We start from the raw sequence: 47418 nt of genomic DNA on the forward strand, positions 1-47418 counted from the left end.
TCGTGGGCAATGCCCCCACCGGCTGGCTCATGCAGGGCCAGTGCGCCACCGTCTCCATCCAGGGCTCGGCCTGGCTGCCTCCCCCGGGCCTCCAGGGCGCCTACCACCTGGGCGCCGTGGTGGACCCGTCCAACAACCGCCAGGAGCTCATCGAGGACAACAACTCCTCCTCTGGCTACCGCATCGGCGTGGGCAGCGCTCCCGACTTCGTCATCACCTCCGTCACCGGGCCCACCAGCGTCCAGGACGGTCAGCCCCTCACCGCGCAGGTGGCGGTCTGCAACCACGGCACCCAGCCAGGTGACGCCTACGTGGAGCTCTACCTGTCCGCCGACACCATCATCCGGACCAACACCGGGCCGGGGCCGATGGAGGACTCCTTCGTGGGCGGCATCCCCTCGGGCACGCTCTTCCCCGGCCAGTGCACCACCGTCCCCATCCAGGGCTGGGCCTACACACCTCCCCCGAGCACCCAGGGTGCCTACCATCTGGGCGCCGTGGTGGACCCGTCCAACAACAACCAGGAACTCATCGAGGACAACAACTCCTCCTCCGGCTACCGCATCGGCGTCGGCAGCGCGCCCGACTTCGTCATCACCTCCGTCACCGGGCCCACCAGCGTCCAGGACGGTCAGCCTCTCACCGCGCAGGTGACGATCTGCAACCAGGGCACCAACTCCGGTGACTCGCAGGTGGAGCTCTACCTGTCCGCCGACGCCATCATCCGGACCAACACCGCGCCGGGACCGATGGAGGACTCCTTCGTGGGCAACGCCCCCACCGGCTGGCTCATGCAGGGCCAGTGCGCCACCGTCCCCATCCAGGGCTCGGCCTGGCTGCCTCCCCCGGGCCTCCAGGGCGCCTACCACCTGGGCGCCGTGGTGGACCCGTCCAACAACTTCCAGGAGCTCATCGAGGACAACAACTCCTCCTCCGGCTACCGCATCGGCGTGGGCAACCGGCCCGACTTCGTCGTCACCGACGTGAAGGGCCCCACCAGCGTCCAGGACGGTCAGCCCCTCACCGCGCAGGTGACGGTCTGCAACCAGGGCACCAACTCCGGTGACTCCCAGGTGGAGCTCTACCTGTCCGCCGACGCCACCATCCGGACCAACACCACGCCGGGGCCGATGGAGGACTCCTTCGTGGGCAACGCCCCCACCGGCTGGCTCATGCAGGGCCAGTGCGCCACCGTGCAGGTGACGGGCTCGGCCTGGCTGCCTCCCCCGGGCCTCCAGGGCGCCTACCACCTGGGCGCCGTCGTGGACCCGTCCAACAACCGCCAGGAGCTCATCGAGGACAACAACTCCTCCTCCGGCTACCGCATCGGCGTGGGCAACCGGCCGGACTTCGTCATCACCTCCGTCACCGGCCCCTACAGCGTCAAGCCCAACACCTCCTTCAGCGCGAGCGTCGTCTTCTGCAACCGTGGCCAGCAGAGCGGCACCGCGGACGTGGACCTGTACCTGTCCGCGGACAGCGTCATCCGGCCGCCACAGGCCCCGCTGCCGCCCGAGGACTTCTTCCTGGGCACGGTGCCGGGGGTGACGCTCAACGCCGGCCAGTGCGTCAGCAGGAGCGTGAGCGCCATGTCGCCCGGGGTGATGGACGGTGCGTACAACCTGGGGGCGGTGGTGGACCCCCGCAACAACTCCCTGGAGCTCATCGAGGACAACAACCTCCTCACGGGCAACCGCATTGGAGTGGGCAACCTGCCGGACTTCGTCGTCACGGCCGTCACCGGGCCGTACAGCGTCAGGCAGGGCAACACGTTCAGCACCAGCGTCACCGTGTGCAACCGGGGGCAGCAGAGCGGCACCGTGGACGTGGACCTGTACCTGTCCTCGGACAACACCCTCCGCCTGCCGGTGCCCCCCCTGCCGCCCGAGGACTCCTACCTGGGCACGGTGACGGGCATCTCGCTCAACGTGGGCCTGTGCGCGAGCAGGACGCTGACCGTGACGGCGCCGTCGGTTCCGGACGGAGCCTGGTTCCTGGGCGCGGTGGTGGACCCCACCGGCAGCCGCGCGGAGCTCATCGAGGACAACAACACCCTGGCGGTCAACCGCATCGGCGTGGGCAACAAGCCGGACCTGGTCATCACCTCGGTGACCTCGGCCTCCAGCGTGCGGCTGGGGGCGGCGTTCACCGTCAGCTTCACGGTGTGCAACCGGGGGCAGGCCGCGGCCGTCACGGACGTGGACCTCTTCTTCTCCTCGGACAACGTCATCCGCTCGCCGGTGGCGCCGCTGCCGCCTGAAGACGCCTACCTGGGCACGGTGACGGGGGTGTCGCTCAGCGCGGGCCAGTGCGTCACCCGCTCCCGCTCGGTGAACGCCAACGCGCCCACCACCGGCTCCTGGTACGTGGGCACCTCGGCGGACACGTACAGCGCCGTTCCGGAGCTCCTCGAGGACAACAACTCCCTGGCGGGCACGCTCGTCTCCGTCACGCCCTGACGGACAGTCAGCCCCGTCGGCCACGGCCCGGCCCGCGGCGTCCCTCACTCAGGGGCGCCGCGCGCGCCGGGCCGCGCTGTTTCCAGGGCCCTCGGCGAATCGTGCGCACCGGCCGCCCCCGTCCTCGACAGGGTTCCTACCCGGCGCATCCGCAATGGACCGGAGCGCTGACTCCGCGGTGCGTCGCCGGAAGAAGCGCCAGCGTCCATCGCGGACGCAAGGCGCCCTCCAAGGGCGCGTCTCCCTTAATGAGCGCCACAGGCGGGCCCGCCTTGCGGCGCTCCTGGCACACACGGTGCACCTGCGCCCCGGCGGCCACCCCTTCCCAGCAATGAGCCCATGGATTGCGAGTCCCTACCCCGGGCCCGCCTCCACTCCTCACGAGGCCCCGCCCTCATGAAAGGTGCTTGTCCATGAAACGCGTCTCTTATTTCGAGCTTCTCTCCAGGGCAGCGCCCGCTCAGTCGGCGTCGAGGGCCGCGGAGTCAAACCGGCTGTTCGCGGAGAGCCATCGCAAGCATCCCAAAGAGCTCGCGCCCTCCGTGCAGGCACTGGCCGAGTACGTGAGACGCCCGGAGAACGAGTTCCTCCGCATCTCCATCGGGAGCATGCTGGACGAGGCCAACCAGAAGAACGCGCTCAACATCAAGACGCCAGCGGACTTCTTCCAGCAGCTCGACAACGCGCTCAACAGCCTTCCGAAATACGACTCGAACTTCATGGCCGCGCTGCCGTTCTACACGGTCCTGCAGCCCTTCATGGAGAACAGCTACGGCTGGGCCTTCTTCACCAACGAGGCGGTCCGGCCCTATTTCGCAGACATCCTGAAGGCCTATCACGCCAACCTGGAGACGCCCGCCTCTCTTGCCTACCTGAACGACTCGTACGGGAACTGGCTCAGCGCGGAGGCCAGGCAGTACCTGAGCCTGGACGAGTACGTCTATTCCCCCTGCGAGCCGCACGGCGGCTTCAAGTCCTGGAACGAGTTCTTCATTCGCAAGTTCAAGGACTTCGACGCCAGCCGCCCCCTGGCGCCCGACCCCACCGGGAAGGTGGTGATCAGCCCCGTGGACGGGCAGGTCTGGAAGATCTCCAAGCAGGTGCAGCGCGAGGCCACGTTCGACATCAAGGGCGAGCAGTACTACCTCACGGACCTCCTCGCCGAGCCTGCCGACAGCCCCCTGCTGCGGCCCTTCGTCGACGGGCTGGCGGTGCAGATCGTCCTGATGCCTTTCAACTATCACCGGTGGCACTCGCCGGTGACGGGCAAGATCAAGAAGGTGCGGACAGTCCCAGGGTACTTCTTCGCGCAGCCGGCCCCGAACCAGGACTACGCGGCATCGTTCCCCTTCCTGAGCCACGTCAACACCCGGACGGTCGTCTTCATCGAGCCCTCGAATCCGGACATCGGCGAGGTCGCCGTCATCTTCGTGGGGTTGACGGAGGTGTCCTCGTGCACGGCGACAGTCAAGGAAGGCGACCCGGTGCAGCGAGGAGACGAGATCGGCCACTTCGCCTTCGGCGGGTCGACCTGCTGCATCCTGTTCGACCGGTCGAAGATTGCTTCTCTCTCCATCACAGACAATGCCACGCTGGGCGACGGCGCCAGCGGGTCTGGGGAGAAGCTGGATAACATCGTGATGGTGAGACAGAAAATCGCGAGCGCGCTGTAGCGGCGAGCCTCGCATCGGTAACCTTCACCCAGGACGAATCCCATGACCAGATTTGCTTTCCCTGCCATCGTCGGAACGATGGCCATCATTGGCGGGGCATGCCTCGCCACCTCGAACTCGGCGACGAGACCGGACGTGACTTCCAATACGGTGGCGGTCGCGGTTCCAGCGAGAGCCGGAGCGGTGACGGGGTCCAACCAGAACTCGGACGAATTCATCTGGCGCCTGCTCGCCCAGTTCGCGGCGCCGGTGCAGCCCACACAACCTTCGCCGGTGGTGTTCGAGACGTGGGCCTCCGACGCCGACGTCTTCTCATACACGCCTCACTGGCCTGGCCCGAACGAGCCGAAGAAGTTCCAGCGGAGCGTGCTCGAAAGGACGGCGGCCGGGTCGGCGTCGGGTCCCATCGACGTCACCTGCGCCACCCCCGGAAACGCCGCGGTCGGCGGGTTCCCGACCCACGGCACGCCAACGCCGTGCATCGCCGAGGAGGTGAAGCGGAACCGCCCGCAGTTCGACTACATCGTCAACAACAACCTCAATACCCAGGCGGGGCTGAGGGCCGCCTACGCGAAGAGCTTCCAGGTCGTGATGCCGACGGAGGCCATTTCCGTCAAGGGCGACTGGGTTCCCGTGCAGACGCTGCTGCAATGGCTCCCCTCACTCGGCAGCATCGCCAACATCCAGAAGCTGTACTACACGAATACCTCCGGCGGGGTTGAGTATGCCCTGGTCTCACTGCACGTGAGCAGCCGGCAGAACACGAACTGGGTCTGGGGAACCTTCGAGCATCAGATGAATCCCGGCCGCTGCGATGACCTTGGCTGCTACGACACCTTCGGTGCGACGAACCCGGCCGTCCCCCCGAATCGGACGGCGGTCAACACGCAGTACGGCGCCTGCGAAAAGACGCCCCAGCTCGCGGCCGTGATGGCCCAGGCGGGCCTGTCGGCGGTCTGGAACAACTACTGTCTGAAGTCGACGATGGTGGACTACACCGCCCCCGACGGCACGCCCTACGCGCTGGGCAATTCGGTCATCGAGCGAATCGTGGGGAACGGGACCGTGGCCGCCTCGTCCTGCATCGCCTGCCACGTCTACGCATCCTTCGGGTCTGCCGGCGCGACGCTCCCCGCGGCGCAGGCGATGCTCCCCTACAACCCGACCGGCAAGCCCATCCCCGCCGTGCTCGACGGTTCGCTGCAGTTCGACTTCATGTGGGGCGTCCTGCTGGCGCCTCCGCCGCCGAAGGCGAAATGACGTTCCCCTGAGAGGGCTCTCCTTCCCGAGCCCCGCCCCGGAGCTCAGCGCGTCAGGAGCGAGATGACCTCGCTTCTGTCGACGGGCGCGCGACGGCGCCTCAGCGACGACCTCCCCTCGCCCTCGCTCGCCTGGGCTTCGAGGACGAGGTCGAGCGCGGTCTTCCCGTCCTTGTCACGCGCGGTCTTGTCCGCCCCTGCCCCGAGCAGGAAGGCCACGACAGGCGCGTGGTTCTCATACGCCGCCCACATCAGTGGCGTCATCGCGGCGGCGTCGGGCGTGTCACGCCCGGCGCCCTCCTTCAGGAGCTGCTCGACGGCGTCCAGGCGCCCCAGCTCGGCGGCCACCGACAGCGCCGTCTGCCCTCTGTAGCCCTTCGCATCTCGCGCCCGGGTCGCCCGCGCGAGCGCGAGCACCACCGGGGTGGCGTTCGCGCCAAGCAGCGCACGGCTCCCCGCCGCGAGCGGCGTCGCCCCGTCATTGTCGACGACGTCCGCCGATGCCCCTGCGTCCAGCAGCCAGCCCACCACCTCCCCTCGCCCGTCGCTCGCGGCATGGTGCAACGCCGTCTTGCCCTCCGCGTCGCGCGCATCGAGCGAAGCGCCCCCGTCCACCAGCGCGCTGGCGACGGCCACGCTCTTCGCGGCGGAGAGCGGCAGCTTTCCCGAGCTCGTCGGCTGGTGCGGGTTCACCTTGCCGACGAGCAACGCCCTGACCACGTCCGCATGGGCTGTCGCCGCGAAGAGCGGCGTGACGCCCGCGCTATTGGCGAGCCCGGCGTCCGCGCCGCTCGCCAGGAGCTTCTCCACCACCGCGACGTGCCCGGCGTGCGATGCAGCCATGAGCGCCGTCGCGCCCCCGGAGTTCTTGTGGTTCACCCGCGCGCCGTGCGCGAGGAGCAGCGCCACGCACGCGAGGTGCCCTTGCGCCGCCGCCGCCGTCAGCGGACTTTCCCCACGGTCCCCGGGAGCTTCGACCTTTCCCCCCTGCGCGAGCGCGGCTTCCAGCTCGCCCGCAGCGCCTCGCTCCGCCAGGTCAAATACGTTCGGCTTCGTCATGCGAACAGCCTACAAGTCTCGACCAGCCCTGCCCACAACGCGCTCCTTCGAGGCGGATGGGTGCCCGGAGGGAGAGGCCTGCCACACCCGTCGGACGTGGCAGGAATCAGCCCGACCTACGAGCAGATGAAAGAGGTGTCCGTATAGTAGGGCGTCACCTGGCCCGACTGCGTGATGTACCCCGAGCAGTCGTAGTGCCAGGCTCCCGCCCAGACGGTCTTGGCCGCGTTGCTGTAATAGGTCCGGTGCTGGCCATACCGCGTCTCCCCACCGGGCTCCACTTGCCGCTGCTCCACCGTGCTCACCGCGGCCGCGGGTTCCCCTTCCTCTGACTCCTGGGTGGCCGGTCCACCGCAAGCGCTGACCAGCAGCGCGGACGTCGCAATGACCCAACGGGACAGCGTCATGGTGTGCTCCTTGCGCGGAGTAACGATGTTGCAGGTGCAATGATAACAAACCCTGACGTCTCGCGGCCACTGCCGCCCTACCACCCCGCCAGGCCGGGCCGGCTCGGGTAGGGGTAGCAGCAGGCCGGATAGGGGTTCTCGGACAACGCGGGAGCCCCTTGCGTGTACGCAAGGCTCACCGTCTCCCAGCTCCGGACGTCGCCATCGGTGGGCCCCGCCCCATCGTCGGCAAAGGGCAGGTGGATGAGCGCGCCCCCGGAGAGCGCGGGCTCGTGCTTCAACCCCAGGCCCACGCGCTGCTCGGCGAGCGCGCCCGGCGGGAGCTGGACGCGCACCTCCACATGCACGGTGCCCAGGTCGTCCGCGGGTTCGGACACACGTGCCTTCCAGCCCCACAGCTCGGGGCCGAGGGCCGCGTCGAAGGCGCCGTTACACGTCCCCTTGCCCTGGGCCTGCGGCGTCACCTTCGCCACCGTCTCCCCGGGGCCAATGGTGTAGCTGAAGCGGAGGCGCCGGTCCTCCGGCCCGGGCGATGCGGGGTTGGCCGGGCAACCCCGCCCCTGGAGCGTGGTGAGCCGCCCGTCGTCCAGCCACAGCGTCACCGTGCCGCCCTCCCCTCCCGCTGCCGCGCCATGGCCCGCGAGCTTCAGCGAGGCGTACAGCACGCCCGAGTCCTTCGAGTGAACCAGGGACACCTGCGCGGGCGCATGCGCCGGGTTGCCCCGGTCCACCACCAGGAAGCGCGTGGCGTTCTTCAGGTCCGTGCCCCGCACCACGCCATCCAGCACCGGCTCCGCGAAGACGGCCCAGTCAGGCGCCCACGACTGCCCCACCTCCTGCGACGGGACATAGGAGGTATTCGGCGTGGCGCGCACCACCGTCCAGCCTCCGTGAGTCCCACCCCCCGTCCACTCCACAGGGCCACTGCCCACGCGGATGGGCGACGTGTCCGGGGTGCGCCCGGAGAAGTCGTGCTCCTCCACCACGCGGCCCGAGCCCCCTCGCACCGTCACCCGGTCCACCCGGGCGGTGTCCAGGCCCTCGCTGCCGCTCCCGTTCTTCACGTACGCGAAGCGCACCTTCTTCGTGCCCTCGCCCACGTTCAGCCGGATGTGCGCGGCCTGGTTGCGCCCGGAGGCCGACCACACCGGCGCGCCCGGCTTCGCCATCACGTCGTAGACGTAGACGTTGAGCCGGTCTCCCGCCTCCGAGTCCACGAAGGCGTCGAACTCCAGCGCGCCCTTCCACGGAGGACAGCCGGGGGTGCAGGCCTGGGGGCTCCAGGTGAGGGTGCGCTCCATGTACGACACGCTGCCGTCCTGCCCCGCCTGCGCCACCGGCCTCGCGGCGCTCTGCTGGACACCCGGAGTGCCAGGCTGCCATCCGCCACCGAAGCCCGCCACGAGCCAGCCCACTGGGACTGTGTTCGTCAGCGAGTCGAAGCGGTGGATTTCGAAGCGTCCCTGTCCTCCCGAGGAGAACGCCGCCACGTCGTCCACCCAGGCGGTGTCCGTCCCCTCGGTGCCGGCCGCGTCCTTCTGGTAGGCGAAGCGCACCTTCACGTTGCCACTGGCGGCCACGGCGAGCCGCTGGCGTCCCCGGCGGTTCAGCCCGGACATGGACCACACCGGGTTGACGAGGTCATTCAGATACACCCGCAGGAAGTCCCTCCCCTCCTCCGAGTCCACGAAGTAGTCGAACTCGATGGCGTTGGTCCCCGCGGGAAACGCGATGGTGCGCTCCAGGACGGACAGCGTCCCATGCTGGTCCACCATGGCGGCCGGGCGCTCCATGCGGCGGTCGATGACGGGCATGCGTGTCGCGGCGGCGGCGTGGAGGGACAGGAGCGTCAGCAGGGCCAGGGCCCACGGCAGGACATGTCGCATGGGAATGGGAGCAGCGAAGGAGTGAACAGCGGGGCGGCGCGGGCGAGGAGCGCTCATTGGCACTTCCCCGCCTTGCAGGTGGTGCCCGAGGGACAGCCGTCGTTCGGGCCCACGTGGCAGGCGGGCCGCGAGTGGCTCAGGCGGTACACCATGTCGTACCAGTACTCGTCGTCATCCGCGCGCCAGGTGTACTTCGCGGGGACCGCGTCCCTGTCCGCGAGCGAGGCGGACAGCGCCTTGATGCGAAGGACGTCGGGCCTGGGCTGGAGGTACTGCTCCCCGCCGATGCCCTCGCCGTCCTGCCACAGGTTGGGCACCACGCTCTTCTGGAAGGCGCCGGTGAGCGCGTGCGGCAGCGAGCGGTTCGGGTCGCCGGTTCCCGCCTCGCTCAGCAGTGAGCCGTCGTACATCTCGTTCGTTGCATCCGCGGACCCGTCCCCGTCGTACATGCGAGACACCCAGAAGCAGTCGAGGTACGCCGGGCCGGTGGACTCGCGGCACTTGGAAAGCTCGTTGGGCCCGTCGAAGACGAAGCGGGTCCAGATGTCGTCGCCGCCCAGGTCGGTCTCCTCGACCTCACAGGCAAGCTGCAGCGGGTGGAAGTAGCTCAGCGACGTCTCGAACCAGACCTTCAGGTCGACCGGCGTGAGCATGTACGCGCTGTGGCGCAACACCCGGAGCAGGTACTTCTCCGGCAGGAGATTCGCGGTGCCGGGCAGCGCCCCGGACCTGGCGTTGTGGACCTGCACGTGGCCCCCCGGAGTGGCCGTCCACGGCTCCACGGAGGTGATGCCGCTCGGGAGCTGGTTGTCGGACCTGTCCGCCAGCTCCGCGCCGAAGGGCGACGGGCTGAACACCACCGGTTCCGTCGACTTCGGGGGCAGCGAGGTCTGGACGTGGAACGTCACTCGCGGCGGCTGGTCCAGACGGTCGTGCGCGGTGACGAACTTGAAGTACATGGTGTCGTTGGCATTGAGGCGCCGGTCGGGCCACTGGCGCGTCAGGGCCACCGCGGGCTCCAGCGGGCAAGCCTCCGCGGGGGACGAACAGTCGAAGCGATGGAACTGGAGGGTGTAGGGCACGTTTCCCGCCGTGCGGTCCGGCTTCGCGTTGGGGTCGGACGCCCGGGTGCCCACCGCGAAGACGCGCACGAAGTACGGAGGCCTGGGCGCGGGGTACGTACACTGGAAGCTCCGGGTCTCCTTCACCTCCTCGCACTCACCGTCGAAGGGAGCCAGGGGCCGGGACAAATCACTGCCCTGGTACACCTCCCAGCTCACGCGGGAGCCCGTCATCGTCACCCGGAAGGGTTCCGCCTGGTCCAGCACGTACCACTGCATGCTGCCGGGAAAGGTGAGCAGGCCATCCGTGAAGGTGACTGTCTTCGCCTGCGGTGAGCTGGGGTCGTCGAGGTTGAACACCACCGGCTCGGGGCCGTTCGGGTGGGTGACGCCGGGCGTGGGGTTGTTCGCGTCGTCCACCTTGCGCGGGTGCGGGCTGCACCGTGGCGCCGCCCGGTTCACGTCGATGGTGACGGAGAGGTGGTCCGACAGCGCCCTGCCCTGCACCGCGCGGGTGAGGTGCTGGGTGCAGTACTCGCGCTCGTGGTCGGACTGGCCCGGTACGGGCTTGTTGTGGAGGACGTAGTCCAGCCGCTCGCCGTCGGTGGGACCGGTGAACTCGGTGGCACCACCGTTGTTGGAGGACGAGTGCGTCTGGCCCACGTCCAGGGGCGACGTCTCATAGGCCCAGCTGTCGACGAAGAACGTACCGGCGCTCTTGTCGGGGTCGTAGGTGCAGGGGCCATTCCGGCAGGCCCAGTAGCCGCCATGGTCGCTGCTGATGTCGCGGAAGGTGTTCTGCCATTCCGTGAACGGCTTCCACGCCACCGCGTCCAGGTCCGGGTCGCCGTCGCAGTAGAGGTTGCCCATGGGGTCATGGTCACAGACGGGGACATGGGGCGGGCGGACGGTGCTCTCGTGGTGGCGGCTGCCGTTGATGTTCAGGTCGCCCAGGATGTAGATGGGTTCGGTGTTGCGGTTGAGCGGGCTGATGGAGCCCTCGACGATGCTGCGCATCGTCTGGAGCTGGCCCCGGCGGTCGTCGAAGTCCTCGTACCAGCGCCAGGCCTCCGTGTCCGGAAGGCTGGACTGCATGTGGGTGAAGCCGACGTTGAACGGCAGCCGGCCATCACACTCGTTGAGGATGCGCACCAGCGCGAAGCCCTTGTTGGACCAGGCGTCCGCGCCGTTGGTGTTGTCGCTGGTGTAGATGTCCCAGCTCGCGATGTTCTCGTCGTAGGAGCCGTCGTGCCACGCCTCCTGGAAGCCTTCGTCATTGAGGGTCTTGTCCAGCGCGGCGAAGCCGTACTTGGAGAAGAGCATCAGCCCGCTGTCGTTGTCGGTGTCGTGTTCATCCAGCGTGTAGATGTAGTTCGGGTAGCGGGCGGACAGCTCCTTCACCAGCACGTCACGCGCGGCGTCCTCGTTGGCCTCGTTGAGCACCACGACGTCCGGGTCCTCGGCCAGGATCTGCAGCGCGATGTCCCTGGCGCGCTCCACATGGGGCCTGCCGTAGTTGGACTCCGTGTTGTTGGGCGCCACCTGGAGGTTGAGGTTCCAGGTCTTGATGCGCAGCGAGGCACCCACCTGCGCCGGGCAGAGCGCACGCGCGGGCAGGGCCATGAGCGTGCAACAGCCGAGCACCAGGGCACCCAGCCACCTACGAAGCGAAGCGGCGAAATGAATCATGCCCGCTTGAACGGGGTGGGCTGGAATCCTTCTCGCTCGGCTACGGGTTCAGGGCTTTCGGGTGGGAGGCTATCCGGGCTTGTAGCCAGCGCCTTGTGCGTCTTTGGGAAGGTCCTTTTCGCTCTGGAAGTCGTAGCGGCCGGACCCGTGCCGTTTGAGCTTGATTGACTTGACGTAGAAGTACCACCGGCCGGGGTACTGGGAGCTCGGGTCGGTCCACACGAAGTTGTGAACGATGGTTGCCCACGCCGTGGTCTTCTCGTAGCTCTTGTACCCGTTGGGCTTCCACTCGACGCGGCTGTTGGCCGACGCCTTCTTCGGCCCGTATAGCGAGTAGGTGTTGTTGGAAACGGGTTTGCCTTCGGGGTGGGCCTTGGAGATGTAGAGCCGCTCCCCCTCTATCACCAGACTCCCGAGCCCTCGCGTCGACTGGAACCAGACCGGCTTGGAGACACTCTGGGCTCCATTCATGTTGATGCGCACGAAGACGCGGACCCTTCCCAGGGGGGTCTTGCCGTAGCCGTAGGCGCCGCCGCCCGAGAACTCGGCCTGGGTAGCGCTGACGCGGTGCCAGCACCCCGCGACCGTACAGTGTCCAACGCGGCTGCCGCCGCCGTCCGCCTTCTGCGCCAGGGTGCTGGGGCCGTCCGTCTCCGTGTCGCAGACCCAGGCGCCGGCGCGCTCATCGACAGGCTTCGCGCATTGGTCGGCTCCAGTCGCCTCGACCGTGATGTCCTGGGCGAGAAAGTCGCGGTGACCGGAAGCCGCCTCCGGTGCGGCTGGGGCGGGAGTGGATGGGGGTTCCTGCGCGGTGGCTGTTGAACCCACTCCACCCGCGACGAGCAATGCGGCCCAGGATGCCGCCACGAACAAGAGTCTTCGCTTCATGTGGATACCCCCCGGTCGGCTGTTTGAGGCGAGGCGTGTCGCCGGGGAGATGGAGTCCGTGTCCGCCCACTGTGATGACAGTGTAGGAACGGTTGGCGGCCGCTCGGGGTATCAGGCGGCCGTCTGGTCACACGTCCATCGGCATCGTCACCGGGACGGGAAATGTGGACGGCCATCCCCAGGGAATGGCCGCCCCCATCTCAGGGACGACTCACCACGCGTAGCTCTGGTTGTTGTAGGTGAACGAGCCCCCGCCGTTAGGGGGCCGGCCGCACAAGTTGAACGCGTACTGAGTGCACTGTTCCAGGGTGCCCGCGTAGATGGTGTCCGAGGCCCCGAAGTCACATTGCACGGCGCAAATATTATTGGAAGGGGAGACGGCGGGTGCGGGACCCGAGGCCAGCAGCGCCACGGGAACCAGGGTCGCGAACACAGGACGGCGTAGCAAGGCGATCAACTTCAGCATGAGAGCCTCCATGGAGCGTGTGCACGTCGACGACGCTCGGAAGCATGCGGTGCGGCATAGGATAATCGCAACGCAGTCACTTCAACAGTCATGACACGCCGCACAAATGGCCTTGGGAGGCAACCGCTGACGAGCAGCGTCCACTGCGTCCCCCTCGCAAGCTCTCCATCAACAACAGGGAGCCATGCCCCCTCGGAAGCCCCCAGAGCGCATGCGCCGGACGCTCGCCCTGTGGCGGATAGCGCTGGAGACAGCCGCTCCCGGCCTCGGGCTCGAACGGCTTCTGGATGGACCTCCACGGGGAGAAGCAGCCCGGAGCCTACTTCGCCCGGTGCTGGACGACCGGGAAGTCGATCTCGGTCTTCGCCACCTCGTTGACGTAGTTGGTGAGCGTGTTGAGCGCCACGTGCAGGACGATTTCGATGACCTGCCCATCGCTGTAACCCGCTGCCTTGACCGCCTGCACGTCCGCGTCGGTGACGTGGCCGCGCTCACGGGTGACCTTGGCCGCGAAGCGCACGGCGGCGGCGGCCATCGGGTCCATTGAGCCGCCCTCCCGGTTCGCCGCCAGCTCCGCGTCATCCAGCTTCGCCAGGTTCTTTCCCAGGTAGGTGTGCGCGGAGAGGCAGTAGTCGCAGCCGTTGATTTCCGCGACAGCCATCGCGATGCGCTCTCGGGTGCGAGCATCGAGCTGGCCCTTTCCGAGCGCGCCGTTGAGCCCGAGGTAGCCCTCGAGGGCGGCCGGGCTGTTCGCGACGACGCGGAACAGGTTGGGCACGACGCTGAGCTGCTTCTTGACCGCCTCGAGCAGGGGCTGCGCCGCAGCGGGGGATGCTTCGATGGAGGCCGGAGTGGGGATGCGCGACATGAGGAGCTTCCTTTCGGGTGGGTGGCGGAGCCTTTCGCTCGCCTTCCCCAACAACGTGCCCCCTTCCTGGCGCTGCAACAATGCGGCTCCTTGACACTTCACTGTTCCGGGTTCTGCAATAATGACATGGACCGTCTTGATGCCATGACCGCCTTCGTAGCGGTCGCCGACCATCGTGGCTTCGCTCACGCCGCGCGCCGCCTGGGGCTGTCACCCTCGGCCGTCACACGGCTCGTCGCCGCGCTCGAGGAGCGCCTGTCCATCCGCCTGCTCCAGCGCACGACGCGCTCGGTGACGTTGACCGACGCGGGCGCTCGCTATCTGGAACGCGCCCGCCGCATCCTGGCGGAGGTCGAAGAGGCGGAGGACGCGGCTCAGGAAGAACGAACCGTACCGAAGGGCCGCTTCGTCCTCACGGCGCCGGACGTCTTCGGCCGGCTCAACGTCGCTCCACTCATGAGCACGTTCCTGTCACGCCACCCGGCTGTCGTGGGTGAGCTGATCCTCTCGGACCGCACGGTGAACCTGGTCGAAGAGGGCGTGGACGCGGCGGTGCGGATCGGCGTGCTCGCCGACTCGAGTCTCTTTGCCCGCAAGGTCGGGGAGACTCGACGCGTCGTCGTCGCTTCGCCGGAATACCTTGCTCAGCGCAAGAGGCCCCAGGTGCCCGGTGACGTGGCATCGCATGCCGTCATCCAGTTCACCGGGCTCAATCCCACACCCGAGTGGCGCTTTTCTCGTGACGGTCGCTCGAGCCACGTCTCCTTCACTCCCACCTTCGTGACGAACAGCGCCGATGCAGCGCTCGCTCACGCGGAGCGCGGTCACGGCCTGACGATGCTGCTCGCGTACCAGGTCGCGGAGTCCGTGCGAGCGGGGCGGCTCAAGGTGGTCCTCTCGAAGTTCGAGCCGCCGCCCTTGCCAATCCAGCTCGTCTACCCGACCAGCCGGTTGCTCTCCGCCAAGGTCCGAGCCTTCGTCGACCTGGCCGTGGCGACGTGCAACTGGCATTTCGTCGACCTCTGACCCACGTCACGGAACAGGCCCGCTTTGTGGTTGTCGCCCGGGAGGCATATAGTTTACGGTGTATACAAATCTGAAGTGACAGGAGGCGCACGGCATGAGCGACCGATGGCTGCTTCGCGGGGCGGAGGTCATCACCTGCGACCCCGGGCAGGCAGACCTGCCTCGCGGCGACATCCTGGTGGAGGACGGGGTCATCGCCGCGATGGGGCCCGAGCTGCGGGCCGGCGACTGCCGCGTGCTCGACCTGCGCGGAAAGCTGGTCATGCCGGGGCTCATCGATGCGCACCGGCACACGTGGCAGACTCCGCTGCGCGCGCTGGGCGCGGACTGGACGGTCATGGACTACCTGGCGGCGGTGCGCGTGAAGCTCGCGCCCGCCTTCCGGCCGGAAGACCTCCATGCCGCCAACCTGGCCGGGGCCCTGGAGGCGCTGGACGCGGGCATCACCACCCTCGTGGACTACTCCCACTGCATGGGGTCTCCCGAGCACGCGGATGCCGCGCTCTCGGCGCTCGAGGACGCGCGCATCCGGGCCCTCTTCGCCTACGGCTACGCGGCGGGGCCTCGCGAGTGCCCCGCGCTGCCGACGCACGCGAGCCGGCTCCAGGAGGCGCGGCGCCTGCGGACCACGCGCCTGGCCTCGGACGGCGGGCTGGTGCGGCTGGGCATCGCCCTGACAGAGATGCAGATTCCCTGGGAGCAGAGCCGCGCCGAGCTCCTCTCCGCGCGTGAGCTCGGAGTCCCCATCACCGCCCACTGCTCCGCCTGGCCCGTGTCGGGTCCGAGTGAGGTCCAGCGAATGGCGGCCGAAGGGCTGCTCGGGCCGGACCTGCTCTTCGTCCACTGCACCTGGAGCTCCGACGAGGACCTGGCGCGCATCGCTGGGAGCGGCGGATCCCTCACGGTGACACCGGAGACCGAGCTGCAGATGGGCATGGGCTTCCCCATCACCGGACGGGCGTTGCGCGCCGGAGTCCGGACGACGCTCGGCTGCGACGTCGTCTCCAGCAACAGCGGAGACCTGTTCACCGCGATGCGGCTGGCCTTGCAGGTGGAACGGGGAAGGACGAACGAGCGCGTAGGCCTGCCCAAGGCCCTCGAGCTCAAGGCCGCTCGCGTCCTCCAGATGGTGACGCTCGACGCGGCGGAGGCGCTGGGCCTGGGCCGCGTCACGGGCTCGCTCCGGCCCGGCAAGGACGCGGACCTGCTCGTCCTCGCCGCCGACGCGCTGAACCTGACGCCTCTCAACCGCCCGCGCGACGCAGTGGTACTCCAGTCCCACGCGGGCAACGTCGAGTCGGTGATGGTCCGTGGCAGGTGGGTGAAGCTCCGTGGCGCCCTGGTCGATGTCGACGTGGCCTCCGTCCGGCGCCGGGTGGTCGAAGCGCGAGACGCGGTGCTCGCCCGGGTGGGTGGACCGTCCGCGCTGCTGGAGGAGCAGGGGGCGCTCGCCACCCACTGGGACATGGGAACGGGGGCTGGAGGGTGATGGAGCGGGAGCTCAGCCCTGGCGGGGCCGTGGCCGCTTCCGGGCCGCTCCTCGTGTTTCGTCCCGCCGTGCATCGATGCGCCGCTGGATGCCTTCGAGCATGAAGCCCAGGCTGACCTCGAACTCGCGCTCGACTTCCGTGGTCCGCATGTGGGGCAGGCTGTGGGCGATGCCCGGGTAGTCGGCTGCGGGGAGCGCCGCGGCGGCCGCGAAGAACTTCTGGAAGGGAGAGGGAGTTCCCGGAGTGCCGGTGTCCCATGGCTCCTGCCTGCGGACGGCGCCGGCCAGCCAGGAGAAGAAGGTGTTGTGCAGCGCTCCCGCCTCCTTCCAGGGAATGCCGGCGTCGTGCAGCTTGCGCACCGTCCTGTCGAGGACGACGAGCGAGGTGTGGGCGATGGGCCCCTCTTCCAGGAGGAAGTCCATGACGCCCCGGTGCGCCAGCCCGAGGGCCCGCACTCGCCCCGCCAGCTCCCGGAGCCAGGCCACCGGCTCCAGGCGCTCATCCGGGAGCACGAGGGACGCGAGAATCGCCTCGACCGTCAGGAGTGCGAGCGCGTCCCGGCTCGCGACGTGCTTGTACACGGCCATGGGGCTGGCCCCGAGCCGCTCCGCAAGCGTCCGCATGGAGAGCTGCCGCAGTCCCTGCTCCCGCACGAGGTCGACGGCGGCCGCCACCACGAGATCGCGTGAGAGTCGGGGAGGCCGTCCTCGCGCTCCGCGGGGGCTGCTCTCGTCGGAAGTCATCCGCCCGAGCATAGGTCAGGGCCAGTGGCGAAGCGCGGGCCGAAGAGAGGACGCTGCCGCAGCTCGGGGAGTGTGTGCCCGAAGGAATGAAGGTGACGGTGCTGGCGGACCGGGGCTTCCCCCACCCCTCCTCGGGGCGCCTTGACTTCCTTCACTCGACCCGATAGTTCGCTATACGAAATGTTTCCGAAAGCGAAGGGTCGGGACCTCGACCTCATCATCGAGACCCTCGTCTACCTCCAGGCGGAGGGGCGCCGGCTGGCCCGCATCGAATGCGAGCGCGTGGGCGTCAGCCCGACGCAGCTCAACGTCATCATGCTGCTCGATCAGATCGAGGCGCTGACCTGCTCGGAGCTGGGGCGCCGGCTGGCGACCCAGAACTCCACGGTGACGGGCATCGTCGACCGGATGGTCGAAGCCGACCTGGTGAAGCGCGAGCAGTCCCAGGAAGACCGCCGCATCTGGCACATCCGGTTGACCGAGCGCGGGAGCAAGATTGCCCGTGAGGTCGACGTGGCGCCCTGGGCCATCCTGCGGCGAGCCATCAACGACATGGAGCCCTCGGAGCAGAAGCAATTGTTCAAGCTCTTGCGCGGGCTCGCCGGAAACGTCGCCGTGCAGATCGAGCAGGCGAACGGAAGCAAACGCGAGAAGGCCTGAGGACCTCAGACAATGCTCTTCACGGAAGAACACCAGAAGCTCCGCGCCACCGTTGCCCGCTTCATCGACGAGGAGATCAATCCGCACGTCGATGCCTGGGAGGAGGCGGAGATCTTCCCGGCCCGGGAGCTCTTCAAGAAGATGGGCGCGCTGGGGCTGCTCGGAATCACCAAGCCCACCGAGCACGGCGGCGCCGGGCTGGACTACTCCTACTCGGTCGCGTTCGCCGAGGAGCTCGGCCACTGCAACTGCGGCGCGATACCGATGGCCATCGGCGTACAGACGGACATGGCCACGCCGGCGCTGGCCCGCTACGGCTCCGAGGAGCTGAAGCGGGAGTTCCTGGCCCCCACCATCCAGGGCGAGCTGGTCGCGTCGGTGGGCGTCAGCGAGCCGGGCGCGGGCTCCGACGTGGCCGGGCTGAAGACCACCGCGGTGAAGGACGGCGGCGACTACGTCATCAACGGCAGCAAGATGTGGATCACCAACGGCATGCAGTCCGACTGGATCTGCCTGCTCGCGAACACCAGCGACGACAAGCCGCACGTGAACAAGTCGCTCATCGTGGTTCCCATGAAGGCCAGGGGCGTCAGCCGGGCGAAGAAGCTCAAGAAGATCGGCATGTGGGCCTCGGACACCGCCCAGCTCTTCTTCGACAACGTCCGCGTCCCCCAGCGCTACCTCATCGGCGAGGAGGGCGCCGGCTTCATGATGCAGATGCAGCAGTTCCAGGAGGAACGGCTCTTCGGCTCGGCGAGCACCTTGAAGGCCCTCGACCGGGCGGTCCAGCAGACCATCGACTACACGCGAGAGCGTCAGGCCTTCGGCCTGTCCATCCTCGACAACCAGTCCGTCCACTTCCGGCTCGCCGAGCTGCAGAGCGACATCGAGGCGCTCCGCGCACTCGTCTACCGCACGTGTGAGATGTACATCGCGAACCCCGACGACATGGAGACCGTCAAGCTGGCCTCGATGTGCAAGCTCAAGGCCGGCCGGCTCTCGCGCGTCGTCACCGACGCCTGCCTGCAGTACTGGGGTGGCATGGGCTACACCTGGGACAACCCCGTCTCCCGCAACTTCCGCGACAGCCGGCTGATCTCTATCGGCGGGGGTGCGGACGAGGTGATGCTCGGAATCATCTGCAAGCTGATGGGCATCCTCCCCCGCAAGAAGAAGACCTCCTGACCATGCCCTACCTGTTCGAGAAAGAGGACCACGCCGCGCTGCGGGAGCAGGTGCGCCGCTTCGCGGCGAAGGAGATTGCCCCCTTCGCCCACGCATGGGAGGAGGCGGAGGAGTTCCCCCGCGAGCTGTACGGCAAGGCGGCCGCCGCCGGCCTCCTCGGGCTCGGCCACCCGGAGGCGCTGGGTGGCACGGGCGGAGATCTCAGCCACGTGCTCGTCGCGAGTGAGGAGCTCGTGCTGGCCGGCCACTCGGTGGGCACCTGCGTGGGCCTGGGCTCGCTTGGAATCGCCCTGCCCCCCATCCTGCGGCTCGGCAACGACGAGCAGAAGCGGCGCTTCGTCACACCCGTGCTCCGCGGCGAGAAGATCTCCGCGCTGGCGATAACAGAGCCTGGCGGTGGCTCGGACGTCGCCTCCCTGACGACCCGGGCGGTCCGCGACGGCGACCACTTCGTCGTCAACGGAGCGAAGACCTTCATCACCTCGGGCGTCCGCGCCGACTTCGTCACCACCGCGGTGCGCACCGGCGGCCCCAAGCACTCGGGCATCTCGCTCCTGGTGATCGAACGCACGACGCCCGGCTTCCATGTCTCGAAGAAGCTCAAGAAGATGGGTTGGTGGGCGAGCGACACGGCCGAGCTGACGTTCGAGGACTGCCGGGTCCCCGCAGCGAACCTGATTGGCGAAGAGAACGAGGGCTTCGTCGCGATCATGATGAACTTCGTCGCCGAGCGGCTGGCGCTCGCCACCCAGTGCGTCGCGATCGCCGAGCTCGCCTTCCGCCAGAGCCTGGCCTACGCGCGGGAGCGACAGGCCTTCGACAAGCCGCTCACCGGCTTCCAGGTCACCCGTCACAAGCTCGCCGAGATGCAGACGCGCATCGCCGCGGCGCGCGCACTCACCGGAGAGGTCATCACCCGCTACCTCGCTGGCGACGAGCAGCCCTCGCTCGCGGCGATGGCCAAGAACGTCGCCACCGACATGTGCAGCGCGGTGACGGACCAGGCCGTGCAGCTGCACGGCGGGTTCGGCTACATGCGCGAGCAGATGGTGGAGCGGCTGTACCGCGACGCCCGCCTCTATCCGATTGGCGGCGGCACCCGCGAGATCATGAACGAGCTCATCGCGAAGGCCGAGGGCTACTGAACCCGGCCGCCGGTGTCATGCACACCGGGTGGAAGGCCGGAGTGCCCCGTCACCCCGTGATACCTTCGCCCGACCATGAAGGTACTCGTCGTCAACGTCGGCTCGACCTCTGTCAAATACAACCTCTATGAGATGGATACCGAGGCCCGTCTCGCCGCGGGACGCGTCGAGCGCGTGGGCACCGCGGAGGCCCTGCACGTCCACGAAGCGGGCAGCGCTCCGGTCGACGGGCGGGCCATCCAGGACGCGCTGCGCGCCATCCTCGCCCACCTGACCCGCGCGGGCGGCCCCCTGCCGGACGCGAGCCAGCTCGCGGCGGTAGGCCACCGCGTCGTCCATGGCGGCGAGCGGCTCATCGCCCCGACGCCGGTCGACGCCAAGGTCGAGGCCATCATCGAGGAGTGCGCGCGCTATGCCCCGCTCCACAACCCGGCGAACCTCGCCGGCATCCGCTCGGCCCGTGAGGTCTTCCCCTCGGTGCCACACGTCGCGGTCTTCGACACCGCGTTCCACGCGCAGCTTCCGCCCCAGGCCTACACGTACGCCGTTCCGCACGAGCTCTACCTGTCCAAGGGCGTGCGCCGCTATGGCTTCCATGGCCCGAGCCACCAGTTCATGGCCCTGTCCGCGGCCGAGCACCTCAAGACGGACCTGTCGCGGCTCAAGCTCATCACCTGCCACCTCGGAGGCGGCGCCAGCATCGCCGCCATCGAGCGCGGTGTCTCGGTGGAGACCTCCATGGGCATGACGCCGCTGGAAGGGCTCGTCATGGGCACGCGCGCGGGAGACCTGGACCCTGCCCTGCCGCTGCTGCTGGCGAAGGATGGCCTGTCGCCGGAGCAGATAGACACCCTGCTCAACCGCCAGTCGGGCCTCCTGGGCCTGTCAGGCGTCAGCGCCGACTTCCGTGACGTGCAGCAGGCCGCGGAGGCCGGCAACCCGCGCGCGCGCCTCGCCATCGACGTGTTCGTCCACCGCATCCGCAAGTACATCGGCGCGTACGCCGCCGTGCTGGGCGGAGCGGATGCGCTCGTGTTCACTGGCGGCATCGGTGAGAACTCCGCGCTGGTGCGCAGCCGCGTGTGCGAGGGGCTGCTCTTCATGGGCGTCTCCCTCGACGAGCGGGCCAATGAGAGTCAGCGCCCCGCGGACCATGGGGGCATCGTGGAGGTCTCCGCGCCGCGCGCCCCCACGCAGGTGCTGGTGGTGCGCACCGACGAGGAGCGGATGATTGCCCGCGAGGTGATGCGCTGCCTGGTGGGGCCCACGGCCACCCTTCGCAGCGTGCGCGCACGGCCGATTCCCGTGGGCGTCAGCGTGCGCCATGTCCACCTCAGCCGCGCCGACTGCGACGCGCTCTTCGGCCCGGGGTATGAGCTGACGAACAAGCGCGACGTCACGCAGCCCGGGCAGTACGTCACCCGGGAGACCGTGGACCTGGTCGGCCCCAAGGGAGAAATCCAGCGCGTCGCCATCATCAACCCGCTGCGCAAGCAGACCCAGGTGGAGCTGGCGCGGACCGATGCCTTCACGCTCGGCGTGACACCGCCCCTGCGCGAGAGCGGCAAGCTCGAAGGAACGCCCGGAATCACCCTGCGCGGCCCGGCGGGCACCGTCACCATCCCGAGCGGTGTCATCCTCGCGCTCCGGCACGTGCACATGAGCCCCGAGGAGGCGCGCACGTTCGGCGTCCAGGACCGCAACGTCATCCAGGTGCGCGTCGAGGGCGACCGCGAGATGACGATGGGCGACGTGCTCGTCCGCGTCCATCCCGACTTCCGTCTCGACATGCACGTCGACACCGACGAGGCGAACGCCGCGGGGTTGACCAGTGACAGCGTCGTCGCGTTCAGCGGCGTGCAGGTGGGCTCGGCCTGAGAGTGAGCATCAGTCGATGTATTGCTCGGTGCCGGCACCGTCGAGGTGCCGCACGCGCACCTTCGATAGAAGCCAGAGCGGCATGAGCCGGGCATTGATGCCCCTCCGAGACGGGACGCGGGTTCAGGGCCACCTCCCCTGCCCTCACGCCGCGGCCTGCGGCACCGCGTCCCGCGGCTGGGGCTCCGCCTTGTGCGCGGCAGGGGACGCCAGCTGCCCGCTGAGCACGGGCAGGGCCACCTTCACTGCCACCGTCAGCAGCATCAGCCCGAAGGCCCAGATGCCCGCGGTAATCTTCCACTCCGTGACGGTGGGCACGTACTCCACCATCTCGTGCAGGGTGCTGGGCACGAAGCCGGGGATGATGAGCCCCATCCCCTTCTCAATCCAGACTCCGACGAAGGCCAACACACACGCCACGTTCAGCACCGTGATACGCCGCCGGCTCGCCGGCAGGTGCAGCAGCACCGCCGAGGCCACGTTGCACGCCACCGCCGTCCAGATCCACGGCACCAGCGCGTGGTGCCCGTGCAGCCCGAAGAACAGGTACCGCACCGGCCCGGCATGCGCGCCCCCCGTGTAGAACGCGGTGAACACCTCCGAGCCCAGCATGAAGAGGTTGAGCAGCACCGTCACCCGCATCACCGACGTCAGCGTGCGCCCCGGCCCCTCTCCAATCGGCAGCCCGGTGAACCGCCGGATGACCTGCAGCAGCAGGATGACGAACGCCGGCCCCGTGATGAACGCCGACGCGATGAACCTCGGCGCCAGCAGCGCCGAGTTCCAGAACGGCCGTCCCCCCAACCCGCTGTAGAGGAACGCCGTCACGCTGTGGATGGACACCGCCCAGAAGATGGAGAGGAACACGAACGGCAGGTACCAGCGCTTGCGAGGCTTCAGCCCCAGGAAGCGCATGTACAGCAGGTACCCGCAGACGTGCAGGTTCAGCAGCAGGTACCCGTTGAGCACCACCACGTCCCACGTGAGCATCGACACCGGCCAGTTGAACCGCCCCACCCCCGGAATCAGGTGCCACGCCCGCTCCGGGTGCCCCATGTCCACCACGATGAACAGCAGGCTCAGCGCAATCGCCGCCACCGCGAGCAGCTCGCCCACCAGCGTGACGTCGTGCATCTCATGGTCGTGGTACAGGTACGCGGGGATGACCATCATCACCGCGCCCGCCGCCAGCCCCACGCCGAACGTGAAGTTGGCCACGTAGAGCCCCCAGGACACATGGTCGCTCATGCCCGTGAGCGCCATGCCATCCGCCAACTGGCGGGCCCACGCGTTCGCCCCCACCAGGCAGATGGCGGTCAGCACCGTCATCCACACGTAGAAGCGCCAGCTCCCGTCGGTGCTCATCCACAGCAGCCGTCCGAGGAAGCGGGGGTAGTCGAGGACGTGACGGGACGCGGCCATGGCTCACTTGTCGAAGAAGTAGAAGAAGCGCGGACGCGTCCCGAGCTCTTCCTTGAGGACGAACACCCGCTTGTTCTCGAGCACCCAGCGGATGGGGCTCTTCGGGTCCAACAGGTTGCCGAAGACGCGCGCCCCGGTGGGGCACGCCTCCAGGCACGCGGGCAGCCGCCCCGCGCGCGTGCGGTGGAGGCAGAAGGTGCACTTCTCCACCACGCCCTGCGGGCGGATGCGGTTGGAGAGGTAGCCCTGGTCCGGGTTGATTTCCTCCGCCGGCACCTCGGGCTTCGTCCAGTTGAAGCGCCGCGCGTGGTACGGGCACGCCGCCTCGCAGTAGCGGCAGCCGATGCACCAGTTGTAGTCCACCACCACCACGCCGTCCTGCTCCTTCCAGGTGGCCTGGACGGGACACACCTTCACGCACGGCGCGTTGTCGCACTGCTGGCACTGCACCGGCAGGTAGTACTTCCCGGGCGCCGGCACCGCGTGGTCGTAGTCCGCGTTGCCACGCTCCATGTCCAGGCTTCCCTGTTCCATCTCCAGCACGCGGATGTACGAGTTGCCCGTGCGCCGGTCGTGGTTGTTCTCCTGGTGGCACGCCTCCACGCATTTGCGGCAGCCAATGCAGATGCTGAGGTTGAGCGCGTAGCCGAAGGAGACGCCCTCCTGCGGCGGCAGGTCCTGGATGGTGACGTCGCGGCCGTACTCCCGCTTCGCGTCCTTCTCCAGCCGCCAGAGCACGGCCTTCATGTCCGAGGGCGTGAGTTCCTTGTAGTGGCGCTGGAGGAATGCGTCGAGCGACAGGTCCTCCGTCCACTCCGTCAGCGGAGCCAGGGCATGGGCGAAGGCGGCGGCGCCCAGCGTGGCGCCGGCGCCCTTCAGCGCGGTGCGGCGGGTGACGTCATTCATGGGCGTGGCTCTCGCTCTCGGGAGGAGGGTGCAGGGGGCGGGGCGGCATGACCGGGAGCGCCCCGGCGTACTTCGGCGCGTGGGGGTCGTGGCAGGACACGCAGTTGTTCCGGGTGCGGTCGCCGCGGGACAAATCCCAGTGGCCCGTCATCCCGCCGTGCGCGCCCGCCCGGAAGTCGCGCGCCTGGGGCCCATGGCATTGCGAGCACAGCGTCACCACCTCCGTCATCGGCAGCGGCTCGCCCGTCGCCAGGTGCAGCGACTGGGGCGCGTCGGCCTGGTGGCAGGACGTGCACGCGTTCGTCCCATGGCGGAGCTGGAGCCCGCGGTGGAACGCCTGGAGCGCCTCGGGCGCGTCCGGCATCCGCGCAGGCGCCTTCAAGGAGTGGCATGTCACGCAGGGCACGCGCAGCGGCTGCCCGAGCGCGTCCACCTCGCCGGATTCGATGGAGGTGAGCTTCGCCGGCACCAGCACGGTCTCCACGCCCCGGGTGGCACCGGGCGCCGGCTGCGGGCGCCGGGGCACGTCCCGGTCGCACCCACCCAGCGTGAGTGCCACGAGCACGGACAGCAGGGGAATGGAGGAGGTCTCGGCCACGACGCCCTCCAAAAGCAGTGTCCATGCCACGGGGTTTCACGGGGGCCCGCGCGAGGCGGCCCGCGCACGGCCGCGCATCTCTTGCCTGAGACACCACCCCCCATGCAGCTTTTGCGCGTGCGCGGGGCTCGCACGGCGCGAAGGGCGCTGGTCCACCTCTTGCTCAAGGCCTCCATGGACTGGAGCCACCATGACCTTCAGCAGCCTCGTGCTCACCCTTGAAGACTCCGCGGAGCAGCGGGCCGGCGTGCTCGGTCGGCTGGAGCGGGACGCGCGCATCACCGTGGGAACCCCCTTCGAGGAGCGCTGGCTCCCCGTGGTGGTGGAGACGCAGACCCCCGAGGAGGGCGAGTCGGTCGCGGACTTCCTCCGGGACTTGCCCGGGGTGCGCTTCCTGGACGTGGTGATGGTGGACTTCTCTGGCGGGGAGTGCTGAGCGATGGACCGGCGGGACTTCCTCAAGAGCACGGCGATGACCGCGGCCACCCTGGCCGCCAGCAGACTGGCGTACGGCCAGGCGCCCACGGCGGCACTTCCCGTGTCGGGCAGTGGCGTGAAGTGGAACAAGGCCCCGTGCCGCTTCTGCGGCACCGGCTGCCACGTCCAGGTGGGCGTGGAGGGCGGCAAGGTGGTGGCCATCGCCGGTGACCCGAAGGCCGAGGTGAACAAGGGCCTGTTGTGCGTGAAGGGCTACCACGTAGGGCTCGCGCTCTACGGGAGCGACCGCCTCACCCAGCCGCTGTTGCGCAAGGGCGACAAGCAGGTGCCCATCTCCTGGGACGAGGCGCTCGACCTCATCGCCAGCCGCATCCAGAAGGACCCGAAGGGCTTCGCCCTCTATGGCAGCGGCCAGTGGACGATTCCGGAGGGCTACACGGCCTCCAAGTTCGTGAAGGGCGGGCTGGGCTCGAACCAGCTCGACGCCAACGCGCGCCTGTGCATGTCCTCGGCGGTGACGGGCTTCCTCGCCACCTATGGCGTGGACGAGCCCGCCGGCTGCTACGACGACCTGGACGCCTGCGACGTGCTCATCATGTGGGGCAACAACCCCGCGGAGATGCACCCCGTCCTCTTCTCCCGCGTCATCGACCGGCGCTCGCGCGGCGAGAAGGTCACCCTCATCGACATCGGCACGCGCCGCACGCGCACCAGCGCCTTCTGCGACCACGTCCTGCGCTTCAAGCCGAACACCGACCTGGCCATCGCCTGCGGCATCGCCCACCTCCTGGTGGAGGCAGGCACCTGGGACAAGGCCTTCGTCGAGGCCCACTGCGCCTTCCGCGCCCCCAGCGAGCCGGCCACGCTGCAGGGCAAGGCCATCACCTTCGAGGAGTACCGGGCGCTGCTCGCCCCCTATACGCCCGAGCACGTGGAGAAGCTGTCGGGGGTATCCCAGAAGGACCTGCGCATGCTGGCGAGGCTGTTCGGCCGCCGCGACGTGCGCATCACCAGCCTGTGGTGCATGGGCGTCAACCAGCACACGCGCGGCACGGCGATGAACTCGCTCATCCATGGGCTGCACCTGCTCAGCGGCCACTTCGGCACGCCGGGCAACGCGCCCACCAGCCTCACCGGACAGCCCTCCGCGTGCGGCACGGTGCGCGAGGTGGGCACGCTCTCCCACGCGCTCCCGGGCGGCCGCGTGGTGGCCGAGGAGAAGCACCGCCACCAGATGGAGGACCTGTGGAACGTGCCGCCCGGCCGCATCGCCGAGACGCCGGGCTACCACACGGTGCAGATGTGGGAGCGCTTCTCCACGCCCACCGAACAGGGCGGTGACATCCACACCGTCTGGGTGCAGGTGACGAACCCGGCGCAGACGCTGCCCAACCGCCACAAGCTGGTGGACCCGAGCCGGAAGCTTCCGGACAGGTTCCTCATCGTCTCGGACGCGTACCCCACGGAGACGACGCGCATCGCCGACCTCGTGCTGCCCTCCGCCATGTGGGTGGAGAAGAACGGCATGGTGGGCAACTCCGAGCGGCGCACCCAGCAGTGGTTCAAGATGGTGAACCCGCCCGGCCAGGCCCGCGATGACGCCTGGCAGCTCATCGCCGTGGCGCACCGGCTCTTCGAGCGCGGCTTCGAGGGCATGAAGGACCGGGACGGCCGCTTCCTCTTCGAGGTGAAGAAGGACGGCAAGCCCGTCCCCATCTGGGACTTCGCGCACTACTACGACGTCAACGTCGACGCGCACCTCTTCGAGGAGTACCGGAAGACGACGCGCATCAAGCACAAGGACCTGGCGCCCTACGAGGAGTACGTCAAGGCGCGCGGGCTGCGCTGGCCCGTGGTGCAGCAGCCGGACGGCAGCTGGCGCGAGACGCGCTTCCGCTTCTCCGGCTTCGACGACCCGTACGTGGAGAAGGGCCGCGACATCCAGTTCTACCACTCGCCCACGCACGACCACCGGGCGCAAATCTGGTTCAACCCATACGAGGCGCCTCCGGAGTCGCCCGACGAGGAGTTCCCGTTCTGGCTGTGCACCGGCCGCGTCATCGAGCACTGGCACTCGGGGACGATGACGATGCGCATTCCCCAGCTGCAGCGGGCGATGCCGAGTGCGTACCTGGAGATGAACCGGGCGGACGCGCGGCGGCTGGGCGTGGGCAACGGCGACGTCGTCACGGTGGAGACGCGGCGGGGAAGCCTGGAGCTGCCGGTGTGGCTGGGGGGGCGGGGTGAGCCGCCGGAGGGCTCGCTCTTCGTGCCCTTCTTCGACGAGCGGCTGCTCATCAACGAGCTGACGCTGGATGCGCACGACCCGTTCTCCAAGCAGCCCGACTACAAGAAGTGCGCGGCGCGCGTGCGCGGCCGGAAGAAGAGGAAGGAGGCCCGCGGATGAGCGGCGCGCCCCACGGTGGAGGCCCGGGGCTTCCGGCGCGCTGGCTCCACGTCGGGGCCGGCGTCGCGGTGGCGCTCGCCATCACCGGGTATGTCGCGGGCACGCGGCCCGCTCCGGAGCGGCCAGAGCCGCTCTCTTCGCCGCAGGGGGCCGCCACGGCCGAGCGGGCGCCGAGCTACCAGGAGCTGCGGGAGGCGCGGCGCGGGGACAACGCGTGGATGTACCACGGGGCCATGGAGGCCCTGCGGCAGGGACTGGACCCGCTGCAGCCCACGGCGGTGGCCACCGTGGAGCAGCGCGCCCGGGCGGTGGAAGCCCGCAAGGCCCACCGCGCCTATGACGGAGCTCCGCCGACCATTCCGCACGAGGTGGACCAGCTGGGCACGCCCGGGTGCCTGTCCTGCCACGGGCAGGGCATGAAGCTGGGAGAGCGCATCGCGCCTCGCATCAGCCACCCGCCGTACCAGAGCTGCAACCAGTGTCACGTGGTGGAGGCCGCGCCGAAGCCGCTGGCGGTGTACCCGGACGTGCCAGTCAACCGCTTCGTCGGACGGGCGTCGGCCGGAGCCGGAGCGCGGGCGTGGCAGGGAGCGCCACCGACGATGCCTCACTCCGAGCACATGCGCTCGGAGTGCTCCTCGTGCCATGGCCCCACGGGAAGGCCGGGCCTGCGCACGTCGCACCCGGAGCGGCAGAGCTGTGTGCAGTGTCACGCGTCCTCCGCGGCGCTCGACGGGCGCGAGCCGCCGGCGGGGCTGCTGGATGCCACGCCGCCTCCGGGGTCGGTGGCGGGGAGCGCGCCATGAGTCAGCAACAGCCAGGGCTCAGCCGCCGCGCGCTGCTGGGGCTGTTCCGCCGACCGCGAGCGCCAGAAGCCCCCGCCGCGCAGGTGCCGGCTGCGCTCACCGCTCCCGCTGACACGCAGCCTCCGGCCTTCTCGCTCGAGGCCTTCTATGCGAACCGGGCCCGTTCCGGAGAAGCGACCCTGGACGGACGCATCCCCGCCTTCTCGCTGCGCGAAGGACCGCGCGACGTTGCTCCGCGGCCGGGGACGCCCAGGGAGGCTCCGGTGTTTGGCGCCACGGTGCGCGTGCGCACCCAGCTGTGTCTGGCCTGGCAGGGGACGTTCTGCACGACCTGCGTGGAGCAATGCCCTGTCGAGGGCGCCATCATCCTCGAGCTGGGGCGGCCACACGTCGTGCCGGAGCGCTGCAACGGGTGCGGCACCTGCGTGCGCATGTGCCCGGCGCCCCTCAACGCCTTCGAGCTTCGCCCCGCGGAAGCACCGGGAGTCCCCTCATGAGCGCCACCTTGGACGCCAAAGCCCTCCCCTCACTCCAGCAGGCAGACCTCGATGCCGCGACGTTGGCCCGGCTCGTCAGCGACATCCAGAGGCTCGCCGTCGTGGACGAGGTGCTGCTGAAGGGCGCAGACGCCAGCATGGCCTCCACCCAGCGCCGCACGCTGGCCGAAGCGGTGGACGCGCTCCAGCAAGGCCTGGTCATGGGCGTGCAGGTCCGCTACCGCTACCAGGGACAGTCCTGGTGGGACACGCTCCTGCGGGCGCCCCAGGGCATCCGCCTCGTCCGCATCACCCACGACCTGGAGGCCGCGGGGAGCCGGTAGGGGCCTCGTCCGGGCCCCCCGGGCACGACGTCAGGGCTCTTCGGGGGCGTCGGCCGCATCGTGGCCGCCCGGCGGAGCGGGAGCTGCTCGCTCCCTCGCGCCCGCACGTTCTGCGGGGAAACCCGCGGGCTCGCACATCCTGCGCCCCGACGGTGGAGCGCACGGGGCGATTCCCTCCGGAGGCGAATGGCACAGCCCCTGCTTCAAGAGCGGGCGTGCCCCTGGAGAACCGCATGTCCGCCCTCGCACGACCTTCCCTCGGCCGTCTCGTCACTGGCACCCTCGCCGCCCTGGGTGCCCTCGCTCCGTTGGCCGCTTCCGCCGCGCCCGCCCCCTACTCGCTGCCCTGGCAGCTGCGCCCCGCCGCGCCCGTGAATGTGGCGCGGCTGGACACCTCCGTGGCGGTGTCGCACCCGACGGTCGGCGTGCCGGACACCGTCACCACCGCCTCGATGTTCCTCCTCAGCTACAAGGTGACGCCGAGCTTCGCCCCCCTCGTGCGCGTGGGCGTGGTGCACAACACGCCCGGCGCTGGCGACTCCGGCACCGCGTTCATCAACCCGGTGCTCGGCGGCACCTATGGAATCCCCCTCGGCGACTCGCTGCGCCTGGCCCTCTTCCTGGGACTCACCGTGCCGGTCGGCATGGGTGGAGGCAACACGCCGGAAATGGCGGTGGCGGCGGCCGCGCGCTCGGGCATCCTCGCGCGCTCGGCCATGGACAACGCGATGTTCGCGGTGAATGACTTCACCGTCTTCCCCGGCGTGGAGCTCGCCTACGTGCGGGACGGGCTCACCGTGCAGGCTGAGGCCACCGTGCTGCAGCTCACACGGGTGCGGGGCGAGGCGGTGCAGGCGGATTCCTCGCGCACCAACTTCACCGCGGGCGTGCACGTGGGCTACTTCGTCGCCCCCTGGCTGTCGCTCGGCGCGGAGGTGCGCCACCAGCGCTGGCTGTCCACCCCCTCCTCGGTGACGACGCAGGCCCTGCGCGACAACACCACCGCGGCGCTGGGCACGCGCTTCCACGTGAAGCTCGGCGACACGCTGACGCTGCGGCCCGGCCTCTCCTACGCCCTGCCCTTCGACGCGCCCATGAAGCCGCAGCACTACGGCATCGCGCAGCTCGACCTCCCCCTGAACTTCTGACGACCATGCTCGTTCCGCTCCGCTTCGCCACGGCCGCGCCTCCCACTGACACCGGGAGTCCCTTCGGCATGCTGCGGGAGTGCCACGGCCGCATCCGCACCTTCCTCGCGCTGGCGCGGCGGCTGGTGGAGGCGGACGGTGCCCGCGACGCGGAGGTGGCGGACGCCGCCCGGAGTCTCGTGCGCTACTTCACGCTCGGCCTGGGCAAGCACGTGGCGGACGAGGACCTCTCGCTCGCCCCCCGCCTGCGCGCGCTGCCGCTGCCCCCGGAGGTCCGTGAAGCGCTGGGGGTCATGGAGGCGCAGCACCGCGTCATCGACGCGCGGGTGGACGGGCTGGTGGCGCGGTGGCGGCAATTGGAGGCCTCCCCCACCCCGCGACCCACATCGCTTCCCGCCCTGCGGGAGGACACCGACGCGCTGACCCTCCTGATGGAGGAGCACCTCCAGCTCGAGGAGCGCGTCCTCTTTCCCGTGGCCGAACGCCTGCTGGCGCCTCGGGAGCAACAGGCCCTGCGTGAGGAGATGCGCGCCCGCCGAGGAATGATGCCATGAGCCCCACGTCCGCCGTCCCGTCGCCTCGCATCGCCACGCTGCGCCGTGAGCCCTACCGCCTGCTCTTCCCACTGGGCGCCCTGCTCGGCTGGGCGGGCGTGGGCCACTGGCTGCTGTTCGCGCTCGGGATGAACGTGGGCTGGCGCGCGGCCTTCCATGCGCTGACGCAGGTGCAGGGCTTCATGATGTGCTTCGCCCTGGGCTTCCTCTTCACCTTCATCCCGCGCCGCACGCGGACGGAAGGGCCCGCCCTCTGGCAGCTGGGGCTGGCCATGCTGCTGCCGGTGGCGGTGACGGCCTGCGCATGGGCGGGCGCATGGGCAATCTCGCAGGGTTTCTTCGTGGCAATGCTGGCCCTGCTGCTGGGCTTCGTACTGCCACGCGTGCTGCGGCCCGGAGGCGGCCTGGGTGTCCCCGAGGGCATGCTGTGGGTGCCCATCTCGGTGGGGCTCGGGCTCGTGGGCTCGCTGCTGCCCGCGTTCGGAATGGGCTGGCCGCACGCGCTCGGCTCGGCGCTGCTCACCCAGGGGCTCTTCACCGGGCTGGTGCTGGGCGTGGGCGGGATGCTGCTGCCCATGTTCCTGCATGGCCAGCCCCCGAAGGTGGAGACAGGCACGGAGCGGCGGCTGCTCCAGGGGCTGCACCTGGCGGCGGCGGGTCTCTTCGTCCTCTCCTTCGTGCTGGAGCAGGCCGTGTCCTCGCGGCTGGGGCACGGTGTGCGCGCGGCGGTGGTGGCGGCGGCGCTGGTGGGCCCGACGGCGCTCTGGCGTCCGCCCTCGCAGCCGGGCCTGCACCGCTGGCTCATCTGGCTGTCGGCGTGGCTGGTGCCGGTGGGCGATGCGGTGGTGGCCTTCGAGCCCCTGTGGCGCACGGCGGGGCTGCACGTGGTGTTCCTCGGAGGCTTCGCCCTGATGGCCCTGGCGGTGTCGGTGCACGTGGTGCTCGCGCACGGCGGAAGGCCGGCGCAGCTTCATGGGCGGCCCTGGCAGGTGGGGGCCATGGGCGCCCTACTGGGCGTGGCGGTGGTGGCGCGCGGGCTGATGGCGCTCGCGCCCACGCGCTACCTGCTCTGGATGGGCACGGCCGCGGCGTGTTTCCTCGCCGCCACGCTGCTGTGGGCCCACCTGCTGCTGCCGGCCATGAAGGGCGAGCCCGTTCCCCACTGAGGCAGCGGCGCCTTCCCGCATCATCTGCGGCGTCGTGCTCCGGAACGCACGACCTGCGCGCCTCGAAGGCATCCTCCGAGGGAGGGGCTCGGCACGGTTCCTGCCTTGGATGAAGGGGGTGCCAGACGGGCTCGTCGCCGTGGTGGATGACGCGCCCGCCGCTGGCCCGCTGTGAAGGAGCCTGCCATGCAACCCATCCCCCAGACCCGGTCCATCCCCGGTGCCACCCCATTCGACGAGCGCCCCACTGAGCGGCCCGCGCCGAACCCGTGCACCGTGGACGAGGTGATGACGCGCAACGTGGTGACAGTGCCCTTCGACATGCCGCTGCAGGCAGTGGCGGAGCTGCTGCTCGACTGCGGCATCAGCGGCGCGCCCGTGGTGGACGACGCGGGCCGGGTGCTGGGACTGGTGTCGAAGACGGACCTGGTGCGCTGGCAGATGGATGACGGCGAGGACCTGGACCCGCGCGACGTCGAATCCGGCCAGTCCGTGGAGGATGCCACCACGGCCGCGGACGTCATGACCAAGGGCATCGTCATCGTCCAGGCGGGCACCTCCCTCTCGGAGGCCGCCGGGGTGATGGCCCGCGCCGGCGTGCACCGTGTACCGGTGGTGGACGCGGCGGGCATGGTGGTGGGCCTCGTCACCAGCATGGACTTCGTGCGCTGGGTAGCCGGCCTGCCGTGAGCCCACGCCCCGCCGGCCGCCGCCCGCGCAACGCCTTCACGCTGGCTGCGCGGGCAGCGCCAGGGGCTCCACGATGGCGCGTCCCCCGTGCAAGATGCAGAATCCAGCTTTCTCGCGCGGAGCAACCGATGATTCTCGCCACGTGTCACTGCGGTCGCGTGTCGCTCGAAGTGCAGTCCGAACCAACCGAAGTCACGGACTGCAATTGCTCCATCTGCCGCCGCTACGGCGTGCTGTGGGCGTACTACCCGACTCAGCATGTCCTCATTCGTACCGAAGGGGCTGCCCAGGACACGTACCAGTGGGGTGAGAAGAAGATTGCCTTCCATCGCTGCACCCACTGCGGCTGTGTCTCGCACTGGGCTGCGCTCGACCCGGCGCGAGATCGGATGGGCGTCAACGCCCGGCTCATGCCGCTCGAGCTGCTATCGAAGGTGCGCGTACGGCACCTCGACGGCGCCGGCACCGAGCAGTACAGCGACTGACCTTCTTCGCATCCCCCTCCGTCGCGGCCAGGGACAGGCTCCTTTCCCGATGTCGAGGCCGAGCCCCTTGGGGCACACTGCGGCGTCGAAGACGGCGAGGTCCGCCTGCAGCCCCTGCCCTCCCTGGCCCTGGGTGTGGGTCCCCCTGTAGTAGAACGCCCCGCGAAACCCCGTCAGCCCGCGCGGCTGATGCACGCGTGAAGGGCGTACATGGCATCCCTGAAACAGCTGGCGTTCCGGATGGCGAGGTCCCCCGCCTCGGGCTCCCTGGTCCGCTTCGGCTTCGCGCACGCGGACCGGCTCCTGCCGCTCACCACCGTGGACCGCTCGGAGCTCGCCGCCCTCTACCGCCACCCGCGCCCCTGTTACGGCAGCTTCCATCACATTGCCGTTCCCCTGCGCGCCGTGCCGGATGTCTTCGCCCTGGCCCACCCGCGCCATGCCGAGCTGCGCGCCAACCTCTTCGCGCTCATCGCCAGCGCCCAGCGCAGGGCGGCCTCTTCGGTGCTCGTCAACGCGGGCCCCCGGCAGGACGTCGGACAGGTGCACTTCCACCTCACGGACGGCTCGCCCTTCAGCGACGCCGTGCGCTCGGAGCGCCTCACCTGGCCGGACTGGGACGAGGCCATCCGCGCGCTGGCCTCCGTCCCCGACATCCGCGAGCGCTACCGCGCCGGCATGTCCCTGCTGCAGGACGCGGGAGACCCCCGGGTGCGCCTCATCTGACGCCGCCGCGCGGCGCCGCCGTGGGGGACCAGAAGCCCGCCAGCGCACCCGAAGAGTGGGCCTCGGTGTAGCGGCGCAGGTCCTCCGCGTTGTCCACTTCGAGCCAGCCAGACGCGATGGGCACGGCGTGAATCGCCACGCCGTCGGAGATGAGGTCCTGGAGGAAGGCCGTCATCGAGGTGTTCCAGTACCGGGCGTCCTCCGCCACGCGGCGGTCGAAGCGCTCATAGAGCGAGTGCAGGACGCCGGGCCCGAAGCGCAACAGCCCGATGTACTGCCCCTGCACCCGCTCCACCGAGCGCACCCGCGAGCCGATGTCGGTGATGCGCTCGCCTTCCAGCCGCAGCGACTCGCAGTCCGTCGTGGGGTCCTCCATCCGCAGCTCCCAGAGGCGGCGCCACTGCGTGTCGATGGCGACGTCGACGTCGCGCGACGCGGACAGCATTGTCCCGAGCACCTCGCGCGAGAAGACGATGTCTCCATAGGCGACGATGACCGGCTCGCTCCGGGACAACACGGGCAGGCTGAAGCGCAGCGTGGCGACCATGTTGCCGGTGGTGTAGGCCGGGTTCACCACCACGCGCACGTCGCGCCCCTGCTGAATCTGCTCGGGGTACGCACCGGCCATCACCGTGACGTCGACACCGAAGTGCCTGTACACGGCCAGCTGGTGGTCGAGCAGCGGCGCTCCCGCCAGCTCCACGAGACACTTCGGACGGTTTGCCGCCAGCGGGCCCATGCGGGTTCCCAGCCCCGCGGCCAGAACGATTGCTCTCACAGGAAGTACGCCTCCATGTATTCGAGGACTGCCGGAAGGTGACGGGGCTCGCGCTCGGGATGCCAGAGGACTCCGAGCGAGCGCCGCTCCGCGCTCGCGAAGGCCTCCACGACGCCATCCTCCGAGCGCGCGACGATGTCCCACCCCTCGGGGATGGAGCCCGCCTCCACGCCCCAGTGATGGAAGCTCGCCACGTCCGCCGGGCCCCGCCACGCGTCGGCGAGCGGGCCCCTCAACGCGTGGCGCACGCGCACGTGGGACTCGACACGCACCAGCCGCATCCCCGCGGCCAGCGCGAGCATCTGCGCGCCACGGCACACGCCGAGCAGCGGAGTGCCCGTCCGGGCGGCGAGCGCCATCAGGACCGACTCCGTCTCGTCCCGCGCTGGAACGCCGTCCTGTCCCGTCCCCGGCGCGTCGTTGCCGCCGGTGAGGAGGACGAGCCCCGGACGGAGGGCCTCGAACTGCGCGGCCGCCGCGGCGGCCACGTTCACCGCGGGGAACGGCATCCAGCCCGCCTCCCACAGGCACTCGGCCCAGGACGCCTCCAGCGCGTCTCGTAGCTCCGGCCGACCCGGAACGCAGTCCCTGCGCTGGGTGACGAGGACAGCGCGGCGCTCACTCATGGACGAGCCTGCGCCCACCGCAGTCCAGCGTCATCACCCGCCCGCTCGCCAGCCGCCGGAGCTGCTCGCGGCCCACGCCGATGGCGGCGGGCAGCTGCAGCTCGGTGCAGCGTACCGCCATGTGCGAGTTCGCGCCGCCATACGCCGTGACGATGCCGGCCACGCCGAGCGCGAGCAGGCCGTCATAGCCGGGGTCCGCGCGCTCCAGCAGCACGATGGTGCCTCGCACGCGCTCCGCATCCGGCAGCCCGTCCGCGACCAGCACCGGCGCGCGCACGCACGCCTTCGTCACGAACAGGGGCTGCTCGTCGCTGCTCACGTGGAAGAGCAGGTGGTACGTGCGGACGAGGACGTCCGGCAGCTCGATGAGGTTGATGTCGGCGGCATGCTCGCGGGCCTCGTCGATGGCGTCGCGGCAGCGGTGCCGCGCCTCGGCCGCTGGCAGCGCCATGGCGGCCTCCACCTGCTCCAGTGACAGGTGCGCGAGGTCGTCCCGGTCCAGGCCCAGCGGCGCTCCCCAGCCGGCGATGTGCTCGAGCACCGCGCTGAGCGTGCGGGTGAACACGTGCTTGCCGTACTCCCGGCCGGCGATTGCCGCGCCGAGGTGCCCGAGGAACTCGTGGCTCGACAGCTCGAGCCCCGCGTCCCGGAGGCCCGCGCCGATGCGCTCCTGGAGGCGCTGGGAGAGCGGCGCCTCGTGCCTGGCCAGCTCCTCGGTGCCCGAGATGAGCGGGCCGAAGTAGCGCTCGGGGTCCGCGGCATAGCGTGGAGTGCGCAGGTCATAGGTGCCCGGGCGCAGGTGGCCGAACTCTGCGACGAGCGCCTCCAGGCTCAGCTCGCCCCGTCGCACGCGGAGCGCGTCCGCCTGTAGCTGTCCGGCCACCGTCCGGATGCGCTGGAGCACCTCGCGCTGCTCGCCCGCGTCCAGCACGCCCTCGCGCACGAAGCTCTTGAGCAGCGCCGTCACCACGAACGCCGTGCGCGCCAGGTGTGCGAATGGGAGGGTGCCCAGCTCCCGCAGGCGCTCGAGGACGGGGCCGGGCCCGCCACCGAAGCCCGGCGCGAGCGGGTCGGCGCGCAGCCGCTCCACCCGCTCCAGCCGCGCGGGCAGGCCGCGGAGCCCGTTGAGCGTGATGTCCCGCAGGGCCACGGCCAGCGCGTCCAACTCCCCCTCCCCCACGTCGGGCAGGTAGAGCCGCCGGAGCCGCTCGCGCAGGCCGAGGCTCGCGCACGTGTCGGCGATGTCGAACTCCACCTTGTCGTGCAGCTGGGGGTCCTCGGCAAGCCGGGCGAGCTGGGAGGAGACGAGGACTGCCGCCACGTGCGCGGGCGTGACGGCCGGGATGAATGAATTGAGGGAGGCCCGCACGTCCACGTAGGCGTGCCCGGCGAAGTCCCGCAGCAGGGGAACGCCACGCAGGTCCCGGTAGCCGTACTGCGCGCGCTGCTCCGCCCAGGTCCGGTCGGTGATGAGCCTGCCGTAGAGGGAGCGGGCCAGCGGCAGCGGGCGCCGGCCAATCATCTCGGCGGGGTTCCAGTCCGTCATCGTGCTGTAGACGGGCCCTTCGCCGACGACGGGCCCTCTGGGAGGGACGAGCTTCTGGTGCGCCGTGCAGGCATCCGCGAGGAGCCTCGCGCGGCGGACCTCGCTCCCCTCGGGGAGCCCCGTGCGTCGGGTGATGGGACGCACCTGGAAGAGGTGGAAGTCACTGCCCGCCAGCGCGAACTCGAGGTCCAGCGTCTCCACGCCGGTGAGCTTCACCAGCTCGCGGCCCACGGTGACGACGCTGCGGAGCGAGCCCGGGAGCAGGCCCTTGGGGACGCCGTGCTCCACGTACGCGGAGGACGGATTCTCCAGGGCCCCGGAGGTAATCTGGTCCGTGCGCCCGCTGTGACGGTCCGACGCCACCACCCAGTAGGACGCGAGCGTCTCCGGGTGCCGCGTCATCAGCACGCCGCTCTCGTCCACGGGGTGGACGTAGTCCTGGAGGAAGACCTTCTCGGACTCCGCTCCCCTGCCATACGAGCCGAACACGTCCGAGATTGCGCGGCCGAGCGCCTCCGCGTCGCCCGCGTCCACGTCGAGCACCGAGAGGAAGCGCCCCGCATTCGACTCCGCCCACGCATCCTCCGCCGAGCAGGAGGAGCGGACGACGACACGCCCGATGCCGAAGCGCTCCCGCACGCGCCAGAGCACGCCGCCACGGTCCACCGCCCACTCCTGGCCCCGCACGATGAGCGGCCGGGAGATGCGCCACGGCCCGTGCAGCTCCGAGAGGATGTCGAGCGTGCGCGCCTTGTCACCCAGCAGGAGCCGGCCCACCGGGGCGAGCGGCTCGCTCGTGGCCTCGTCCTCGCGAAGCTCGAGGTGCACCACGTCTCCCGAATTCCCGAGGCGCGCCGCCACCGCGTCCAGGTCTCTTCCCCCCTCCAGCTCCCGGCGCACTGCCTGGGTCCGCCCGAGGATGAAGCGGCACTCGCCGCGCCAGGTGGCGATGACGGCGGAGGCGCTCCGCAGCGGAACGTGCAGCACGCGCGGCCTCAGGAGCACCGTCCCCTTGAAGGCGAGCGTCAGCGGCGCGCCGCCGTGTGCCGCCGCGAGCGTGTCCAGGGTGCGCTCGGCCCAGGTACGCATGGAGGCGTGCGCCGGCCCGATGGCCAGCACCCGGCAGTCGCGGAGGCCCTCGGTGGGGGTGTCGAGGCGAAGCGTGGCGGTGTCGGATTCACGGAGTGTCACGAGCAACCTCGCGCGAGCGGACGTGGAGCGCGCCGCGAGTGCGGCCGCACATTGCCGCCCCTGTCCACGTGTGGTGGATTCGATGCATGAGAACCTTCGCCACGGATGAGCGGCTCGCGTACCGCCGGGCGGGCAACGAGCTTCAGCCCCGCCCTTCCGAGGACCATGTCCTCTCCTACGAGTACCGGCTGATGCAGTTGCCGCTGGCGCGGCCCGACCACCCGGAGGTGGTGCCGTACGACGTCAAGGCCGGCTACGACTGGATGGGCACCTACCGCGCGCCCCGCATCTCGCTGGTGGGCTTCGTGGACTTCGGTGCCTTCGCCCAGAGTCCCCAGTTCAACCGCTTCATGAATGCCGTCGCCATGACGGCCGCGGCGCGCAAGATTGCGTGGGACATCGTCGAGCGGCGCAAGTACCGACACCACTTCACCATCTGCAACGGCCTCCACGAGCGGATGCCCGCGCAGGACATCGTCCCCTTCGTGAAGCAGCGGCTGGAGGGCTTCCCGCGCTTCCGCATCCAGGTGAAGGGCGGCTGGTTCTGGGGCAAGAAGAACGGCCGGATGTACTTCCCCGTCTACCCGGAGCTGACGGACGGCCCGCAGCCGGTGGACCACCTCACCGCGGTCCAGATGCGCCTGGAGCACGCGCTCCACCCCGGCTTCTACATCGGCTGCCTGCAGCTGACGGACCACCTGCGCTTCAACTCCGAGCTGGACGTGCACGAGGCGAACGAGCTGTTCAGCGTGCTCCAGCGCTTCCGCGAGACTGTCATCGTGGAGCTGGAGGTGAACGAGCTCACCATCCTGCGCACGCACGACGACCTCATCCTCAAGAGCCGCGCCCTCGAGCGCGTGCCGCTGGCGGGCTGAGGGGCTCATTCGAACTCCTGGAGCGCGCTGCGCAGGAGCACGCGCTCGTAGGCGTTGCGGACCAGGGCCCCCACCGGCCCGATGAGCTGCGTGAGGTCCGTCTCGCGGTACAGCGTGGGCTGGTGGAGCAGCTCCAGCACCTCGGCGGCCAGCCCCGGCTCCACGCGGTAGTCGAACAGTCCCGGCCGGCGCGGGTGCGCGCGCCCCGCGCGGACCGACTCCTGCACCAGCGCCGCCTCGTCGGCCACGACGCGCAGGTACAGTTCGCGGGACGCCGCGTGCTCGGCACGGTGCGCGGCGAGCTGGCCCGCGGCCTCGCGCCACAGCCGGGGCAGGCCGTCCGGGAAGGGGGCAATGAGCTCCACCTCCTCGGCGAGGCGGAGGCGCAGGTGGACGAGGAACTCCACGGGCGAGGGGCGCCAGGCCCTTCCCACCAGGGCGCCCGGCAGTTGCTGGGAGGGGGACATGGCGCGCCGGGTGGGACGCCCGGCCGACTCGAGGAGCAGGCGCAGCTCGCGCGGGTCGAAGGCCGTGGCGGCCTCTTCAATCGTCGCGCGCGCGTCGTCCGAGGAGTGCATGAGGCTCAGCGCGCGCGTGGGGGCATGCAGCCGGCTGCGCAGGTGGTGCGGTGCGCGCTTGCGCGGGTCCGCGGACCCCTTGAGCGCCTTGAACGCCGCGGAAGCCGACCGCCCGGGGGTGTGCAGCAGCAGCGCGTAGGAGGGCTCGAGCAGGTAGACCTCGCTCGGCACGGCCCACGTCTTGTCGAGCGCGATGGGCCGGTTGGGGCTGTACACCGCCTCGATGCTGCTCTGCGTGTACTGGACAAAGCGCCGGTCCACCGTGCGGAAGCCCTCGCTCGCGAGGAAGGCGAGCGCCTCCTCGGCGAGCCCGAGCCCGAGGGCGTACGGGTCGAAGAACGTGAAGACGAGCTCCTCGCTCGCCGGACGCGAGGCGAAGGCCTCGACGAGGCCGGATACGCTGGCGAGGTTTCTCATGTGAGGTCTCCGCTCCCGGGTTCCACCAGCCACACCGCCTCGGCCGGCGCGAGCACGACGTCTCCCCTGCCCTGACGGCCTCCGAGCAAATCCCTCCACTCACGCAGCGGTGAGCGAACGGTCGCGGGCTCGACACCGAGATTCACGAGCACGTGCAGGGGCTGGTGCGCATGGCCCCGCGTCAGATGGAAGACGTGGGAAGCCGCCATCCGCGCCTCGCAGCCACCGTCCTCCCGGAGCGCGGGCAGCCCGTCGCGCAGGCGGATGAGGCCGAGGAGGGACTTCAGGATGCGCGCATGCACCGGCTGCCGGATGAGCGCGCGGAGCGCCGCGTATGGGTAGCGGTACCGGTTCGCGGCGCGGGGGTTGGAGGGCTCGACACCCACCGCGTCCGGCAGTCCGAAGAGCGTGGGGAAGTAGAGCGAGGGTGTGGCCGGTAGCGCGAACAGGAGCGCGTGCGCGGCGAGGTAGCGCTCGACGTCGAGGCCCGCCTCGGTGGAGAAGATACGGTGCAGGGAGCTGTTGAGCTCGTACGGCTGAGGCTCGCCCCGCACGTCCGCGTGGGACACCCAGACGTTGCTCCGCTCCAGCCGCTCCAGCACCCGCCGCAGGGTGCGCGCGTCGAGCGGCGGGTCCATGGGGCGCAGGTGCACGCCGTCATGCGTCTGGAGGAAGCCGTACCCGTCACAGCGGTGTGCGTCGGACGCGGACGCGTTCACCCAGTCCACCAGCGGTCCGCCCTCGCCAACGAGCGCGGCGGCGAACACCAGCAGCGGCACCGCGAGGTGGTTGTCGTGCTGCGCCAGGTCCGCGCCCAGGTAGCACCGCTCGCCGGAGCGGTGGTCGGTCTCCGCGAGGAGGCCCACCGAGGGGTCCACCAGGTCCGCCACCGCGCGCAGCGCGCGCACCAGCACCTTCGCCTCTGGCTCGTGCGGCCCGCCGGGGACGCGCTTCCACACGTGGGGAATGGCATCCAGGCGGACGACGCGCGCGCCTGCCTCCACCAGCCGCAGGAGCGTCCGCGCGATGAAGGCGAAGACGTCCGGCGAGGTGTAGTTGAGGTCCACCTGCGAGCGCCCGTACGTGCACCACGCCCACACGGGGCCGCCCGCGGTGTCGAAGCGCTGGAGGAGCGACGAGGTGCGCACCCGCGTGCCCCACTCGAGGGCCCGCGGCTCGGAGAACAGGTGGAAGTCCTCCCGGTTCCCCTCCCCGCGCAGCACGCCCTGGAACCCCGGGTGCGCGGTGGACACGTGGTTCATCACCAGGTCGAGCATCAGCCCACCGCTCGACTCCGACAGGCGCGTCAGGTCGTCCCATGCGCCGAAGCGGGGGTGCACGGCCTGGTGGTCCACCACCGCGAAGCCGTCATCCCCGTCCGACACGTAGGGCGGCAGCACGTGCAGCAGGGCCGGGCCCACGCCCCCCACCTCCTCGTCGAGGAAGCGCCGCAGCGCCGCGAGCGGGGCCAGGCCGCCGTCCAGCACGTGGTCCGGGTACACGGCGATGACGGCGGCTCTCTCGCTTCCCACGACACGCCCGGGCCGGCGACGTGCGCGCACGCCGTCCGCCACCGCCGCCAGCTCCCGGGCGAGTGTGTCCGCGCGCTCTGCGCCATGGAGTCGGGCAAGCGCGTCCCGCAGCCGCGCCATCGGAGGGGCGCGGCCCGGTACGGCCGTGGTGCTGGAGGAGGTCATGCCTCTTGCTCGAGCACGTAGCCAATCTTGCCCTGCATGAACTCCACCGCGCGTGCCAGCTCCGGCTCTGCCGACAGGCGCACGGCGATGCGCTTGTGGAGCGCCTCGATGCGCGCGAGGCAGTCCCCGAGCGGACTCGCCGCGCAGTCCGCGAGGATGGCGAGCCCCTCTGCCAGCAGTCCCCGGTCCACCTCGCTCGCGGTGGCCATCGCCTTGCGCGACTCGACGATGAGCCACTTGCGCGACGCGCTGGAGATTCCGAGCGCCGCGAGGATGGAGACGAGCGCCTCCTCCACGGAGATGCGCGCCACGTGCCGGCTGGACTCCTCGTTGAAGGCGCGGTGGCTGATGGCGTCCTCCAGGTACTCGTGGACCTCCATGAAGTGGCGCACGGCGAGGTAGGTGGGCAGCAGCTCCACGAGGAACTCGTCCCGCCAGCTCGCCACGAGGTTCGGGTTGAGCAGGGGCAGGCCGGTGCGCAGGCGCTGGAGGAAGCGCAGCTCCGGGCCGTCGATGATGGGGATGAACTTGAGCTCGGACGGCTTGTAGAGCGCCGGCGCGATGGCGGTCATCCACGTCATGATTTCGGCGACGCGGTGGCGCTCGGCCAGCTCGATGTTGACCTCGATGCCGTCGCAGTACTGGAGCGCCTCGCTGAAGCGGCTGTTCTTGAAGCGCACGCCCTCCCTGCTCGTGACGAGCGACGTGCGGTGCGGAATGAGCACCATCAGGTCGACGTCCGAGCTGGGGGTGCCGTTGCCGGCCGCGAGCGAGCCCGTGAGCAGGACGCCGCACGAGGCGGGGTCGCTGACGAGCCCCGAGAGGATGTGCTCGAGGTCGACGCCGTGGGCGCGGAGCGTCTCCGCGGTGAGCGGCTGGCCGCTGGCGAGCTGATGTGTGCGCTTCATGATGCCACCTTCCCCCGTCCCTCGTGGGACAGCTGCAGGTCCGAGAAAACGTCCGCGCACGCGTCCGCGACGGTGCGCACCATCTGCTCCTCATGGGTCCGCATCACGCTCAGGCGGAGCAGCCCCTTGCCGGCCGGCGCGGCCGGGGAGACGACCGGGTTGGCGTAGATGCCCCGGTTCCAGAGCAGTCGCCACGCCTGGAGCGTGTCGAAGTCCGCGCCCACCTCCACGCTGACGATGGGACCGTCGGAGGGGATGGGGCGGAGCCCGCGCGCATGGAGCGCCTCGCGCAGCGACCGCACCCGCTCCTTCAGCTCGCGCACCAGGCCCGGCTCCGCCTGGAGGATGCGCAGGGCCGCGAGGGCCGCGGCCACCGAGGCCGGCGTGTTGGCGGCGGTGAAGAGGAAGGGGCGCGTCAAGAAGCGCAGGGCCTCGATCTGCTCCGCGTCGCCGATGATGGCGCCGCCGCAGGAGCCCAGGCTCTTGGAGAAGGTGATGGTGATGAAGTCCGCGTCCTGGACGACGCCCTCGTCCTCCACGGTGCCGAGCCCTCGCGTGCCCACCGTCCCGAGCCCGTGGGCCTCGTCCACGATGAGCGCCAGCCGCGAGGCCCGGCACACCTCGAGGAACCTGCGCAGCGGGGCCCTGTCCCCGCGCATGGAGTAGACGCCCTCGACGACGCAGATGCCGGGGTGGGTGTCCTCCGCCGCCTGGGCGAGGAGGTCCTCGGGGTCGTTGTGGCCGAAGCGCTTCATGTTGGCTCGCGCCAGCGCCACGCCGTCCAGGACAGAGGCGTGCATCTCCTCGTCCACCCAGGCGCGGTCATGGCGGCCGAGCAGCACGCTCATCAGGCCCAGGTTGGCGCCGTAGCCGGTGGAGAACACCAGGGCGCCGGTGCGGCCGTAGAAGCGCCGCAGCGCCTCCTCCAGCTCCTCGTGGAGCGCGAGGTTGCCGTTGAGCAGCCGCGAGCCCGTCACGCCCGCGCCCCAGCGGGCGGCGGCCTCCTGGGCGGCGGAGATGACGCGCGCGTCATTGGCGAGCCCCAGGTAGTTGTTGGAGCCGAAGTTGAGAATCTCCCGGCCCTCCATGCGGGTGATGGGGCCGGTGGCGGACTCCACCTTGGTGAAGTACGGCAGCCGGCCAATGCGCCTGCCAAGGCGGGCCTGGGCCACGCGCGGGTCGCCGAGCAGACGGCTGATGATGGGAGCCGGAGGACGGTCCGGAGTGTCTTGGTCAGGTGGTGTCATGTTTCAGGTCCCGGAAGTCGAACGCCAGGCTCGCGGCGGCCGCGCACACGGCGGTGAAGGTGAGGATGACGGCGGTGCTCTGGAGCACGACGCTCCAGCGGCCCTGGCCGAAGGTGGCCTCGTTGAGCGCGCGCAGGGCCCAGTAGTGCGGGGTGGCGTAGCCGAGCGTGCGAGACCACGCCGGCAGCGCGTCCGTGACGACGATGGCGCCGCCCACCGCGCTGAACGTCACGAGCACGAGGTAGGAGAGGTTGGAGAGCGTGGCGGTGCTGCGCGTGACGGCGAAGAGGAGGAACCCCAGCGCCGAGCCGCTCACCACCAGCGCCGCGCCGGTGAGCGCCACCTGCGCGAAGCTGCCTTGCAGTGGCAGGCCGAGGAACGCCGCCGCGAAGCCCGTGAAGAGCAGCAGCTGCACGAACGACATCGCGCACGCGGGCAGCACCTTGCCCATGGCGAACGCGAGCTTCGAGGGGCGGATCAGCGCCTGCCGGCCGTTCGTGTGGTACCAGAAGTCCCGGTAGAACGCGTGGCCCGAGTACGTCACCACCATGTAGCTGAACATCACCGCGAAGCCGATGGTGGCCCGGCCCATGGCGCCCGGCGCCGCCTCCAGCCCTGAGACACCGGGGCCGAGGATGGCGGAGAGGGCGGCGGGCAGGATGAAGATGAACACCATCGCCGTGCGCTCGCGCCACAGCACGCGCCACTCGGTCAACGCGTAGCCCGCCACCACATTGACGAACCCGGCCACCGCCTGGGTGGCGGAGCTTTGATTGGACTCCCTGAGCGGACTCATCGCTGCTCGGTCCCCTCAGCAAAGGAGCTGAGCGAAGGGTCCCTCAGCAGGATGTCGCGAAGCCTGTTGCCGGACAGGCGCAGCTCGGACAGGCGGACATCGGAAGGGAGCTCGCCGAGCTTCGCCCGGACCTCGTCCAGGCGGCCCGTGGCAAGCATGAGCTCCCACGAGGTGCTCTCGGACCGGGACGCGGAGCGCTCTGCCTGGAGCAACAGCGTGCGGGATTGGCTCGAGAGCACGGCTCCCAGTTCACCCAGGTCCCGCGTCGTCCCGTCCCGCAGCAGCACCAGCTCCGTGGACAGCTCCTCGATGTCCTCGGGGTAGTGCGCGGTGATGAGCACCGCGGCACCTTCCTCACGCCACCCGCGCACGCGTTTGACGACGAGCTGGCGGGCTTCGAAGTCGAGCGCGACGGTCGGCTCGTCGAGCAGCCGGATGGGCGGGCCGTGGACGAAGCTCGCCGCCAGGTGCACGAGGCGCCGCTGCCCACCCGACAGGTGATGCACCCGCGTGCGGGCAATGGAGCCGAGCGAGAACTCCTCGATGGCTCGACAGATGGCGGCCTTCGCCTCCGCGCGCCTCAACAGGAGCGAGGCCAGGTGCCCGACATTCTCCTCCACCGTCAGCATGGGGTAGAGCGCGAGGGCCTGCGTCGCGTAACCGATGGCGCGACGCGCGGGCAGCGCCCCCACGTCGAGCCGGAGCGAGCCCCCGGCCGTGCCCCGCACCGTGCGCGTGAGGGCGCCCAGCAGCGTCGTCTTGCCCGCGCCATTGGCGCCGAGCAACCCCACGGAAGCCCCCGCCCTCAAGCAAAGGGACGCGTTACGGAGCACGTGCGCTCCACGGGTGTAGGCGAAGGACAAGCCCTCCGCACAGAGCAGGACAGAACCGTGCATGACGCTCACGAGGTACCAGGAGCCCCTGACACAAACGGGACTCCCAATGAAAACGATGATTTCGAGATGACCGGCATAAAGCGGGAACCCTTGAAGAGGCTCTACCGCGCCGATCTGACATCCAGCATGCGGGCAGCACCCGCCAGGCCGGACCGCGTCACGGTCTGCGGCCCGGGGTCCGCGCGGGAATCACGAAGCTCGAACTGCGTCAGCGGCGCTGCTCCCGCTTCACCCCTCAAAGTCTGGGAATGCTTGCGGCATGGCGGGGAACGCGCGCCTGCGGACGGCGCGTGACAGGTTTCCGGCCTGTCTGGTCCCATCGTTGCACGGCTCGCCTGGCGCCTTCACCGAGCCTTGCCACGTTGGCACCCCGCGACCCCGCACGTCTCGCTGACAGCTACCGACCTCCCGACAGGTGCTCTCGTGCCTCGCCAGCCTCGCACGCGCGCTGGAGGCCACGCGTGCAGTGGGCGGCGTGCACAGGGACGTGAAGGGTGACAACGTCCTGGTGAGGGAAGTGGATGGACAGCCCTTCCTCCTCGACTTCGGCTCCAGCCACTACCTTGGCGCCGCCACGCTGACCTGGCCGCCCTTCCCTCCTGGAACGCCGGCATACCGCTCACCGGAGGCGTGGCGCACCGTGATGCTCCCCTCCCCTGCCCCCGCCGTGCCCTACGCACCGGGGCCGTCGGATGACGTCTTCGCACTGGGCGTTACCGGCTATCGGCTGGTGACCGGCGAGTACCCTCCCTCGCTGGGGTTTGATGACGAGGGCGCTCGCATCTGGAGCCTGGAGGGCTCGGGGCCGCGCGCTGCGCGAGGCCTCAACAGCCGCTGCAGCGTGGAGTTGAGTGTTCTCGTGTCTCGAATGATGTCCGTGCGTCCGGAGGCGCGTGGCAGCGCAGGCGAGCTGGCTGAAGTGATGGAGAAGGCCGCGCGCGAGGCAGGGCCGGAGGCGGATGAGCCCCTCTTCGACCTGGAGGAAGCCCGGCCCGTGGCGGTACGTGCATCCTCGCGGCGCGTTTCGCTCAGGGGTCGAGAAGAGAGCAGGAGACACTGGCGCATCGCGGTCGGTGCGGGAGTGTCACTGGTCTTGGGAATCGGTTCGCTGATGAGTGCACGGCCGGGAAACGCGCCCACGAACGCTCAAGTCTCGGCACGACTGGAGGCGAAGGACGGCGGCGCCGTGGCTGTCGGGGACTCCGCGCTGACGGCACCCTTGTCCGCCAAAGCAGCAGCACCGTCCGCGTGGTCGACCATCGCCCTCGACATGCCCCCCAAACCCTTCCCCGGACAGCAGCGGCCAGATTCCAGCGGTCGCTGTCCTCGCAAGGGGCTGGTTTCCATCCATGGCGGCTGCTGGATGAAGCTGGCCCTGGCCTCGAAGGACTGTGACGAGATCGGCTACGTGTACAAGGAGGCTTGCTACGCGCCCTTCTTCCCACCCGCTCGCCCTTCCACCTCGGGCTCCGCGGACTGAGAGGTACGCGCCCGCGCCGGAATCAGATGCGCGCCGTCTACCCGCATTGTGATGGAGGCGGCGGGAATCGAACTCGCCGCTGGAGGCTTCCGGCGAGAGCGCTCCAGATCGGTCGAGAGCGGTTTTCGTAGGAGTTCCAGCCGATTACGCCGCGCCCTGCCCCATGCCGAGCTGTGTTGAGAGCGCTCCAGCCCGGGGCTGCTGTAGCGTGTCCCTCCTGTAGCGCGAAGCGGGCGCAGGTGACGGCAGTGCACCTGGTGGAGCGGGTGCTGCCACACGTGCCCTACCGTCAGTGGACGCTGTCCTTCCCGCACCGGGTGCGCTGGGCGCTGTTGAAGGACAGCGGGCTGCTGTCGGATGTCCTCACCGTCTTCC

43 protein-coding genes are annotated in these 47418 nt (G+C 69.9%); 23 read left to right on the forward strand and 20 right to left on the reverse strand.

Going from position 1 to position 47418, the window contains the following annotated elements:
* The 3 genes from G4D86_RS53635 to G4D86_RS50310 form a co-directional block, all read left to right on the forward strand.
* Nucleotides 1–2459 (forward strand): CARDB domain-containing protein (locus tag G4D86_RS53635; RefSeq protein ID WP_164002844.1); only part of this gene is annotated, 2459 nt, incomplete at its 5' end.
* 413 nt (nt 2460–2872) lie between these two features.
* The gene (locus tag G4D86_RS50305) at nt 2873–4132 is read left to right on the forward strand and encodes a phosphatidylserine decarboxylase family protein (protein WP_164002845.1); all 1260 of its coding nucleotides are present in this window, start codon (nt 2873–2875) and stop codon (nt 4130–4132) included.
* Nucleotides 4133–4210: 78 nt separating this feature from the next.
* Nucleotides 4211–5392, forward strand: a complete 1182-nt coding sequence (locus G4D86_RS50310) for a hypothetical protein (protein WP_164002846.1) — start codon at nt 4211–4213, stop codon at nt 5390–5392.
* 44 nt (nt 5393–5436) lie between these two features.
* Here G4D86_RS50310 and G4D86_RS50315 read toward each other — a convergent pair whose 3' ends face one another.
* The 5 genes from G4D86_RS50315 to G4D86_RS54470 form a co-directional block, all read right to left on the reverse strand.
* On the reverse strand, nt 5437–6450 hold the full coding sequence (locus G4D86_RS50315; RefSeq protein ID WP_164002847.1) for an ankyrin repeat domain-containing protein: 1014 nt from the start codon (nt 6448–6450) through the stop codon (nt 5437–5439).
* A gap of 116 nt (nt 6451–6566) precedes the next feature.
* Complete coding sequence (locus tag G4D86_RS50320) at nt 6567–6857, reverse strand: hypothetical protein (protein WP_164002848.1); 291 nt, start codon at nt 6855–6857, stop codon at nt 6567–6569.
* 77 nt (nt 6858–6934) lie between these two features.
* Nucleotides 6935–8743 (reverse strand): hypothetical protein, encoded by a 1809-nt coding sequence (locus tag G4D86_RS50325; protein WP_164002849.1) that lies wholly within the window; start codon nt 8741–8743, stop codon nt 6935–6937.
* Between the two features lie 53 nt (nt 8744–8796).
* Nucleotides 8797–11493 carry an endonuclease/exonuclease/phosphatase family protein gene (locus G4D86_RS50330; RefSeq protein WP_164002850.1) on the reverse strand — a complete coding sequence of 899 codons (2697 nt, stop codon included), beginning with the start codon at nt 11491–11493 and terminating at the stop codon, nt 8797–8799.
* 69 nt (nt 11494–11562) lie between these two features.
* Nucleotides 11563–11898, reverse strand: coding sequence for a hypothetical protein (locus G4D86_RS54470; RefSeq protein ID WP_420821897.1), 336 nt, complete (start codon nt 11896–11898; stop codon nt 11563–11565).
* Here G4D86_RS54470 and G4D86_RS54475 point away from each other — a divergent pair.
* A complete protein-coding gene (locus tag G4D86_RS54475; protein WP_420821898.1) occupies nt 11860–12315 on the forward strand; it encodes an urease accessory UreF family protein in 456 nt (151 codons plus the stop codon). The two genes, G4D86_RS54470 and G4D86_RS54475, sit on opposite strands and share 39 nt — an antisense overlap.
* A 277-nt stretch (nt 12316–12592) precedes the next feature.
* Here the strand turns inward: G4D86_RS54475 and G4D86_RS50340 are convergent, their stop codons facing one another.
* Nucleotides 12593–12847 carry a hypothetical protein gene (locus G4D86_RS50340; protein ID WP_164002852.1) on the reverse strand — a complete coding sequence of 85 codons (255 nt, stop codon included), beginning with the start codon at nt 12845–12847 and terminating at the stop codon, nt 12593–12595.
* Nucleotides 12848–13166: 319 nt separating this feature from the next.
* Nucleotides 13167–13715, reverse strand: a complete 549-nt coding sequence (locus G4D86_RS50345; RefSeq protein ID WP_164002853.1) for a carboxymuconolactone decarboxylase family protein — start codon at nt 13713–13715, stop codon at nt 13167–13169.
* A gap of 21 nt (nt 13716–13736) precedes the next feature.
* Between G4D86_RS50345 and G4D86_RS50350 the strand changes: the two genes are divergently transcribed.
* Nucleotides 13737–14741 (forward strand): LysR family transcriptional regulator, encoded by a 1005-nt coding sequence (locus G4D86_RS50350; RefSeq protein ID WP_240360944.1) that lies wholly within the window; start codon nt 13737–13739, stop codon nt 14739–14741.
* Nucleotides 14742–14835: 94 nt separating this feature from the next.
* The gene (locus G4D86_RS50355; RefSeq protein ID WP_164002854.1) at nt 14836–16230 is read left to right on the forward strand and encodes an amidohydrolase family protein; all 1395 of its coding nucleotides are present in this window, start codon (nt 14836–14838) and stop codon (nt 16228–16230) included.
* A gap of 12 nt (nt 16231–16242) precedes the next feature.
* Here the strand turns inward: G4D86_RS50355 and G4D86_RS50360 are convergent, their stop codons facing one another.
* A complete protein-coding gene (locus tag G4D86_RS50360) occupies nt 16243–16905 on the reverse strand; it encodes a TetR/AcrR family transcriptional regulator (protein WP_164002855.1) in 663 nt (220 codons plus the stop codon).
* Between the two features lie 249 nt (nt 16906–17154).
* Here G4D86_RS50360 and G4D86_RS50365 point away from each other — a divergent pair, with 249 nt between their 5' ends.
* The 4 genes from G4D86_RS50365 (at nt 17155) to G4D86_RS50380 (ending at nt 21842) form a co-directional block, all read left to right on the forward strand.
* Nucleotides 17155–17634 carry a MarR family winged helix-turn-helix transcriptional regulator gene (locus G4D86_RS50365; protein ID WP_164002856.1) on the forward strand — a complete coding sequence of 160 codons (480 nt, stop codon included), beginning with the start codon at nt 17155–17157 and terminating at the stop codon, nt 17632–17634.
* 12 nt (nt 17635–17646) lie between these two features.
* Nucleotides 17647–18819 (forward strand): acyl-CoA dehydrogenase family protein, encoded by a 1173-nt coding sequence (locus G4D86_RS50370; protein WP_164002857.1) that lies wholly within the window; start codon nt 17647–17649, stop codon nt 18817–18819.
* Nucleotides 18820–18821: 2 nt separating this feature from the next.
* The gene (locus G4D86_RS50375) at nt 18822–19964 is read left to right on the forward strand and encodes an acyl-CoA dehydrogenase family protein (RefSeq protein ID WP_164002858.1); all 1143 of its coding nucleotides are present in this window, start codon (nt 18822–18824) and stop codon (nt 19962–19964) included.
* 75 nt (nt 19965–20039) lie between these two features.
* A complete protein-coding gene (locus tag G4D86_RS50380) occupies nt 20040–21842 on the forward strand; it encodes an acetate/propionate family kinase (protein WP_164002859.1) in 1803 nt (600 codons plus the stop codon).
* A gap of 144 nt (nt 21843–21986) precedes the next feature.
* Here the strand turns inward: G4D86_RS50380 and dsrP are convergent, their stop codons facing one another.
* From dsrP to G4D86_RS50395, 3 genes are read right to left on the reverse strand one after another with little or no spacing between them, the layout of a single operon-like run.
* Nucleotides 21987–23264: a sulfate reduction electron transfer complex DsrMKJOP subunit DsrP gene (gene dsrP, locus G4D86_RS50385; protein WP_205520415.1), complete on the reverse strand. Its 1278-nt coding sequence runs from the start codon at nt 23262–23264 to the stop codon at nt 21987–21989.
* Between the two features lie 3 nt (nt 23265–23267).
* On the reverse strand, nt 23268–24170 hold the full coding sequence (locus G4D86_RS50390; protein ID WP_164002860.1) for a 4Fe-4S dicluster domain-containing protein: 903 nt from the start codon (nt 24168–24170) through the stop codon (nt 23268–23270).
* Nucleotides 24163–24768, reverse strand: a complete 606-nt coding sequence (locus G4D86_RS50395) for a hypothetical protein (RefSeq protein WP_164002861.1) — start codon at nt 24766–24768, stop codon at nt 24163–24165. The genes G4D86_RS50390 and G4D86_RS50395 overlap by 8 nt, the downstream gene beginning before the upstream one ends.
* Before the next feature lie 190 nt (nt 24769–24958).
* On the opposite strand from G4D86_RS50395, the gene G4D86_RS50400 reads away from it, so the two are divergent.
* The 11 genes from G4D86_RS50400 to G4D86_RS50450 all read left to right on the forward strand — a co-directional run bounded on the left by G4D86_RS50400 (nt 24959) and on the right by G4D86_RS50450 (nt 34008).
* On the forward strand, nt 24959–25204 hold the full coding sequence (locus G4D86_RS50400) for a hypothetical protein (RefSeq protein ID WP_164002862.1): 246 nt from the start codon (nt 24959–24961) through the stop codon (nt 25202–25204).
* A 3-nt stretch (nt 25205–25207) separates the two neighbouring features.
* Nucleotides 25208–27613, forward strand: a complete 2406-nt coding sequence (locus tag G4D86_RS50405) for a molybdopterin-dependent oxidoreductase (protein ID WP_240360945.1) — start codon at nt 25208–25210, stop codon at nt 27611–27613.
* Entirely contained in the window at nt 27610–28419 is an 810-nt protein-coding gene (locus tag G4D86_RS50410; protein ID WP_164002863.1) for a nitrate reductase cytochrome c-type subunit, read from the forward strand. Before G4D86_RS50405 ends, G4D86_RS50410 begins: the two co-directional genes overlap by 4 nt.
* On the forward strand, nt 28416–28916 hold the full coding sequence (locus G4D86_RS50415) for a 4Fe-4S binding protein (RefSeq protein WP_164002864.1): 501 nt from the start codon (nt 28416–28418) through the stop codon (nt 28914–28916). Before G4D86_RS50410 ends, G4D86_RS50415 begins: the two co-directional genes overlap by 4 nt.
* Nucleotides 28913–29239: a hypothetical protein gene (locus tag G4D86_RS50420; RefSeq protein ID WP_164002865.1), complete on the forward strand. Its 327-nt coding sequence runs from the start codon at nt 28913–28915 to the stop codon at nt 29237–29239. The genes G4D86_RS50415 and G4D86_RS50420 overlap by 4 nt, the downstream gene beginning before the upstream one ends.
* A gap of 233 nt (nt 29240–29472) precedes the next feature.
* Nucleotides 29473–30387: a hypothetical protein gene (locus G4D86_RS50425; RefSeq protein ID WP_164002866.1), complete on the forward strand. Its 915-nt coding sequence runs from the start codon at nt 29473–29475 to the stop codon at nt 30385–30387.
* 5 nt (nt 30388–30392) lie between these two features.
* Nucleotides 30393–30941: a hemerythrin domain-containing protein gene (locus G4D86_RS50430; RefSeq protein WP_164002867.1), complete on the forward strand. Its 549-nt coding sequence runs from the start codon at nt 30393–30395 to the stop codon at nt 30939–30941.
* Nucleotides 30938–32107 (forward strand): NnrS family protein, encoded by a 1170-nt coding sequence (locus tag G4D86_RS50435; protein ID WP_164002868.1) that lies wholly within the window; start codon nt 30938–30940, stop codon nt 32105–32107. The genes G4D86_RS50430 and G4D86_RS50435 overlap by 4 nt, the downstream gene beginning before the upstream one ends.
* 186 nt (nt 32108–32293) lie before the next feature.
* Nucleotides 32294–32797, forward strand: coding sequence for a CBS domain-containing protein (locus tag G4D86_RS50440; RefSeq protein WP_164002869.1), 504 nt, complete (start codon nt 32294–32296; stop codon nt 32795–32797).
* A 128-nt stretch (nt 32798–32925) separates the two neighbouring features.
* Complete coding sequence (locus G4D86_RS50445; protein ID WP_205520416.1) at nt 32926–33282, forward strand: GFA family protein; 357 nt, start codon at nt 32926–32928, stop codon at nt 33280–33282.
* A 210-nt stretch (nt 33283–33492) separates the two neighbouring features.
* Nucleotides 33493–34008: a homoserine O-succinyltransferase gene (locus tag G4D86_RS50450; protein WP_164002870.1), complete on the forward strand. Its 516-nt coding sequence runs from the start codon at nt 33493–33495 to the stop codon at nt 34006–34008.
* Here the strand turns inward: G4D86_RS50450 and G4D86_RS50455 are convergent.
* Genes G4D86_RS50455 through G4D86_RS50465 form a run of 3 tightly spaced genes read right to left on the reverse strand, consistent with a single transcriptional unit; the run spans nt 34001 to nt 38149 of the window.
* Nucleotides 34001–34786: a phosphocholine cytidylyltransferase family protein gene (locus G4D86_RS50455; RefSeq protein ID WP_164002871.1), complete on the reverse strand. Its 786-nt coding sequence runs from the start codon at nt 34784–34786 to the stop codon at nt 34001–34003. The two genes, G4D86_RS50450 and G4D86_RS50455, sit on opposite strands and share 8 nt — an antisense overlap.
* On the reverse strand, nt 34783–35412 hold the full coding sequence (locus G4D86_RS50460) for a gamma-glutamyl-gamma-aminobutyrate hydrolase family protein (RefSeq protein WP_164002872.1): 630 nt from the start codon (nt 35410–35412) through the stop codon (nt 34783–34785). The genes G4D86_RS50455 and G4D86_RS50460 overlap by 4 nt, the downstream gene beginning before the upstream one ends.
* Nucleotides 35405–38149 (reverse strand): PEP-utilizing enzyme, encoded by a 2745-nt coding sequence (locus G4D86_RS50465; RefSeq protein ID WP_164002873.1) that lies wholly within the window; start codon nt 38147–38149, stop codon nt 35405–35407. Before G4D86_RS50465 ends, G4D86_RS50460 begins: the two co-directional genes overlap by 8 nt.
* A gap of 86 nt (nt 38150–38235) precedes the next feature.
* Here G4D86_RS50465 and G4D86_RS50470 point away from each other — a divergent pair, with 86 nt between their 5' ends.
* Nucleotides 38236–39024: a hypothetical protein gene (locus G4D86_RS50470; protein WP_164002874.1), complete on the forward strand. Its 789-nt coding sequence runs from the start codon at nt 38236–38238 to the stop codon at nt 39022–39024.
* Nucleotides 39025–39029: 5 nt separating this feature from the next.
* Here the strand turns inward: G4D86_RS50470 and G4D86_RS50475 are convergent, their stop codons facing one another.
* The 6 genes from G4D86_RS50475 to G4D86_RS50500 are packed head-to-tail and all read right to left on the reverse strand — an operon-like array spanning nt 39030 to nt 45563.
* Nucleotides 39030–40019: a nucleoside-diphosphate kinase gene (locus tag G4D86_RS50475; protein ID WP_164002875.1), complete on the reverse strand. Its 990-nt coding sequence runs from the start codon at nt 40017–40019 to the stop codon at nt 39030–39032.
* Nucleotides 40016–41716 (reverse strand): alpha-amylase family glycosyl hydrolase, encoded by a 1701-nt coding sequence (locus G4D86_RS50480; RefSeq protein WP_164002876.1) that lies wholly within the window; start codon nt 41714–41716, stop codon nt 40016–40018. The genes G4D86_RS50475 and G4D86_RS50480 overlap by 4 nt, the downstream gene beginning before the upstream one ends.
* Nucleotides 41713–42624 (reverse strand): nucleotidyltransferase domain-containing protein, encoded by a 912-nt coding sequence (locus G4D86_RS50485; RefSeq protein ID WP_164002877.1) that lies wholly within the window; start codon nt 42622–42624, stop codon nt 41713–41715. The genes G4D86_RS50480 and G4D86_RS50485 overlap by 4 nt, the downstream gene beginning before the upstream one ends.
* A complete protein-coding gene (locus tag G4D86_RS50490; RefSeq protein ID WP_164002878.1) occupies nt 42621–43871 on the reverse strand; it encodes an aminotransferase class I/II-fold pyridoxal phosphate-dependent enzyme in 1251 nt (416 codons plus the stop codon). The genes G4D86_RS50485 and G4D86_RS50490 overlap by 4 nt, the downstream gene beginning before the upstream one ends.
* Complete coding sequence (locus tag G4D86_RS50495; RefSeq protein ID WP_164002879.1) at nt 43858–44667, reverse strand: ABC transporter permease; 810 nt, start codon at nt 44665–44667, stop codon at nt 43858–43860. Before G4D86_RS50495 ends, G4D86_RS50490 begins: the two co-directional genes overlap by 14 nt.
* Nucleotides 44664–45563 (reverse strand): ATP-binding cassette domain-containing protein, encoded by a 900-nt coding sequence (locus tag G4D86_RS50500; protein ID WP_275899244.1) that lies wholly within the window; start codon nt 45561–45563, stop codon nt 44664–44666. Before G4D86_RS50500 ends, G4D86_RS50495 begins: the two co-directional genes overlap by 4 nt.
* Before the next feature lie 415 nt (nt 45564–45978).
* Between G4D86_RS50500 and G4D86_RS50505 the strand changes: the two genes are divergently transcribed.
* Nucleotides 45979–47043 carry a serine/threonine protein kinase gene (locus G4D86_RS50505; RefSeq protein WP_164002881.1) on the forward strand — a complete coding sequence of 355 codons (1065 nt, stop codon included), beginning with the start codon at nt 45979–45981 and terminating at the stop codon, nt 47041–47043.
* Nucleotides 47044–47418: the final 375 nt, after the last annotated feature.

The sequence above is a fragment of the Pyxidicoccus caerfyrddinensis genome (assembly GCF_010894405.1).
Lineage (GTDB): Bacteria > Myxococcota > Myxococcia > Myxococcales > Myxococcaceae > Myxococcus > Myxococcus caerfyrddinensis.

Coding starts and splice junctions, on each gene's coding strand:
- G4D86_RS50305 (WP_164002845.1), top strand. CDS start 2,873: ATGAAACGCGTCTCTTATTTCGAGCTTCTCTCCAGGGCAGCGCCCGCT.
- G4D86_RS50310 (WP_164002846.1), top strand. CDS start 4,211: ATGGCCATCATTGGCGGGGCATGCCTCGCCACCTCGAACTCGGCGACG.
- G4D86_RS50315 (WP_164002847.1), bottom strand. CDS start 6,450: ATGACGAAGCCGAACGTATTTGACCTGGCGGAGCGAGGCGCTGCGGGC.
- G4D86_RS50320 (WP_164002848.1), bottom strand. CDS start 6,857: ATGACGCTGTCCCGTTGGGTCATTGCGACGTCCGCGCTGCTGGTCAGC.
- G4D86_RS50325 (WP_164002849.1), bottom strand. CDS start 8,743: ATGCGACATGTCCTGCCGTGGGCCCTGGCCCTGCTGACGCTCCTGTCC.
- G4D86_RS50330 (WP_164002850.1), bottom strand. CDS start 11,493: ATGATTCATTTCGCCGCTTCGCTTCGTAGGTGGCTGGGTGCCCTGGTG.
- G4D86_RS50340 (WP_164002852.1), bottom strand. CDS start 12,847: ATGCTGAAGTTGATCGCCTTGCTACGCCGTCCTGTGTTCGCGACCCTG.
- G4D86_RS50345 (WP_164002853.1), bottom strand. CDS start 13,715: ATGTCGCGCATCCCCACTCCGGCCTCCATCGAAGCATCCCCCGCTGCG.
- G4D86_RS50355 (WP_164002854.1), top strand. CDS start 14,836: ATGAGCGACCGATGGCTGCTTCGCGGGGCGGAGGTCATCACCTGCGAC.
- G4D86_RS50365 (WP_164002856.1), top strand. CDS start 17,155: ATGTTTCCGAAAGCGAAGGGTCGGGACCTCGACCTCATCATCGAGACC.
- G4D86_RS50370 (WP_164002857.1), top strand. CDS start 17,647: ATGCTCTTCACGGAAGAACACCAGAAGCTCCGCGCCACCGTTGCCCGC.
- G4D86_RS50375 (WP_164002858.1), top strand. CDS start 18,822: ATGCCCTACCTGTTCGAGAAAGAGGACCACGCCGCGCTGCGGGAGCAG.
- G4D86_RS50380 (WP_164002859.1), top strand. CDS start 20,040: ATGAAGGTACTCGTCGTCAACGTCGGCTCGACCTCTGTCAAATACAAC.
- dsrP (WP_205520415.1), bottom strand. CDS start 23,264: ATGGCCGCGTCCCGTCACGTCCTCGACTACCCCCGCTTCCTCGGACGG.
- G4D86_RS50390 (WP_164002860.1), bottom strand. CDS start 24,170: ATGAATGACGTCACCCGCCGCACCGCGCTGAAGGGCGCCGGCGCCACG.
- G4D86_RS50400 (WP_164002862.1), top strand. CDS start 24,959: ATGACCTTCAGCAGCCTCGTGCTCACCCTTGAAGACTCCGCGGAGCAG.
- G4D86_RS50405 (WP_240360945.1), top strand. CDS start 25,208: ATGGACCGGCGGGACTTCCTCAAGAGCACGGCGATGACCGCGGCCACC.
- G4D86_RS50410 (WP_164002863.1), top strand. CDS start 27,610: ATGAGCGGCGCGCCCCACGGTGGAGGCCCGGGGCTTCCGGCGCGCTGG.
- G4D86_RS50415 (WP_164002864.1), top strand. CDS start 28,416: ATGAGTCAGCAACAGCCAGGGCTCAGCCGCCGCGCGCTGCTGGGGCTG.
- G4D86_RS50420 (WP_164002865.1), top strand. CDS start 28,913: ATGAGCGCCACCTTGGACGCCAAAGCCCTCCCCTCACTCCAGCAGGCA.
- G4D86_RS50425 (WP_164002866.1), top strand. CDS start 29,473: ATGTCCGCCCTCGCACGACCTTCCCTCGGCCGTCTCGTCACTGGCACC.
- G4D86_RS50430 (WP_164002867.1), top strand. CDS start 30,393: ATGCTCGTTCCGCTCCGCTTCGCCACGGCCGCGCCTCCCACTGACACC.
- G4D86_RS50435 (WP_164002868.1), top strand. CDS start 30,938: ATGAGCCCCACGTCCGCCGTCCCGTCGCCTCGCATCGCCACGCTGCGC.
- G4D86_RS50440 (WP_164002869.1), top strand. CDS start 32,294: ATGCAACCCATCCCCCAGACCCGGTCCATCCCCGGTGCCACCCCATTC.
- G4D86_RS50445 (WP_205520416.1), top strand. CDS start 32,926: ATGATTCTCGCCACGTGTCACTGCGGTCGCGTGTCGCTCGAAGTGCAG.
- G4D86_RS50450 (WP_164002870.1), top strand. CDS start 33,493: ATGGCATCCCTGAAACAGCTGGCGTTCCGGATGGCGAGGTCCCCCGCC.
- G4D86_RS50460 (WP_164002872.1), bottom strand. CDS start 35,412: ATGAGTGAGCGCCGCGCTGTCCTCGTCACCCAGCGCAGGGACTGCGTT.
- G4D86_RS50470 (WP_164002874.1), top strand. CDS start 38,236: ATGAGAACCTTCGCCACGGATGAGCGGCTCGCGTACCGCCGGGCGGGC.
- G4D86_RS50475 (WP_164002875.1), bottom strand. CDS start 40,019: ATGAGAAACCTCGCCAGCGTATCCGGCCTCGTCGAGGCCTTCGCCTCG.
- G4D86_RS50480 (WP_164002876.1), bottom strand. CDS start 41,716: ATGACCTCCTCCAGCACCACGGCCGTACCGGGCCGCGCCCCTCCGATG.
- G4D86_RS50485 (WP_164002877.1), bottom strand. CDS start 42,624: ATGAAGCGCACACATCAGCTCGCCAGCGGCCAGCCGCTCACCGCGGAG.
- G4D86_RS50490 (WP_164002878.1), bottom strand. CDS start 43,871: ATGACACCACCTGACCAAGACACTCCGGACCGTCCTCCGGCTCCCATC.
- G4D86_RS50495 (WP_164002879.1), bottom strand. CDS start 44,667: ATGAGTCCGCTCAGGGAGTCCAATCAAAGCTCCGCCACCCAGGCGGTG.
- G4D86_RS50500 (WP_275899244.1), bottom strand. CDS start 45,563: ATGCACGGTTCTGTCCTGCTCTGTGCGGAGGGCTTGTCCTTCGCCTAC.